Source organism: Pseudoalteromonas luteoviolacea H33-S (genome assembly GCF_001625695.1).
GTDB classification, from domain to species: domain Bacteria; phylum Pseudomonadota; class Gammaproteobacteria; order Enterobacterales; family Alteromonadaceae; genus Pseudoalteromonas; species Pseudoalteromonas luteoviolacea_B.
Map to the genome: position 1 here is coordinate 1 of NZ_AUXY01000013.1, position 57,671 is coordinate 57,671.

At 45.2% G+C, this 57,671-nt stretch carries 30 protein-coding genes and 1 tRNA gene; 27 read left to right on the plus strand and 4 right to left on the minus strand.

The annotated features are described in order from the left end of the window. The first annotated feature begins 131 nt into the window (after positions 1 to 131). The 15 genes from N477_RS00660 to alr all read left to right on the plus strand — a co-directional run bounded on the left by N477_RS00660 (position 132) and on the right by alr (position 10,749). Positions 132 to 207: transfer RNA gene (locus N477_RS00660), tRNA-Gly, on the plus strand. A 196-nt stretch (positions 208 to 403) separates the two neighbouring features. Further along, positions 404 to 745, plus strand: coding sequence for a 30S ribosomal protein S6 (gene rpsF, locus N477_RS00665; RefSeq protein ID WP_023400735.1), 342 nt, complete (start codon positions 404 to 406; stop codon positions 743 to 745). A 38-nt stretch (positions 746 to 783) separates the two neighbouring features. Then, positions 784 to 1,113, plus strand: a complete 330-nt coding sequence (gene priB / locus N477_RS00670; protein ID WP_039607617.1) for a primosomal replication protein N — start codon at positions 784 to 786, stop codon at positions 1,111 to 1,113. A gap of 11 nt (positions 1,114 to 1,124) precedes the next feature. Next, positions 1,125 to 1,352 carry a 30S ribosomal protein S18 gene (gene rpsR, locus N477_RS00675; RefSeq protein WP_005493466.1) on the plus strand — a complete coding sequence of 76 codons (228 nt, stop codon included), beginning with the start codon at positions 1,125 to 1,127 and terminating at the stop codon, positions 1,350 to 1,352. 36 nt (positions 1,353 to 1,388) lie between these two features. Continuing rightward, the gene (rplI, locus tag N477_RS00680) at positions 1,389 to 1,841 is read left to right on the plus strand and encodes a 50S ribosomal protein L9 (RefSeq protein ID WP_039607618.1); all 453 of its coding nucleotides are present in this window, start codon (positions 1,389 to 1,391) and stop codon (positions 1,839 to 1,841) included. A 355-nt stretch (positions 1,842 to 2,196) separates the two neighbouring features. After that, entirely contained in the window at positions 2,197 to 2,622 is a 426-nt protein-coding gene (locus N477_RS00685; protein WP_063361303.1) for a type IV pilin protein, read from the plus strand. Then, complete coding sequence (locus N477_RS00690; RefSeq protein ID WP_231098082.1) at positions 2,597 to 3,070, plus strand: GspH/FimT family pseudopilin; 474 nt, start codon at positions 2,597 to 2,599, stop codon at positions 3,068 to 3,070. The genes N477_RS00685 and N477_RS00690 overlap by 26 nt, the downstream gene beginning before the upstream one ends. Further along, positions 3,061 to 3,528, plus strand: a complete 468-nt coding sequence (locus tag N477_RS25855) for a type IV pilus modification PilV family protein (protein WP_063361302.1) — start codon at positions 3,061 to 3,063, stop codon at positions 3,526 to 3,528. Before N477_RS00690 ends, N477_RS25855 begins: the two co-directional genes overlap by 10 nt. Beyond that, positions 3,485 to 4,042 carry a prepilin-type N-terminal cleavage/methylation domain-containing protein gene (locus N477_RS25860; RefSeq protein ID WP_231098081.1) on the plus strand — a complete coding sequence of 186 codons (558 nt, stop codon included), beginning with the start codon at positions 3,485 to 3,487 and terminating at the stop codon, positions 4,040 to 4,042. The genes N477_RS25855 and N477_RS25860 overlap by 44 nt, the downstream gene beginning before the upstream one ends. 11 nt (positions 4,043 to 4,053) lie before the next feature. Further along, complete coding sequence (locus N477_RS00705) at positions 4,054 to 5,880, plus strand: DUF7305 domain-containing protein (RefSeq protein ID WP_063361300.1); 1,827 nt, start codon at positions 4,054 to 4,056, stop codon at positions 5,878 to 5,880. Positions 5,881 to 6,134: 254 nt separating this feature from the next. Next, positions 6,135 to 6,680, plus strand: a complete 546-nt coding sequence (locus N477_RS00710; protein WP_063361299.1) for an RNA polymerase sigma factor — start codon at positions 6,135 to 6,137, stop codon at positions 6,678 to 6,680. Beyond that, positions 6,673 to 7,176 (plus strand): hypothetical protein, encoded by a 504-nt coding sequence (locus N477_RS00715; RefSeq protein ID WP_063361311.1) that lies wholly within the window; start codon positions 6,673 to 6,675, stop codon positions 7,174 to 7,176. Before N477_RS00710 ends, N477_RS00715 begins: the two co-directional genes overlap by 8 nt. Positions 7,177 to 7,186: 10 nt before the next feature. Further along, a complete protein-coding gene (locus N477_RS00720; RefSeq protein ID WP_063361298.1) occupies positions 7,187 to 8,131 on the plus strand; it encodes a DUF4097 family beta strand repeat-containing protein in 945 nt (314 codons plus the stop codon). 128 nt (positions 8,132 to 8,259) lie between these two features. Continuing rightward, a complete protein-coding gene (gene dnaB, locus N477_RS00725; RefSeq protein ID WP_063361297.1) occupies positions 8,260 to 9,639 on the plus strand; it encodes a replicative DNA helicase in 1,380 nt (459 codons plus the stop codon). A gap of 27 nt (positions 9,640 to 9,666) precedes the next feature. Beyond that, positions 9,667 to 10,749: an alanine racemase gene (gene alr / locus N477_RS00730; protein ID WP_063361296.1), complete on the plus strand. Its 1,083-nt coding sequence runs from the start codon at positions 9,667 to 9,669 to the stop codon at positions 10,747 to 10,749. A 7-nt stretch (positions 10,750 to 10,756) separates the two neighbouring features. Here the strand turns inward: alr and N477_RS00735 are convergent, their stop codons facing one another. From N477_RS00735 to N477_RS00750, 4 genes are all read right to left on the minus strand, one after another. Next, the gene (locus tag N477_RS00735; RefSeq protein WP_063361295.1) at positions 10,757 to 11,188 is read right to left on the minus strand and encodes a secondary thiamine-phosphate synthase enzyme YjbQ; all 432 of its coding nucleotides are present in this window, start codon (positions 11,186 to 11,188) and stop codon (positions 10,757 to 10,759) included. Beyond that, positions 11,185 to 11,652, minus strand: coding sequence for a chemotaxis protein CheX (locus tag N477_RS00740; protein WP_023400721.1), 468 nt, complete (start codon positions 11,650 to 11,652; stop codon positions 11,185 to 11,187). The genes N477_RS00735 and N477_RS00740 overlap by 4 nt, the downstream gene beginning before the upstream one ends. Positions 11,653 to 11,727: 75 nt before the next feature. Beyond that, positions 11,728 to 12,162, minus strand: coding sequence for a zinc uptake transcriptional repressor Zur (gene zur / locus N477_RS00745; RefSeq protein WP_046355917.1), 435 nt, complete (start codon positions 12,160 to 12,162; stop codon positions 11,728 to 11,730). A 43-nt stretch (positions 12,163 to 12,205) separates the two neighbouring features. Beyond that, positions 12,206 to 14,686 carry an EAL domain-containing protein gene (locus N477_RS00750; RefSeq protein WP_063361294.1) on the minus strand — a complete coding sequence of 827 codons (2,481 nt, stop codon included), beginning with the start codon at positions 14,684 to 14,686 and terminating at the stop codon, positions 12,206 to 12,208. A gap of 915 nt (positions 14,687 to 15,601) precedes the next feature. Between N477_RS00750 and N477_RS00755 the strand changes: the two genes are divergently transcribed. The 12 genes from N477_RS00755 (at position 15,602) to N477_RS00805 (ending at position 57,607) form a co-directional block, all read left to right on the plus strand. Beyond that, positions 15,602 to 25,621: a hybrid non-ribosomal peptide synthetase/type I polyketide synthase gene (locus N477_RS00755; RefSeq protein ID WP_063361293.1), complete on the plus strand. Its 10,020-nt coding sequence runs from the start codon at positions 15,602 to 15,604 to the stop codon at positions 25,619 to 25,621. A 2-nt stretch (positions 25,622 to 25,623) separates the two neighbouring features. Next, entirely contained in the window at positions 25,624 to 35,496 is a 9,873-nt protein-coding gene (locus N477_RS00760) for a non-ribosomal peptide synthetase (protein ID WP_063361292.1), read from the plus strand. Then, a complete protein-coding gene (locus N477_RS00765; protein WP_081216410.1) occupies positions 35,493 to 47,540 on the plus strand; it encodes a non-ribosomal peptide synthetase in 12,048 nt (4,015 codons plus the stop codon). The genes N477_RS00760 and N477_RS00765 overlap by 4 nt, the downstream gene beginning before the upstream one ends. A 52-nt stretch (positions 47,541 to 47,592) precedes the next feature. Next, positions 47,593 to 48,558, plus strand: a complete 966-nt coding sequence (locus tag N477_RS00770; protein ID WP_063361291.1) for a TauD/TfdA family dioxygenase — start codon at positions 47,593 to 47,595, stop codon at positions 48,556 to 48,558. A gap of 87 nt (positions 48,559 to 48,645) precedes the next feature. Beyond that, a complete protein-coding gene (locus N477_RS00775; protein WP_063361290.1) occupies positions 48,646 to 50,016 on the plus strand; it encodes a serine hydrolase domain-containing protein in 1,371 nt (456 codons plus the stop codon). Between the two features lie 215 nt (positions 50,017 to 50,231). Then, positions 50,232 to 50,795 carry a YcjF family protein gene (locus N477_RS00780; RefSeq protein ID WP_063361289.1) on the plus strand — a complete coding sequence of 188 codons (564 nt, stop codon included), beginning with the start codon at positions 50,232 to 50,234 and terminating at the stop codon, positions 50,793 to 50,795. A 79-nt stretch (positions 50,796 to 50,874) separates the two neighbouring features. Then, entirely contained in the window at positions 50,875 to 51,051 is a 177-nt protein-coding gene (locus tag N477_RS26225) for a hypothetical protein (protein ID WP_196760557.1), read from the plus strand. A 140-nt stretch (positions 51,052 to 51,191) separates the two neighbouring features. After that, positions 51,192 to 52,796 (plus strand): cyclic peptide export ABC transporter, encoded by a 1,605-nt coding sequence (locus N477_RS00785; protein ID WP_231098080.1) that lies wholly within the window; start codon positions 51,192 to 51,194, stop codon positions 52,794 to 52,796. Further along, positions 52,793 to 53,995 carry a prohibitin family protein gene (locus tag N477_RS00790; protein WP_081216409.1) on the plus strand — a complete coding sequence of 401 codons (1,203 nt, stop codon included), beginning with the start codon at positions 52,793 to 52,795 and terminating at the stop codon, positions 53,993 to 53,995. Before N477_RS00785 ends, N477_RS00790 begins: the two co-directional genes overlap by 4 nt. A 489-nt stretch (positions 53,996 to 54,484) precedes the next feature. Beyond that, a complete protein-coding gene (locus N477_RS00795) occupies positions 54,485 to 55,747 on the plus strand; it encodes an AAA family ATPase (RefSeq protein ID WP_081216408.1) in 1,263 nt (420 codons plus the stop codon). Positions 55,748 to 55,858: 111 nt separating this feature from the next. Further along, a complete protein-coding gene (locus N477_RS00800; RefSeq protein ID WP_063361287.1) occupies positions 55,859 to 57,076 on the plus strand; it encodes an AraC family transcriptional regulator in 1,218 nt (405 codons plus the stop codon). A 231-nt stretch (positions 57,077 to 57,307) separates the two neighbouring features. Continuing rightward, positions 57,308 to 57,607: a RebB family R body protein gene (locus N477_RS00805; RefSeq protein WP_063361286.1), complete on the plus strand. Its 300-nt coding sequence runs from the start codon at positions 57,308 to 57,310 to the stop codon at positions 57,605 to 57,607. The last annotated feature ends 64 nt before the right edge of the window (positions 57,608 to 57,671 follow it).

Sequence of the window (57,671 nt, forward strand, 5' to 3'; positions counted from 1 at the left end):
AACCTCGTGTGCCGCTCCAACAAAAAAGTCTTATTAAATAATAAGCAAATGTGATGCGGCACTAGCTCAGCTGCTAAAACGTTAGACGCGACCCGTCGCGCTCCAGCGGACAATTTAGAGCAAACTATGAAGCGGCACTAGCTCAGCTGGTAGAGCGCGACCTTGCCAAGGTCGAGGTCACGAGTTCGAACCTCGTGTGCCGCTCCAACTCTCTCCCTACTATTTTCTATTTTTCAAATTCTTATAACTTTTTTCTCTATTAATCCTGATTTCTTGCATAAAAAGATTGCTTATTTTTAGCACTATGCGTAAAATACGCGCTCTTTCGGCCATATTAGTCGTTCCTTGCCTTAACCCGGCCGGCCGAAACGGGACGAGGCTATACTAACCGTAAGGAATATCCATGCGTCATTACGAAATCGTATTCATGGTTCACCCAGACCAAAGTGAGCAAGTTCCAGGTATGATCGAGCGTTATACTGGTTCTATCACTGAAGCTGGCGGTACTATCCACCGTTTAGAAGACTGGGGTCGTCGTCAACTGGCTTACCCAATCGAAAAGCTTCACAAAGCACACTATGTTCTTTTGAACGTTGAAGCGCCAACTGAAGTAATCAACGAACTTGAAACTTCTTTCCGCTACAACGATGCAGTGCTACGTAACCTAGTTATGCGTACTAAGAACGCTGTAACAGAAGCTTCTCCTCTTGCTAAAGAAGAGAAAAAAGAAGCAGCATCTGCTTAATCGTTATTGATTCGGATTTGACTCACCTCTAGAGGTAATTGGTGCAAACTCAAGCAGACCCTTATACAAACCAGTTCGTTTTATCTGGGATTGTTTGCAAAACACCAAAATATAGTCAAAGTCCTGCTGGCATTGCGCATTGCATTTTTGTTTTAGAGCATAAGTCGATGCAAATTGAAGCCGACCTTAACCGTAATAGTTATGTGCGAATTCAAGTTGTTGCTAGCGGTGATAAGTTCCGAAATCAACTAGAGCATTTATACGTTGGGCAAGGGTTGCAAGTGAGGGGATTTTTAAATCGCCACGAGAGCCGAAACGGCTTGAGCCAGCTTGTACTTCATGCACAACATATTGAAAGAATTAATTGAGGAAATTACTCATGGCACGTTATTTCAGACGTCGTAAGTTCTGCCGTTTCAAAGCAGAAGGCGTACAACAAATCGATTACAAAGATCTAGCTACTCTTAAAAACTATGTAACTGAAAGTGGCAAAATCGTACCTAGCCGTATCACAGGTACAAGCGCTAAGTACCAGCGTCAGCTAGCAGCAGCTATCAAGCGTGCTCGCTACCTAGCCCTTCTTCCGTACACTGACTTACATAAGTAAGCCGGCTGATTAATAGTTTTTAAAAGGTGTAGAGACATGCAAGTTATTCTACTAGACAAGATCGCTAACCTAGGTAACCTAGGTGACCAGGTTTCTGTTAAATCTGGCTTCGCACGTAACTTCTTATTCCCTAAGGGTAAAGCAGTTCCTGCAAACAAAGCTAACATCGAAACTTTCGAAGCTCGCCGCGCTGAGCTAGAAGCAAAAATCGCAGAAGAACTAACAGCTTCTCAAGCTCGTGCTGAAAAACTTGAAGCACTAGCTGAAGTTACTCTAGTTTCTAAAGCGGGTGACGAAGGTAAGCTATTTGGCTCTATCGGTACTCGTGACATCGCAGACGCGATTTCTGCAGTTGGTGTTGAAGTAGCTAAAGCTGAAGTTCGCCTACCTCTAGGCACTATCCGTGAGACTGGTGAATTCGACGTAGCTATCCAAGTTCACTCTGACGTAACGGCAACTATCAAAGTTATCGTTATCGCAGAAGCTTAATTTATTAAGCGTAAACCGCACACCCAGTGTGCGGTTTTATCCCTCCTCTGAAAAAATTACAACGACATAAATTTTCAGTATAAAAAAGCGATGAATATCGCGATTGATTACGGAAGATTCATACATACAAGTTGAAAAATTAATCTAAATCACAAATACGGCAAAATTGCGCCTATATATTAAAATGATAGGTACACATTAGTAATGTCATGTAATATCGTACCCATTTTATATAAAGTTGATTTGTGATAATTTAGTTAACTCTTTTTTATTAGATACTTTTTTTTGCTGTCCAAATATCATACAGTGGTATTTTGAAAAATATGACAGCGTTATCATTTGAATTTGGAGAATAATGTTTAATCGTCGTGGTGTGCGTGGCTTTACGTTAATTGAATTACTGATGGTGGTTGCGCTGGTTGCTGTTCTTGCGAGTATTGCGTTACCTAGCTATTTAGATTACTTACGAAAGGGCAACCGAGCGGATGTACAACAATTAATGTACCAAGAAGCTGTAAAATTGGAGCGTATTTATTCGAGAAATGGTGGCTACCCTGATAGAAGTAAATTCACCATCAATAAAGTGCATTCACATTACGACTTGCGTTATACGCCACTTGGTAAACCCGCTGGTGCAGTAGGCACACATAGAAACTTACGATTTAGTATCAGTGCTACGCCTAAGACGAACACTACTCAGGTATCTGATATATGCGGAACGTTAAGATTAGATGAGCAGGGTAAAGGCTTCTCAGATGGGCCAGTTGATGTGTGTTGGTAAGTCAAAACATTGCGGCGTTACTTTAATCGAGTTACTTGTCTGCGTTGCTTTGGTTGCTGTGCTTGCAAGTTTGGCAATGCCCTCGGTTGTTACCTACATTAAACAAGACCGTGTTGATTCAAATATTCATCAATTAAACAGCGTATATCAATATGCGCGCAGTGAAGCGGTAAAAAGAGAGCAGTCTGTTAGGTTGGTTAAACAAAATTCGCAGTGGTTGGTGAATACTTTGGTGGATGGGGAAGAAAAAACATTACGCACGTTTACAATTGGACACGAATCTATTCAGGTAGGGTTAGTCGATCGTGAGATAAGATCGACGGGTGAGATAAACCAAGTGAGTAATATTTTAGTGAGTGATAATGACAATAGCACGCTTGATTACCGTTTATGTATATTAAGAAGCGGTCAAAGTTGGATTGGTGAGGCTGCTGAAAATTGCGTTTAGAAAAGGGGTTTTCATTAATTGAGGTGATGGTATCCATTGTGATCGCCGGTGTGGCTTTATTGGGCTTGGCAGGTGCACAGTTGAAGTCATTGCAATTTGCTAATAATAGTTTTAACTATACCTTGGCATTGGTGCATGGCCAAAATGCAATTGAGCGTATGTGGACAGATCTCTGTCATTTTCAGCATGTTGATCAAGATTTAGTGACGATTAGTAAAGACAAAGTTGCGAGGCTACACCCAGCGGATACTCGTTTTACACTTGGTATTACCCCAGATAGATACAATGATCCGGTTTTAATTAGCAACTCACCAGATCAACGAGACGTGACATTTACGGTTAGTTGGGATGACAGTCGAGTACAAAATGACAACCAAAATAATCTCTTGAATCAAATTACATTAGTAGCCAGTTATGTATATGTACCAGCCCCAACGCCAGCAAGCCCTTGTAACTAAATTTAAAGGGTGTGGTTATACGTTAATTGAGCTCCTTGTTGCGATGGCAGCAGGGCTGTTTTTACTCTCAGGAGTTGCCATGTCATACACGGCGATTAAGAGTACCGTGGTTGCAAGTAAAGAGTTATCACATGCGCAAGAGGTTATCCGTTATACCAGTCAAGTGATGACGCGAAGCATTAAGCAGACGCACCAAAAACCAGAGCTAGAGAATAATAAAGCCGCTTTACGAGTTCATCAAAAAGCATTGCAACTTGCGTGTGACGGGAGCGTGCCAGTAGCAGATTATTCTGAGTTATACACATTGTCTAACGGCTATTTAACCTGTGATATAGGTGACGGTCCGGTACAGCTTTTACGAGGCGTAGAAGTGCTGAGTTTTGATGAAGATGGAATATTAATCAGTATTATCGTCAAGCCAACAGATATGCCAAAGCAATTTGAGAATGGCATTCAAATTGATATTGCGGCAAATCGACTCGTGCTTGATAAAGCCGTATTTACAAATCCATAAGGCTAGGGCTAATGAAACGTTTTTCGCGACAATCGGGATTTACACTCATTAAGGTCATGTTATTGAGCACCATGGCCAGTGTGGTGGTATTTACGTCAATGAAGGACACCATAGTACAAGAACGATTGAGCGGTAACTTCCAAAAAGATTTGAATGCGCGTTTGCAAGCTGAAAAAGGCGTATTTGCCACTGCTGATGATTTAAACGATTATGCAACCACGATCAACCCCTCAGCGACATTGGCTGATGTATTAGAGAATGTTTCAGGTATTAATAATCAAGCTACTGGAGATGGTCAATTTTCAACAACAATCACCTCACCGGAAGCTGGCATCATTGAAGTAGGCAGTCTTGGTAATAAATATGGGGACGACGCTGCTAATAATATGGTGGCGGTTTTTGAATTCACAGATGCCGTTGTTGAACCGGTTTTTAATAATCCAGTAACAGGATGTAAAGGGGTTAACTTATCGGGTAGTGGCTTGGTGGATAGTTACAATTCTAAAATTGGCGACTACGAAAACTCTCGCGGTGACAATGGCGATGTGAATACCGTGATTGGCGACTCGGATGTGGTACTCTCTGGGCACTCGCCTATTCGAGGCGATGTTAAAGCTTCAGGTGTCTTGTACCTCAAGGGCTCATCGCCTGTCATTGGTAATGTGCAATCCAATACGGGCATTGATATCTCACATGGTAGCGGTGTTCGAGTCCAAGGGGATGCATTGACGCAAGGGTTCATCATTCATCGAGGCGGTGACATTACCGGTGTTGTGCGTGCTAATGGGAATGTAGAAATGCTCTGGGGGGCTGATATTCTCAACGAGTTCAATGATCCTTTAGATATTCAATATGGTGGCACAGGTAAGTTTGAGTTGGCCACAGAGCACTCTCAAGATGGCGTATATTACACTGCAGAAAAATTTAATGTTAATCCCAATGTAGAAGCCGTGCGTGTTTATGATCCGGACTCACCGAATCATGACCAGACAACGGTTGATGAATGCGACCCGCTTGCGCTACCTAGCAATATGCCAGATATCATGACACACAATAACAGTGAAGAAAATTTGGTTGTAAAATCGAATCAAATTTTCACATTTCGTCCGCAGCGCGCAGGGCTAGAAGAAAAAGTCCAAGGGCAGTGGCAAGAGACGAGATCTTGGATATCCAACGAGACTGATATTTATTTATTTGGAGTGAATAAGCAAGTTCACGGTAGACTAAACGAGGACAGTGAATACGTATATAACATGAAAAGTCTTACCTTAAGTGGTGATGGCTTGGTCAATGTTAAAACGGTTTCTTCTAATGGCACTGGCGGTGGCGACGTAATTTGGTTGATAGACGGTGATTTTATTATGACTGGTAATAGCCAGCTAAAGATTGCCAAAGGCACCAGCTTAACAGTGTTTGTGACAGGTAAAGTGAGATTAGGAGGTAGTGCCCAAGTTATCACAGAAGATCCTGGTATAACAGAGAGCGGCCTTGGCACATTCAATATTTTTTCATCCTATAATCCTGACCCTAATGATAATAGTGCAGACAATAAAAATGGTGTAATTGTCAGTGGCACATCATCTTTATATGCGGTGATCTATGCACCACTGACCTCAATTTCTATGAACGGCAGTGGCCAGTTTTTTGGTACTGTGCGCGGCGCGACGATTGAGGCGAATGGTGGCAGCGGTATTCATTTTGATGAAGCGTTGAAAGATCTTAAGCTTGGTAATGGCGGCACGGTGAAAGAGCCTGCAATATTAAAATTTGTAGGTTGGCGCTATAAGCATCCTGAAGAGTTTACTGACGATACAGAAGAGACCAGTAAGAGTGAATAAATCATAAGTTAGAGGTTTATTCACGTCCAAATAGTATGCGCAGTGCCAGCTGTGCTTATCTTATTAAAAACATTTCAATTTAATTTAAACCTTTTCTCATTGCGCTGCGTCTTACAAATTATGAAAGGCACTGCAAAGGCCTGATGTGACTTTAGATGGCAGGTCAGATAAGCGTATGTTAAAACTGGGTTTAAGTACTTTTTTTTTTGCTTTGTTATGTCATTATCATTGCCTTGCAGTAAAGGAATTAAAATATGTTAGTTGACGCCATACATCCTTGTGATGAGCTTGAACAGTTGGTTAAGCGCACTCAGCAGGGCGACCAAGCGGCATTTGCGGCTTTATATGAGCAATGTCACCGACGCGTTTATGCGTTGTGTTTACGATTACTTGCTGATCAGGCTCACGCTGAAGATGCCAGTCAGGAAGTATTCGTTCAGCTATGGCATAAAATTTCGCAATTTGATGGCAAGTCTAAGTTTACGACGTGGTTGCACAGTGTCACATCAAACATCGCGATTAGTTATTTGCGTAAGCATAAAAACTGGTTACAAAAAGTCGTTAGCTTTGAAAACAGCGGTATGGATGAAGCGGGGATTGCTTTGTGCGGTGATTTAAACGGGTTGGATAAGCTAGTGCTTAGGCTTCCAGAAAGAGCCAGACTGGTATTCGTACTTCATGGTGTGGAAGGTTATCGCCATGAAGAAATCGCCGAGATGTTAGGTATGGCTGTGGGGTCGAGTAAATCTCAGTACCACAGAGCAAAAAAGTTGTTACAGGAGTGGTATGAAAATGACTAAGCCAACATTTGATGAGTTTTTGTCTCAAGAAGTGAGCAAAGCACAGCAGCAACAAGATTTGCCTGAACCTCAGCGACCACTTTGGCAAGGTATTGATAAAGCTATCAATGCACAATCAGATACGGTGCATATTAACGAAGCGGCTAAGGGTAATGGGGTTTGGCGTCAAATGTCAGCGCTTGCTGCTGCAACCTGTGTTGGTATGTGTGTGATGTACTTTAGTTTGAGTATACCCGAACAGAATAATATGGTGCAAATGAGCCAGTATTTTGAGCAACAAAAGCAAATTTTACTGGTTCAATATGGCAACCAACCTGCACTGACCAATGATTGGCAAGTGCAGCTACAAGAATTAGAAGAAGCTGAGCAAGCGATTAAGCTTGCGCTTGAGAATGATACGCAAAATGCCGCTTTGCTGCAGATGTTAGCTCAGGTTTATCAGCAACAATTAGATTTAATAGAGCGAGTTCATCAACCTCGTTGGCAAAAAATTTAGGAGAAGTAGGATGAAAGCATTGATGTTGAGTTTAGCCATGTTCCCTTTGGCGACGTTGGCGGGTGACAAGATTGATAAAGAGATTGAAATCCCATTAGATGGCAAGGTTTACATTGAAAATCAACGTGGCCATGTAGAAATAATGACATGGGATAAGCCCGCATTTAAAGTGGTGGGGGAGCTAGATGAAGATGCCAAAGGATATAAACTTGAGAGTAAAGGCAGCAAGACAAAGTTTATTGTGAAGATGCCCTCGAGCTCAAGAAATTGGGGACGTCAACATGATGGCTCTAACCTTAAAGTTTTCATGCCAAAGCAAAGTGAATTGGTGTTTGAAGGTGTACAAGTGGATGTTGAAGCCGCTCAGTTATCGGCGGGTGCTTACATAAAAACGGTTAATGGTGACATTAAAGCTGCCCAGATCAGTGGTAAAGTGCGTCTTGAAACAGTTAATGGTGATATCGAGAGCAAAGATTTAGACGGCCGTATTCGTTATGAAACGGTCAATGGCGACATCGAAGACATCGGCTCAAAGGGTAAGGTGCGCTTCAATGCGGTAAATGGCTCCGTTGAAAGCAAAACGCAGGCAACAGAAATTAGACTGGAAAATGTCAATGGAGAGGTTGATTTTGAGATTGCGCAATTACAAGAGCTAAGACTGAATACTGTTAACGGCGAAATTGAAGTTAAAGTTGCTAAATTACTACCTAATGCCAGAGTGAACCTCGAGTCAGTCAGTGGAGATGCTGAGTTATATTTCCCATCAGATATTTCTGCCAAGTTTGATATTGATGCGCATGCGGGTGGTAAAATCTCAAATGAGCTGAGTAATGATACAGTACACAAAGCAAAGTATGGCCCATCCAGAGAGCTCGAATTCACAATCGGCTCGGGTGATGCTGATATTGAAATAGACACAGTCAGTGGTCGCATTGAACTGAAAAAACACCGCTAATGACTTCGGCCCAACTCTGTTGGGCCAGTACTTTTTGACGATTAGCCTCATCACTGAGCTCATCAGCATTCAGTTTTATCTGTTTTAAGGTTACAATAACAAATCCACTCATTTGTTTTTGTCGTACTATGGCCAAACCTGATCAACAAGTCGATACACTAAAAGTTCCACCGCACTCCATCGAAGCAGAGCAGTCTGTTTTAGGGGGCTTAATGCTTGATAACCAAGCATTTGACCGCGTTGCGGAACTGGTTGTTGCACAAGACTTTTACACACGCACGCATAAACTGATCTTCGAAGCCATGACTAAACTCGTTGAGCTTGGTCAGCCGATAGATCTGATTACCATTTCTGAGAACTTGGAAAAGAACAACCAATTAGACTCGATTGGTGGATTCGCTTATTTGGCTGAAATTGCCAAAAACACGCCAAGTGCCGCCAATATTGATGCTTATGCCAGTATTGTGCGTGAACGTGCCGTTGTTCGAGAGATGATATCAGTTGCCAATGAAATTGCAGAAGCGGGCTTTAATCCTGAAGGGCGAACAAGTCATGATTTACTGGATTTGGCTGAAAGTAAAGTTTTCAAAATTGCAGAGCAGCGCAGTAAGAGTACTGAAGGTCCGCAAAATATTCACAGTATTTTGGAAAAGACCATAGACAAAATCGAAGAGCTTTATCAGTCTCCACAAGATGGTGTAACTGGGGTGAGCTCTGGCTACTCAGACTTAGATCAGATGACCGCGGGTTTACAGCCGTCAGATCTGATTATTGTTGCAGCGCGTCCATCGATGGGTAAAACCACATTTGCGATGAACTTAGCTGAGCACGCCGCAATGACGCAGGATAAACCTGTACTAATCTATTCACTAGAGATGCCCTCGGAACAGATCATGATGAGGATGTTGGCATCACTTGGCCGTATTAACCAAACTAAGGTGAGAACAGGTCAATTAGATGATGATGATTGGGCGCGTTTATCGTCTACCATGGGCCTTTTAATGGAAAAAGGGCAGATGTATATTGATGACGCATCGGGTTTGACGCCTACTGATGTGCGTTCTAGAGCACGTCGTATCGCCCGAGATCATGGCGGGATCAGTATGATCATGGTGGACTATTTGCAGCTTATGCGTGTACCTAGCTTATCTGATAACCGTACTTTGGAAATCGCAGAGATCTCTCGTTCATTAAAAGCATTAGCAAAAGAACTTGAGTGTCCTGTTATTGCCCTTTCTCAGCTTAACCGTACCCTAGAGCAACGAGCAGATAAACGCCCAGTTAACTCAGATTTGAGGGAGTCAGGGTCAATCGAGCAGGATGCCGACTTAATCATGTTTATTTATCGTGATGAAGTTTATAACGATGACACTCCAGACAAAGGCACTGCTGAAATTATCATAGGTAAACAGCGTAACGGTCCAATTGGTAAGGTTAGGTTAACCTTCCAAGGTCAATACTCTCGTTTTGATAATTATGCTGGGCCTGCCATGGATGATGAGTATTAAGCCCAGAAGTAATGAGGGTTACTGGCAATGCGTTTAGCCACAGCTGAAATAAATATACCTGCACTGCGTTACAATTTGGCGCGCGTAAAAGAAATTGCGCCTCATTCAAAAGTGATGGCGGTGCTAAAGGCCAATGCTTATGGACATGGTTTAGTTAAAATTGCTCAGTGCTTGTCTGATGCAGATGCTTTCGCCGTGGCACGGATCGACGAAGCATTGGCACTGCGTGCTGGCGGCTTAACTAAGCCCATTATTTTACTTGAAGGCTTCTTCGATCCGAGCGACTTACCCATTCTCCTTGCCAATAACTTTGAGACCGTTGTGCATGATGAGAGCCAGCTAGCTGCAATTGAGCAAAGCGATCTGGATATGCCATTGTCAGTTTGGTTGAAAGTTGATACTGGCATGCACCGCTTGGGTGTGGAGCCTGAGCAATTTGACAACTTTTATCGGCGTTTAAAACAATGCGACAATGTTAAACCTGCGGTGAATTTAATGACGCATTTTCCGTGTGCAGATGATGTGGGCAATGACTTTACGCAAACGCAGATAAATTTGTTTGCCTCAATTGTATCTGGGACGAACGAAGCGCTCTGTTTGGCAAATTCTGCTGGGGTAATTGGTTGGCCTGATGCGCATTTTGATTGGGTGAGATCTGGACTGATGTTGTACGGTGTATCACCTATGCTAGATAAAGTCGGTACAGATCATGAATTAAAACCCGTCATGCGTCTGAAAACCCGTGTCATTGCGATAAAGCATGTTGTTCAGGGCGATCGTGTTGGTTATGGTGGACGATGGCAATGTGCGAAATTGACAACGCTTGCGGTCGTTGCTATGGGTTATGGTGATGGCTATCCTCGTCACGCAAGGCAAGGAACACCTGTGGTAATAAAAGGTCAACGCTATGGCATCGTTGGCAGCGTATCTATGGACATGATAAGTGTCGATATCGGCAGTAATGAAGCGCAGATAGCAGTGGGTGACGAAGTAGAAATGTGGGGGCCAACACTCCCCGTTGAAGAGGTTGCCGTATGTGCGGATACGATCCCATACGAGCTGCTTTGTAACGTTACACCTCGTGTGAGCTATGAATACTGTGATGAGTGAGCAGCGCTCACTCTAGCAATTGACCTTGCAGCGTTGCAACAACGCGCCTCGGTCCGCCATGATCTCTGTGTTCACCTAAATATATCCCTTGCCAAGTGCCTAAATTAAGCTGCCCTTGATAAATAGGGATAGTCACTTCACATCCGAGTGTGCTGGACTTTATATGGGCTGGCATATCATCATCACCTTCATAGTCATGACGGTAATAGTGTTGGTTTTGCGGGACAAAATGATTGAAATGACTTTCCATATCCATGCGCACAGTTGGGTCCGCATTTTCATTCACCGTAAGGCTAGCTGATGTATGCTGAATAAATAAATGAAGTAAACCAACTTTGTAGTAACCCAGTTGGGGAATTTGGGGAAGTAATTCGTCATCAATAAGGTGAAAGCCTCGTGCTCGAGGCTTCAGTGTGATCACAGATTGGTGCCAACTCATAGCTTGTCGAAGCTGACCTCTATATTTGCGTTACCATCTTCTGAGGTGAATGGCATGATAATTTTTGCCCCTTCACATTTATGCGTAATCGTATGCCCAGGTCCAGATACAACAAGCGGTGTTGCCATATCAAAGTCATAACCTTTTTCGCCGAGTAAATTTTTAGCGCCACCAGTAACCATGTTGGTTATTTCACCAACCATATCTGTGACTTCTTCATTGATTTTTTCCGGTCGTTCACCAAGCATTCTTTCCATGATGGCAAGCGCAAGGCTCTCATCAAATGTAATTGAAAAAGAGCCTTTGGTTTGTGGGCCAACCATACCAATTAATCCAGATACGTCCCCACGAGCGACTTCATCTTTTTTTATCTTTGGCTTACCAGGCGTCAACTCTGTTTGCGCCATGGTCGCTAATACATTTATTAGTGAAGATAAAAAAGGGTTGATGAACTCAACATTCATATTTTAGGTCCCTTGTTTTATTCGTTATAACAGACATTAGTTTAAGTGTAGTGGCTTTTTTGTTAGCTGCACTACTTACTCTTGGCACTTTTCACATAGCCCATGGGCTTCGATTGTCTGTGCTTTTACTTTAAAGCCTTTTTCAGCTGATAAATTATTTAACTCATGAGAGATGGCACCAGAATGTAGCTCTTGAACATGCCCACAACTATCACATATCAGGAGTTGGACAGGGTGGATATGGTCAAAATGGTGGCACAACATAAATGAGTTTGTGCTCTCGATTTTATGGATGAAACCTAGCTCAGACAAAAAGTCTAATGCGCGATACACTGTAGCAGGTTTGGCGCTGCTTTCTGTTATTTTTAACTCTTCGAGCAAATCATATGCACCAACACCACCTTGTTTTGTCGCGAGCAAGCGAAACACTTTCTCTCTGATAGGTGTGAAGCGTGCACCGCGATTGTCGCAGACTTGCTTAGCTTTTGTAACGAGTAGTTCTATATTCATATTCTAAATCCTTACACTACTTCTCAATACTAACATATTCAAATTAATAGTCTTGTATCGACAAGGATTTATTCTCAATATTCAAAGGTTGTTGTGCATATTGCGCTAACCACGCTTCAAAATCAATTTTTGACATGGGTTTACCTAAAAAGTAACCTTGGCCTAAGTCACAACCAAGTGCAGCTAAAGTATCTAATTGTAGTTGGGTTTCTATGCCTTCGGCGATTACTTTTATACCTAAATTATGGGCCATGGTGATGATGGTTTTGACAAGTTGCTCTACCTGCTCACTTGTGTGCATATCAAAGATAAAGCTCTGGTCTATTTTCACTACGTCAAATGGGTATAAACGCAAATAGTTTAAAGACGAGTACCCTGTGCCAAAGTCATCCATAGAAACAATAACGCCTAACTGATGAAATTCAAATAGGGCATCTTTAACCAGTGCATCACCGGTAAGCAGTACGCCTTCAGTGATCTCTAACTCAAGATACTGAGTGTCGATTTTATGCCTGTGGATCAGGGTACTAATGGTATTGACTAGGTTAGGATCTTTGAATTGTCGTGGAGATAAATTGACGGCAATACGATATGGATGAGGGTATACTGTTTGTAAATGCACAATTTGCATAATCGCTTGCTCTAGCACAAATTCACCAAGCTCGATGATGTAACCGGTTTGCTCTGCAAGCGGGATAAACTCTGCTGGAGAGATCCAGCCTAATTCTTCATTATGCCAGCGTAGTAGCGCTTCGGCGCCAACCACAAAGCCATTAGATAAATCATATTGTGGTTGAAAATAGACTGAAAACTCTTCCTTTTCTAGCACGCCACGCATTTTATCTTCTAGTTTTAATCGACGATTGAGGTCTTGGCTCATACTCTCCGTAAAAAATGAAAAGGTATTTCTGCCCATTTGTTTTGCGCTATACATGGCTGAATCAGCTTTTCTTAATAGCTCATTCGGTGAATCTGCATCGTCAGGAAATACTGCAATACCAAGACTTAAAGAGATAGTGAACGCACGTTCATCTATTTCGAAAGGGGAACGAAATAGTTGTACCAGCTTAGTTGCGATTGCGGTGATATCATGGTGAGTGTGAATATCCCCAAGCAATAATATAAATTCGTCGCCGCCAAGGCGCGCAACGGTATCGTGTTTTCGCAATGCGCTTTTTAACACGCTTGCCGAGTGAATAAGTACTTTATCTCCTACCTCATGACCCATCGAGTCGTTTACTTTTTTAAAGTCATCTAAATCAATAAATCCGACCGCTATGAGTTGGTGGTTGCGTTTAGCTTCGTGGATCATTTGCTGAAGGCGGTCGAGTGCTAAAAAGCGATTGGGTAGGTTGGTGAGCGTATCGTAAAAAGCATGCTTGAGAATGACTTCTTCTTGGCGCTTCTGATCGGTGATATCTCTGACTGCAATAACTAATTTATGTGAATTGGGGATCGCATTTAAGCGCGCTTCAAAATGTTTACTGTTTTTTGTGCTTTCTAGTTTGTAATCAATTTGCGTTAGCTGACCGCTTTGCTCAATGGTTGATATGGCTTTGATAAAGTGTTTGGCCGCATGCGAAGGGAATATATCTACCAGTTTTTGACCGACAAATTGCACTTCGGGCATGGGGAGATTTTCATTATTACTGTAATGGCACTCCAAAATTTTGCCCTGTTTATCAATGATAAAAAAGATATCTGGCAGTGCAGAAAAAATGCCCTCTAGCATGCTATGTTGTTCAATGGCTGCTTGCTCTGCGTATTTTTGCTGCTTAAAGCCGAGTTCAAGCGCATATGAAGCGCGTGCAATATTGTTTGCTAATAGTTTTAGTTCTCCTTGTCCATCAATACTGTGCTCTCGGATAAATTTAAAATCCCCCAATTGATTACTGTATTTTACTAAGGCTGAAATAGGGCGGTGAATAAAGCAATAGGTCACCAGTAATGCTAACAGAGAGACAAATACAATCGCCGAAATGATAAACCAAGCATTGTGATTGTAGTGTTGTAATAGCTGTGCAAACGTATCTGAGAGATCATATTGGCTATAGACTAATAGGGATGAATTGGCATCATGATTTTGGGTGTTCGTGAGAGAGACTATTTGCGAGGTCGCTAAAATGTTGGTGCCTTCATCAAAATGAGATGACAGCGGTGTGTTTTCTTGAGCGACTTTCACCTTGTCGATAAGTGGAAATAGGGCCTGAGCGTTTAAACCAACATGCTTTTTCTCTGAGCTATATAAAATATTAAGCGCTTTATCTGTTACCAGCGTAACAGGCGCTGGGATGATAAAAGTAGGTGCGCTTATTTTTGCACGAACAGCATCAGGGCTACCATCTTGCACAGCTGATACCATATTCATTGAAAATTGCGTCGCAGTGAAAATTGTCTGCTCAACAATAAAGTCTTTTTTAACGCCAAAACTAAAAATGATAAGCACCAATGCAAATATAGCTGCTGAGAGTGTGGAAAGGAGTGTTAACCAAACCTTGAGGTTGATTGAATATGCTTTATCCATTTTCATTCCTTTACTGCCGTTTGCCTGTCTCGGCAGCAAAAACGTCGCTATACATTGTTTAATCCGTTAATGACGATGAGTTGCAATCTGTTAAGGTCATTAAAGTGCTCACTGTTAACTTAAGCAGTTACCTTTTCAGACTGCGGCTATCCTAGCTTCAGTATAGTTTAATTAAACAGATAGCAATGGCTGATTTAAGTTTAAATATTTGACAGCGCTGGTATCTATTCATTACTAAGATGAATTTTTTGATGTGTCTATCTATGTCAAATAGTCTTCATGTAGCATTGCTAGGCTAATCACTGATGAGATTTGAAAATAAAAATGGCCGCTGTTTGATATAACGTAATGTGTTTAATAATAAAGTCTGGAACAACATGCAAAAAGTGCTAACTTGGGCAGCACTGTTCCACAAAGTTTAAACTTTACCAAAGGTTATATCCTATCCATTTGTTAATTTTTGGTAATTTTGATTTATTTTTTCATTTTGTGTGATAGCATCTTAATGGCAGTAATGAATTAATAAAGAATATTCTGATTTTTAGGTAATGGGTATTGTTGTCTAGTTGTCTTGCCTGCATGAGTAGCATTTTCTTTTATTTATAATCCTTTTTAATCAATGTTTTATTGGTTTTTAGGTAGTGGTAAAAGGTGTAGTCTATTAACTTAATTTGCAGTGTTTAGAAGTTAATTAACCTTCTTTTTTTGCGCGTCTACAAGCGTATGCATAGCAGTGATAAGCTATATGTCACGCGGTTGTTAGTTCGTTGTAAATTTTAAATTGATTAATTTTTTTCAATTTTGTGGTTAGAGCTAGGATTGCGGTAACAGCCTTCATTGCATAGAACACAAAGCCTGTCGAGCGGCCAGATCCTAGCACAGAGATCACTTAATCACTCTTTTTGTGGGCATGGCATGAAAACAGACTTAGTGACTGCGCTAGTTACATTAGCGAATACTCGTGGTGGTGACACTGCGTATCAATACTTTTTCTCCGACGACCTTCCTAGTCAATCTCTGACTTATCAGCAGCTAGATCAACGGGCTAGACAAATAGCACAGCACCTAAGTGCGCACTTTGAGCAAGGTGATCGCGCGCTTTTGTTATATAACTCAGGCTTTGCGTTTATCGAAGCGTTTTTTGCGTGCCTGTATGCTGGGATAGTCGCCGTCCCTGTGTATCCGCCAAAAAAGAATCAAAATATTACTCGGTTACGAAGCATTATTGAGGACGCAGGCGCAAAAGGTGTGTTGACCTCTGAGAAAGTGAATGAAATCGCACGCCCATTGTTTGAGTCAGAAGCCAGTCTCAATGACTTGGCATTGTTTACAACGGATACCTTAACGAGTGACGTTAAGCGTGATTGGCAAGCCATTTCAGTACAGGGCCCAGATTTAGCATTTTTACAATATACATCTGGCTCTACTGGGGCACCAAAGGGTGTTATGGTCACCCACGATAATATTATCGATAACGAAGAAATGATGAAGGTGGCCTTTGGTCACAGTAGCCAAACGCCCATCGTCAGCTGGTTGCCTCACTTTCATGATATGGGGTTAATTTTTGGCATATTGCAGCCAATTTACGTTGGTGCGCCAGCGTGCTTAATGAATCCTACCTACTTTTTACAAAAACCACTACGTTGGCTCAAACTACTGACTGAGTTTAAAGGGGTGACATCCAGTGCGCCTAATTTTGCCTACGACTTGTGTGTTGATACCATCAAAGAAGAAGAATTAGCAGAGCTTGATTTATCCCACTGGCAATCAGCTCTAAATGGTGCTGAGCCTGTTCGCGCCAGCACTCTTAAGCGTTTTTACGAAAAATTTAAGCAGTGTGGATTACGTAAAGAGAGTTTGTCTCCATGCTACGGCATGGCTGAAACAACACTGTTTGCAACGGGTGGCTCCTTGCTTAGCGAGCCGATAATTTTGACTCTCGATAATGACAAAATGCTGGATGGTGTGGCTAAAATACAGGAACACATCATCGAAAATGGGAACAATGCTGAGTCGTCAGCTTATCAAGCTGTGTCTAGTGGCCATACATGGTGTGAGCATGAAGTTGCTATCGTATCGCCAAGCACACTAAAGCGCTGCCAAGAAGGGGAAGTTGGCGAGATCTGGGTGAAAGGGGCGAGTGTTGCTAAAGGTTACTGGAATAAGCCTGAGCAAACAAAAGCCATTTTCCAAGCGACTATCGCAGGTGAAGAAAGCGGGCCTTACTTACGTACGGGTGATTTGGGCTTTTTACAGCAGCATGAACTCTTTGTTACAGGGCGTTCTAAAGATGTATTGATTTTCCGCGGTAAAAATTATTATCCGCAAGATATTGAACTCACGGTCAGTGAAAGTGATAGTGCACTTGAGAGCAATGGCGGCGCAGCTTTTTATGTGCATGCTGGTAAAGAAGACAAATTGGTTGTTGTACAGCAAGTTAAACGCACCGCTATTCGCAAGTTAGATCATAAACAAGTGATAGACAAAATAATCAGTGCCATTGTCGAGCAGCATGGCATAGCGCCTTATGATGTGGTTTTGATCAAGCCTGGCCGTTTGTGCAAAACCTCCAGCGGCAAGGTGCAACGCCAAGAAAATAAAGCGCATTATGAACAAGGGCGTTTTGAGGTTTTAGCAGCGTATAAATCAGGACAACCAGACAAGCAAACCGCGCCCTTAGCTGCTAAAAATACACAGCTTAAATCAGATCAAGTTTTATATCGCAGTGCGTGCCAGCTACTACAAACTATCATCGCCATAGAAGTTGGTGTTGAACACACAGAGTTAGATGTGGATGCCTCCTTTTTATCCTTGGGGGTGGACTCAATGAAGGCTGTGCGCATTTCTGGGGAGTTGATTGAACTACATGGCATCGAGCTTGAGTCGACCATTTTGTATGAGTATCCAAGCATCAGTGAGCTTGCTCAATATCTTTGTCAATTTGATGAAGTGAAGGCCGCACTGACTCAATCTAGTAAAGACAACCCAAATATAGAATCAAAAAGTAAGCAAGCGCAATCGCGTGACGAGTCACAAAATAAAGCAGTCTCCAGTGCTGAGAGTCAAGAGACAGATATTGCTGTCATTGGCATGGCCTGCCGATACCCAGGAGCCAATAACCTAGATGAATTATGGCAGTTGTTAAGCACTGAACAGGAGGCCATTAGCACCCCAAGTGAGCACCGCCAGCAATTGTGTGAAGAGGTGAATGCACAGCGTTTAGGCGGGTATCTAGATGACATTGCTGAATTTGACCACACGGTTTTTGGTATTTCACCAAGTGAGGCAAAACACATTGATCCTCAGCAGCGCATACTGTTGGAAAATACGTTTCATGCAATTCAATCAGCAGGGTATATGCCAGCGCAATTGGCTGGCTTAAAGGTAGGGGTGTATGTTGGTATTTCACAAAGTGACTACTTTTCCCTGTCACAGCAAGTGCAAAAAAGTACCGCCTATCTCGGTACGGGTAATGCGCTGAGTATCGCAGCAAATCGACTATCGTATTTTTACAACTTTACCGGCCCTAGCCTTGCGATTGATACGGCATGTTCCTCGTCGCTGGTGGCACTGCATCATGCTGCACAGGCAATGAGAAGCGGCGATATACCTCAGGCGTTGGTGGCGGGTGTTAACCTGATTTTGAGCGATGATGTATCGCAAGCATGCGATAACGCGCAGATGCTGGCAGCCGATGGGCGATGCAAGACGTTTTCTGACAGTGCCAATGGGTATGTACGCAGCGAAGGCGTTGGTTCTATTTTACTAAAGCCTTTATCGCAAGCCATCGAAGACAATGACCCGATTTATGGCGTGATCAAAGGGAGTGCAGTTAATCAAGACGGGCGCAGTAATGGGATCACCGCGCCCAATGGCCGTGCACAGCAGCAAGTGATCCAATCTGCACTTGCGCATGCTGGTGTTACTGCACAAGATATTGATTATGTAGAAGCGCATGGTACTGGGACAAAACTAGGCGACCCAATTGAGGTGTCAGCTCTGCAACAGGTATACGGTCAGCAGCGCAGCAACACACTGTTGGTGGGGTCAATCAAGGCCAATATTGGTCATTTAGAGTCGGCAGCAGGTTTGGCAGGGCTTATCAAAACCTTGCTGTGCTTTAAACATCAGCAGATCCCTGCGCAGCGCTATAGCGAGACGCTTAATAGCCATATCCCGTGGGAAAAATATGCCATAGCGATCCCAACCGGAGATACGCCTTGGCCAAGCAATGAGAGCACACAGGGCTTAGCGGCGGTGAGCTCATTTGGTTTTGGCGGGACCAATGCGCATGTCATTATGGCGCCGCCTCCCAAGGGAAAAGCAGTGCACAATCAAGCAATGAAACAACCTAGCAGCTATGTGTTGCCGCTTGCTGCAAAATCGTCACAGGCACTATCAAGTTGGGCAAAACAGTTTGCATGCCAGTTGGAAAACCTTGGTGATAAAGCAAGTGCTGATTTGATTGCGCAAGTATCGGTTTCACCTGCCTTAAAAGGGGTTAAAAAAGCATTTTATGGCATAGACAAGCAAGCGCTCGTGCAGCAGTTGAATGATGCTGATATGTCTATGATGCCAGCGGATCAAAGCGTCAGCCCACCAAAAGTGGTGTTTTTATTCACAGGACAGGGCGCGCAATATCCAGATATGGGCAAAGCACTGTATCAATCTGATGCAGTGTTTAAAGCGGCAATAGATGAATGTGAGTCTCTGTTGCTTGCGCATTATGATGAGCGTTTAACTGACGTGCTCTATGCAGAGGCACATCATGAAAAATTAAATCACATTCGCTGGACCCAAGTCGCCATTTTTGCTGTTGAGTATGCGATGGCAAAACGACTTAATTCATTAGGTATTTTCCCCGATTTATTGATCAGCCACAGTGTCGGTGAATATGCCGCGGCCTGCATTGCCGGTGTGATGTCTCTGGCTGATACTATTAAGTTGGTGAGCGCGCGGGCGACCCTAATGCATGAATTAGACGCCGGTGGCCAAATGATTGCTGCTAGGTGCACCCTTGAGCAAGCGCAGTCTGTTATTGTTGAGCATACACATACAGCTTCTATTTCTGCCTATCATGGGGAAGCGGGCGTGGTCTTTTCTGGCAGCATGGATGCGATCACACACATTAGTCAACAGTTAACGGCTATGGAAGTCCGCTACAAAGCCCTGAATACCGGGGCTGCATTCCACTCGCCACTTATGGCGCCCATGTTAGAGGCATTTGCCAAGGTGGTCGGCTCGGTCACTTTGCATAAGCCGACACAGGAGTTTGTTTCTTCGGTGACAGGCAAAGTGGAGCAAGACAGAATCACTGATGCCAATTATTGGTGCGAGCAAATTACGCAACCAGTGCGATTTGATGACAGCTTGCAGTCGTTGCATGAGCTGACATCGATGTGTTTGATTGAGCTTGGCCCCAAACCGATTTTAAGTGGCTTGATCCAAGAGAACTTGCCACGCATCGAAGCGACTTACCTATCCGTGTTACGTGATAAGGGTGATGATCGCGAGCGCTTGGGCGAGTGTATTGCCAGTCTGTATGAGCTCGGTTTTGCCATCAAGTGGCCGAATTTTTACACATCTTTATCTGAGTCTAATCCCCAGCGCTTGCCGTTACCTCAGTATCCATTTGATAAGCATACGCACTGGATGAGTGCAATAGAGCCATCATCAACAACTGCCTCTAGCACCATACAACCTCAACCAGTGACAGATGAGCTTCACAGGGCGCAAGCCATTGAAGAATTTATTTTATCTACTTTGGCAAAAGAGCTGGGGATGGATGCTGTGCAAATCGATCCGCACTTGGCGCTGCTAGAAATGGGCGTGGATTCTTTGATGATAATGCGGGCTGTACGCATTTTCGAAAAACAGTTCGATTTAGAGTTCAGTGTGCGGCAGTTTTATGAAGAATTGAGCACAGTAGCCAACTTAGTCGCCTATGTAGCGCAACATAGTGATTATTTGACGCCAGAAATAGATGTTGTTGAGGACAATACGCCGCCACAGGCTACAAGTCTACGATTAGAAAGCTTCCCTATTAATGAACCTGATAATAACCACCTGATTGAGCGTATTTGTACTGCACAGCTGCAAGCGGCCGCCAGCGTCAACAGTGAAGCTGCACAGCTCAGTGTATCCGATGTCACCGCACAGCAGTTGGCTTGGCTTGGGCAGCAACCAAGGGGGGAAGTTGGAGATAAATCAACGCTTTCAACGGCCGCTCAAGCACGTTTTTCAGACTCAAAAGTCACGCCTTCAGCAAGTGAGTCGACTCATCAATCGGTGGCATCTGTACTACCTGGTTTTCAAGCCAAGCAACTGCAGCGGCAAGCAGGTACTGAGGAAATGCGTCAGCACAGTGAGTCGCTCAGCACGCAGTACTGCCAAAAGACGGCAGCTTCTAAGCAGCTGGTCTCTCAGCACAGATCGCATCTTGCCGATTGCCGCGCATCAGCTGGGTTTAGGTTATCGAGCAAAGAAATGCTTTACCCCATTTTTGCCAAACGTTGCGAGGGTGCTCGAATTTGGGATATTGATGACAATGAATACATCGATATTACCATGGACTTTGGGGTGAATTTGTTTGGTCATAAGCCCTCATTTATCAACGCGGCAATTGCTCAGCAATTAGAATGCGGCATTCAGCTAGGGCTTGCAAGCCCGCAAGCTTGTGAGGCGGCTTCACTTATCAGTGAGTTGACAGGCTTGGCGCGAGTCTCATTTTGCAACTCGGGCACTGAAGCGGTGATGACGGCATTAAGGCTCGCCAGAAATAAAACTAAACGACCGCGCATTGTTCAATTTGAAGGCGCTTATCACGGCCATTTTGATGGCACATTGGCGGCTGTCGCGCCGGATGGTGAGCGTGTGGAGCCAATGTGTTCGGGGGTACGCCACGAAACCGTTGCCGATAACTTAGTGCTTAAATACGGTGACTTTTCTGCGCTTGAACAGATAAAACAACATGGCCATGAGATAGCGGCCGTGTTAGTTGAACCCGTGCAAAGTCGTCACCCTGAGCTTCAACCATTCGAGTTTTTAAAGCAGCTTAGAGCGTTAACGAAGCGCTTGGGCATCGCTTTAATTTTTGATGAAATGATCACAGGGTTTCGCGCTCACCCAGGAGGCGTACAGGGGTTACTCGACATCCAAGCAGATATGGCCACTTACGGGAAAATTGTCGGTGGAGGCTTGCCCATTGGTGTGGTTGCAGGTAATAAAGAATATCTTGATGGGATTGATGGTGGTGTGTGGCAATACGGCGATCAGTCGTTTCCGCAAGCTGACACCACCTTTTTTGCAGGCACCTTTTGTAAGCACCCTTTGAGCATGGCAAGTGCGGTTGCGGTACTCAAGGAGATCAAACGTCAAGGCCCTGAGTTACAAATTGAACTTGCGCGCAAAACCACTTACTTAAAAGAGCAGCTAAATGCATTTTTTCAAGCGCATGCTATTCCGATTGCTATCAATGCATTCTCATCACTGTTTCGCTTTCAATTTAGCCAGAATCTAGACGTGTTCTTTTATGAGTTATTGAATCGTGGGGTATTCATTTGGGAAGGGCGCAATTGCTTTATCAGTGCCGCACACAGTGATGAGGATATTGAGTTTGTCATTCGCGCTGTCAAAGACAGTGCTCTCACATTGCAGCAAGCGGGTTATTTTGGTGATGTTGCAAAGCAAGTTCATTCTGTACACACCGACAGTAGTGTGGATCAGCTTACCCAAGGACAAAGTCAACTGCTGGCACTGGCGCTACGCAGTTCAAGTGGAGCACTTGCATATCATTTACAGGCCAGTATTGGCTTGGTTGGTGCACTGGATGTGGGTAAGCTCAAGCGCGCTGTAGCGCATGTGGTGAGCAGCTTTCCTTTACTAAGTTGTGGCGTCGATGTGGCTGAACTTAAACATATCACTCGTGCAGCCCCCGAACTCATGTGTCTCTCTATTGCGCCTGAGGAGCCCCTTTGTGAAGTTGAGCAGCGTTTGTCTGAGCTGCGTTATCAGTCATTTGATTTTGAGCAAGGGGGTCTGTGCCGCCTCTATTTACTGAGTGACAATATGCACAACCATTACTTGAGTATGGTCGCCCATCACATTGTATGTGATGGTATTTCTCTACAGTTGGTATTGGAAAAAATAGCTCAAAACTACAGTTCAGATGAGCAAGTTGCTTGCCCAAGTGCGCCAAGCTTTGGTGAATATGCCCAAGCGTTGTCAAATTACACCCAGACAAATATTTATGGGGAAGATACGCAATATTGGCAAGCTCAGCTAGCAGGTAGTGAGCAGTTAGCTTTGCCACTAAAGCGAGATGCGAAAGCTCAGCCTAACTATCAAGTGCAACAACTGAGGTATCCAGTGAGCACGCAAGCGGTGCAAAACCTACAATCTGTTGCAAAAGCGCAAGGTTGCGGATTGTTTGCAACACTATTGGCCTGTTATGTGGCTTGGTTACATAAATTGTCTGAGCAAACGCGCATTGCTGTCAATGTACCAGTCTCAGATCGCCAACTGCTCTCACCTGATATAGACGCCGACGTATTAGACGCGCATTTACTTGGCTATTGCACCAATATGTTACCGTTGCAACTGGATGTCTCAGCGACGATGACATTTGGTGAATTGGTCGCACAGGTGCAAGACAGATTACTCACTGGATTTGAACATCAGCATCTTCCCTATGCCCATTTATGTGAGCAAGATTGGATCATGCCAAGTACGGTATTTAATTTTGACCGTGTACAAAGGTTGCCTGAATTCAGTGGTTTGCAATCGACCTCGCTAGCAAGTAACAACTGTTTTGGTCAGTTTGAAGTGTCTTGCAATATCTTGAATATTGGTGAGCAGTGGTGGTTTGAACTAGATTATCAACGTGATAGATATGATGATGACATGTTCGCGCGTTTTGCGCAGTCTTGGCTAGTCATGGCGGCCAGCATCTGTGCTGAGCAGACTATGCACAGTGACTTGTTTGAGTTGCAAAAAGATGATGACTATAACCAGATGTTATCTTCACAACTGGCCAATGCTTCTCTGAGTTTAGAGTGTGGTTCATTAATTGATATGGTGTCGCAACAGGCATTCAACACACCGCAAAAAATAGCGGTGAAAGATGATATTACTGAGCTCAGTTACCAAGCGTTGGAAGCACAATCGAATCAGTTAGCACACCATCTCATGGCGCAAGGTGTAGGGGCTGGCAGTTTAGTGGCGGTTGCTTTATCACGCACCAGTAAACTGTTGGTCGCTTTGCTCGCCGTGTTAAAAGCGGGAGCGGCTTATTTGCCCATTGATGTTACTTACCCGCAAGCGCGAATACGGGAAGTGCTGTCAGATGCGCAAGCTAATTTGCTGCTGTGCGATGCGCCATGCGCTGAAATTAAAACCATGGTTGATACGGGCATGGTGTGTGTCGATATTGACCTAGAAGCCAGTGAAATTGCTGCTTACCAAAGCACATTACCAAAAAGCGCGGTTGCCAGTGAGCAGCGCGCTTATGTGATTTATACCTCGGGCTCAAGCGGTCGTCCAAAAGGGGTTGAAATTAGCCATGGTGCTTTGGCCAACTTTTTACTTTCCATGCAAGATAAGCCAGGTCTTTCCCAGCAAGACCATGTGTTAGCCATTACAACGATGGCATTTGATATTGCGGCATTGGAGTTATTCTTACCCATTATTTCTGGGGCGACCTTAGTGATTGCCAGTGAAGCCGCGTGTAGCGATCCGTTGGCGATTTCAGAATTGATTGAGCGACAGCAGATCTCCTTTATGCAAGCCACTCCGACGCTTTGGCAACTTATTATTCAGGCTGCTCCTAATTGTATTGCAGGACTCACAGTACTGTGTGGCGGTGAGCCATTGACTGCTAATCTGGCAGAAAAGCTATTGAACCAAAATGTCCAGCTTTGGAATATGTATGGGCCCACAGAAACCACCATTTGGTCAAGCGTCGCGCACATTACCGATGCACATGACATTACCATAGGTCATGGCATTGCAAATACGGGATTGTTTGTCATGCCTGAGCAGGCCAACGAGCAAAGCGACCCGTTGCCCATTGGTGTTTGGGGTGAACTTTGGATAAGTGGTGCGGGCTTGGCAAACGGCTATCTTAATCGCGCAGAGTTGACTGCTCAGTGTTTCGTAAAGCACACGGTTAATCATCAGCCTTTACGACTATACAAAACAGGTGATAAAGCAAGATGTTTACCCGATGGCCGATTTGAGTTGCAAGGGCGGTTAGACAATCAAGTGAAGTTGCATGGGCATCGCATTGAATTGGCTGAAGTTGAGTATCAATTGCGCAAGTTACTCGGTCATGATGATGTGCGTGTCTTAGTCAAAACAGCCCAGTCAGGCACAGCCCATTTATGCGCGTTTTGCCTCTCTTGTCCACAGCAAGGTGTGCAGTGGGAGTACAGTGCCATTCGTCAGCATTTAATGATGAAGTTACCCAGCTATATGGTACCAGAATTTGTCAGTTGGCTTGAACAATGGCCTCGCACACCGAATGGCAAAATTGATACCAAGTCGCTTGCATTGCCAGTGCTTGAAACTGGCCATGTAGCGCGCCATCGCGCTCCAGATAACCAAATAGAGCAAACGTTACTTGGGTATTTTATTGACTTATTACCCATTGAGCAGATGAGCACAGACAGTAGCTTTTTTGACTGTGGCGGTAACTCGGTAATGGCAATGCAGCTGATATCTCGCATTAACCGACATTTTGCAGTGCGTTGCACCGTGGCTGACGTGTTTGATTTTAGCAGTGTTGTTTTACTTGCGCAGCGCATTGGTGTGTTGAAAGCAGATCCTGAGCAGGCAATACATGGCGTGACTCAAGTAGAAGTTATCAGTGACATAGTTAGCGGGCGCGATATCAGCGCAGCTTTTGATGATAAATCCATGACAGAGATGGACTTGTAAGAATGGAAAATTCAGCGATTGAAACTTTATTGGCCGAGTTAGATGGCCAAGGGATCTTTGTATATGTGCAAGATGGACGTTTAAAGCTCAGAAGTCGGCAAAGCGAGATACCGCCGCAAAAGTTAGCGCTGATAAGGGAGCATAAGCAAGCACTTATTGCATATATGCAGCGACATCATCAAAAGGTGGGTAAGCTGTCGCGCGCGCAGCAGCGTATTTGGTTTATCGAGCAGTACGAAACACAGCTCAATGCGTACAACATGGCAGGATTGTTACGCCTATCTAAAGCATATAGCGCGGCACAAATAGAAAGCGCATTAAATGCCGTGTTACAGCGTTATGATGTACTGCGTAGTCAATTCAAGCAGCAAGATGGTGAGGTTGTCCAGAGTGTTAATCGTGATGCAAAACTGACCTTACAAGTGCAATCTGTGGCATGCAGCATAGACTGTGAAGTAGCCGCGAAGAAGGTACAGGATGAGTTATCTTATCAATTTGATTTAGAGTCAGAGCTATTAGTAAGAGCGCGCTTGTTAGTGGCGCAGGAGCAAGGTCAATGGCTATATGTGTGTATGCACCATATTGTCGCCGATGGTTGGTCAATTCGACTGTTTACGCAGTCACTGATTGATGAATTAGCGGGACAAGCTGAAGCGCAAAAAACGCTTCAATATTTGGACTTTGTGCACTGGGAAAACAAATACCAGCAAAGCAGCGCGTATCAACAGCAGTTGAGTTACTGGCAGCAACAACTGGTAGATCTATCAGTTTTTGAGTTGCCGACCAGTGTGCCACGTGAAGCACACAAGCAATATCAAGGGGCCAACTTAGAGGCGTCTATTTCACAGCCTCAGGCACAGCGCTTTTCTGCATTGTGCCAACAGTTAGGTGTTACCCCATTTGCAGGCTTTTTAGGGGTATTTTATGTCCTTTTACATCGCTATGGGCAAGCTGAAGATATTACTGTAGGTGTGCCGGTTTTAAATCGCACTCAAGCTGAATTCGAGCAGGTGGTCGGCTGCTTTATTAATACGCTGCCGATGCGAGCACGATTGCATGCTCAGCAGTCGTTACAGCAAATTTTGACCCAAACTCACCAATTAGTAAAAGCCGGTCTTGAACACCAAAGTGTTGCGGTGGAAGAGATCATAGATGCATTGGATTTGGCCAAATCCACCGCGCATTCGGCGCTGTTCCAAATATTGTTTAACTACAATGGCATTGCACAGAGAGTCGTGCGTAATGATGAGCTCAGTGCTGAACTTTTTGATTTGGACAATCACACTGCCAAGTACGATCTGACCTTGAGTATCACAGATGATCATGATGGCGTACAGCTGAACCTAGATTATGCAAAGCAGCTGTTTGATGCCCGATTTGTAAAGCAATTGGCTGACGATTATGTAGCTTTGATTGATATGGCCTGTCGCTCTACAGAGCAAGTTATCGGTCAAATTTCACTGCCTTCGTCGCTACCAATATTGGGAGCTGCACAGCCGAGTGCTGCACCAGTGAGTGTCATTGAGGGACTTTATCACAGCGCTCAGCGCCATCCAGAGCGTACAGCGTTGATCCAGGAAAACGCAGAGAGTGGGCAAGCCCCTTCGGTGATGAGCTATGATGCGTTAATCACGCAATTAGAAGGCGTGGCTCTGCGCCTATATGCACTGCATCAGCCTCCATCATCACCGATCACGTTATTAGTTCAGCGTGATATTCAAAGCTTAATTTGGATGCTTGGGGCGATGCGTGCGGGTATCGCGTATTTGCCTATCGATGCAGCGACGCCAGCAGAGCGTATCTTGGAAATCATGTCACAAGCGGGCAGTCAGCGTGTGTTATGTGCGAGTGAGCACTTGGCGCAGATAGAAAAGCTGCAAGAGGATGGTATAGATGTGCTCGATATAAGCCGTCTATATGCGCAAAGTGTACAGCAAAGCTTGCCCAATATGCCATTAGGTGAAGACATTGCTTATGTGATGTTTACCTCTGGCAGTACAGGTAAACCAAAAGGTGCGGTGATATCGCACCATGCGCTGGCAAGGTATGTCGCGGGCGTATCTGAGCGTGTGACATTCACTCAAGAGACACGTTCGGCGATCGTCACTGGGCTTGCGACTGATTTAGGGCTTACAGGGATATTTCCAGTGCTAATGGGGGCTGGCTCTGTACTGCTATGCGATAGCACGGAACCTGAATTGCTGGTGAAAACATGTCATCAGCACGACGTAAATCTGATAAAGCTCACTCCTTCTTTTGCACAGGTGTTATTGCCTTGGTTGCAGCAATCCACTTTACATGTCGAGCAGTGGATACTCGGTGGTGAGGCGCTTAGTTTGACCTTAGTGCAGCAGCTTCGAAACTTAAACGCTGATGCACGACTGTTTAATCACTATGGGCCAACTGAGGCGTGTATCGGAGTGTGCACCTTTGAGATCCCAACTGAGCATGATTTGGAGTCCATCCCCATCGGTGCGCCATTTAATCATATTAGATTCGCGATATTAGATGCGCAGCAACAACCCGTGTGTGCGGGGGTACCCGGAGAGCTTTACATTGGCGGTGAGAGTCTTGCAAATGGCTATATTAATGCCGCAAAAGTGACTGACGAAGCCTTTGTATCACTTAAAGTCGGTGATGGCGATTCAGCCCGTTATTATCGTACAGGCGACCAAGTTAAGTGTAATTTTGACGGTCAAGTCGAGTTTTTAGGCAGACTGGATAAGCAACTTAAAATCAATGGCTTTAGAGTTGATATTGCTGAAGTTGAAAGCAAGCTACAAGCGCTGGAGCAAGTGCAAGAAGTCGCGGTGATCTGCCGCCAAGTTGCACAGCAAAACATGCTGGTGGGCTACTTTGTACCAGATGGAAAACGCACTGAACGGACGCAGTGTGAATCTGTAATTCGACAGCAGTTAAAGCAGCAATTACCTGCGCACATGATCCCCGCATATTTGATCAAACAAGCCTCACTGCCCAAGCTGAATAATGGAAAAATAGACCGCAGGGCACTTGAATCGCTGAGCATAGAAATATCAGATGCAACGCGTGCACCGCAAACGGCACTTCATCATCAGCTCTTGGATATGTTTGCGACTTTAACAGGCTGTTCAGGGATTGGCATTGATCATAGCTTTTTTGCTATTGGCGGACACTCATTATTGGCCATGCGTCTACTCAATGAGGTTAAGGTGCAATGTGGCGTATCTCTGAATTTAAAGCATATTTTTGCGAACCCCTGCATAGCGGAATTGGCATTGTGTATAGAGTCTCAGGATGCGCAGATTGAACAGCTTCCTGTGAGGTCAATTGCAAAGCAGGATAGCTACCCGCTGTCTTTTGCTCAGCAGCGAATTTGGTTTATAGACCAGATGCAAGGGCACAGTGAGCAATATCATTTGCAAGGTGCGTATTACATAACGGGTAAGTTGGATTGTGAGCGCTTAGATCGAGCATTTTGTTCTGTGGTCCAAGCTCACCCCATGCTGCGTTTTACCTTCCATCAAGATACGCAGGGTACGGCTTATCAAAAAGACAATGCGGACAAGGTTTTTGCCCTGAATTACGATGATTTATCAGCGTATGAAGGCAGTCATCAACAGCGTCTTATTGATGATATTGTGACGGCGGATACCAAGCGTGGTTTTGATTTAAGCACAGATCTGATGCTCCGAGCCACACTTGTAAAATGCACTCAAACCAGTCATATGCTGCTTATCACCATGCATCACATTATTTCAGATGGGTGGTCAATTGCAGTCTTAGCCGATGCATTAAGTCGTGCGTATCAAGCGAGTGAGCAGCAAAATTATGCCATTGAAGCACCGCAGTTTACCTATTTAGACTTCATCGATTGGCAGCGCAGAGTATCTGACACTGAAAATTGGCAAGTAAGCCTAGACTACTGGCGTGAAGCGCTGGCAGAGATACCGCAAGTACATATGTTGCCCACAGACAGAGCTAGATCCAATGAAGCGGTTAAAGGCGGGGAGCTTGCTTGCTTTGAGCTGCCGAACTCGCTTAGAGGTGCGATGCATGTATTTTGCCAGCATCATGGATGCACGCGCTTTCAAGTGCTAAAAACGGCGTTTAGTATGTGGATGAGCCGTGCACAGCAGCAACGAGATATCGTGATTGCCACGCCGGTATCAGGGCGCGAAATGCAGGCTTTTGAGCCCGTCATTGGTAACTTTATTAATACCTTGGTCTTGAGAGATAAATTTACCACAGGTACACAGTTTAACGAGGCTTTACAGGACAGTCAGGCGCAGTTTTTGGCAGCACAAGCCCATCAAGTGGTGCCATTTGATGTGTTGGTAGAGGCACTTGACGTGCCACGTAACTTGGCGATACACCCGTTGGCACAGATCGTATTTAGGGTGAATACCGAAGTCAACGAAACTCTACAGCTTCAAGATTTAGAGGTGCAACTGATACCGCAAACTGCACGCAGTGCCAAGCTTGATCTGGAAGTATGTGTCATCGATGATGCCAAGACATGTTGCATTGAATGGCTCTTTGATACTGCACTTTGGGATCCGCAGAGTATGGCAGACTTTCATGCGCAATATCTGTGGGTATTGGAGCAATGCCTCGATAACCCAGATATAGCCTTGTCTCAGTTAACCCTGTGGCGTCCCGCTGTTTCGCAGGCTTTTATTCGTGCAAGTCAGTCAATCGAAGTGGTTAATTCGGAGGTGACTTCATGGGCGATGCAATTTAGCCAAGTTGCACACAAGCACCCCCAGCGAACGGCGTTGAGTTTTGCAGCGCAAAGCTGGTGCTATGAAGAGGTTGATCGCATTACGAATCAGCTGGCGCATTGCTTGCTGGAGATGGCTTTCGAACCACAAACGCGTATTGCGCTATTGTTGCCAGAAGGGCCGCTGACCGTGATTGCCATGTTAGGGGTGCTAAAAGCAGAGCATGTTTATGTGCCTTTGCACCATGACACACCAGTAAAAACACTCGAGCATGTCATCTCAGATGCGGACGTGATGTTGACACTGGCATTCAGTGAGAGCGCGGACAAACTGATAGAAGCTGGCAGTGACTTTTTACTGCTAGATGATGCATTGAGCGAAGAGTCAATGCTGTCTTCATACCCTGATACAGCAGCAGACATTAATGACTTGCCTGCTTGTGAGTTACCACTGGCAGCAAGAGATTGTTATATCATTTATACCTCAGGTTCAACGGGGCAACCTAAAGGGGTGCCCATTAATCACAGTAATTTGCAAGGCTATCTTCACCATGCCATGAGCAGTTATATGATGCTAGAGCTACAGCACAGTGTGATGAGCACGCCTGCGGCATTTGATGCCACAGTAACGGCGATTGTGCCGACATTAATGAGCGGGGGCTCACTGACTATTTTGCCGCAGGGTGTGGCGCTCATCCCTGAATTAATTGATAAGCTGTGGGCAAAACAAGCCGCATTATTTAAATTAACCCCCGCCCATTTACGTGCGGTTTTATCTCTGACGGACGACAAGCCAATTTGTGAAACCATGCACCGATTAATTGTTGGTGGAGAAGCGCTTCAGTCTGATCTGGTGGTTAAATTCAGAGAGAAGTTGCCTAACTGTCACATCGTGAATGAGTATGGCCCGACTGAAAGTACTGTGGGTGTCAGTGTGTTTGATATTCCGACAACCATGTCACAGGCGGAACTGGCAGCTGCGCCAGATATACCCATTGGCTCTGCGATTGAGGGAGCCACCTTGCTCGTTGTCGATGAATTTGACCAACCAGTAGCACGAAATATGGCCGGTGAGCTTTTGATTGCGGGTAGTATGGTGAGCCAAGGGTATGTTAATCAAGCAGAGTTAACAGCGAAAAAGTTCACATTGCGAACCATCACAGCAAACCATATGCAGTCTGTTTATCGCTCTGGTGATGTGGTGAAATGGCAACTCGACGCGCACGGTGCACCTAAATACCTTCGTTACTTGGGGCGTACAGATGAGCAAGTTAAACTGCGTGGTTACCGTATTGATTTAGACGCTATATCGCAATTTATTTTGGCGATACAGGGCATTGTTGATTGCGCGCTGACAGTAGATGACAATGCGCAAACTCTGATAGCACATGTGCTATGGCAAACTGAGTCTAAATTGTCTGCGCGTCAATTGCGCCAGCAACTATCTGAGGTGTTGCCAAGCTATATGATCCCCGCGGCATTTCATACTGTGGCTGTAATGCCTTTAACTGCCAACGGCAAAGTGGATAAAGCGGCCTTAATCGCAGATTATGAAACAACAAAGCAAGATACTGCGCAAAGCAATGTGGTCGCTCAGCATACTCAATTGACCGAACAGCAAAAAACGCTGATGGGGTTGTATCAGGCGATATTGCCAACAGCGAGTATTGGCCTAGAGGACAGCTTTTTTGAGCTAGGTGGCCACTCTTTATTGGCGATCAAGCTTATCAGCCAAATTCGTCAACAAATGCAAGTTGATATTACTCTACCACAATTATTTAAAACCCCGAGTGTGCAGGCCTTGGCTGATGCACTACCGAGCTTTGAGCGGTTAGCGACAGGCGATGAAATCCCAGTGGTTGCGCGCACTCACTCGTTACCGCTGTCGTTCTCCCAGCAGCGTTTGTGGCTCATAGACCAGTTACAAAATGGCAGCAGCCAATATCATATGCCTGCCAGTTTTGTCTTTACGGGAGAGCTTGACCTTTTTGCATTTAATGCTGCACTCGAAAGCATTATTACACGACACGAAGTGCTGCGAAGCATCATATTGCCTGGGGCAAGTAATGAGTCACCTGAACAGCTGATCAAAGATCAGGTAGAAGTGCCGCTGATCTATGAAGATATTTCGATGTTAGATGAAAGCGACAAGTGTCATAGAGAAGCTCAGCTGAAGGCGCAGTTTTGTCAAAAAGCCTTCGATTTGAGTCAAGATGTGATGCTGCGCGTTACTGTGATAAAACGTGAAACGCAGTGCTATTGGGTGCATTTCAATATGCATCACATTGCCAGTGATGGTTGGTCAATGGCCATTTTAGTCAAAGAATTTATCGCATTTTATCGCCATCATAAAGGTGAAGCAGATTACCAACTCCCGGATGTGCTGAGTCAGCCATTGGCGGTGCAATATGCGGACTTTGCACATTGGCAAAGGGCACATTTCACACCAGACAAGCAGCAAGTTGCAATTGATTACTGGCGCCAGCAACTTGCTGGCAGCCCGCCAATTCATCAATTACCATTGGATTTTGCACGGCCCAAAGTGCAAGCGTTGGCAGCGAAGCAATTCAAAGTGAAACTCAATGAGGCGACCACCGCTGCCATCAAAAACCAGTGTCAGACTGAGTCTGTGACCTTATTTATGTGGTTACACAGTGCGTTTTCGCTGTTGATGATGCGCATGAGTGGTGTTGATGATGTCGCGATTGGCTCGCCAGTTGCGGGGCGAACTCAAAAACAACTTAATGAGTTAATTGGCTTTTTTGTAAATACTGTGGTGATCCGAGCTCAGGCTGAGAAGCACCTCACGTTTAATCAGTATCTTGCTCAGCAAAAAGCCGTGATTTTAGATGCGTTTAAACATCAATCGCTGCCATTTGAGCAGGTGGTTGAAGCCTTGAGTCCTGAACGCAGCTTAAGCCACCAGCCACTATTTCAGATTTTATTTGCGCTCCAAAACAATGAAGTTGTTGATATTGCCTTACCTGATTTGCACATTGAAGAGACGCCCTTAGAGTCACTTAACCTTAAGTTTGATTTAGAGGTCAATGCCATAGAGCAGGGGGCGGAAATTGAATTAGAGTGGCGCTTTAGCAGCGCGTTGTTTAAACAAAGCACCATAGCGGCCATGGCAGAAGCGTTCAATGTTTTGATTGATGCCGCTTTAAACGGTCCGGATTGGCCGATTAGTCGCTTGGCAATGCTATCCCCTGAGCAGCAACGAATACTAACTAAAGCTGCAGGCCATATCTGTGAGCATGATACGCCTGTGTGTTTACATGAGCGTTTTGAAAACGTGGTGTACATGCACAAGGATAAAGTGGCAGTCACTGATGCCGAGGGGCGCTCGTTGAGTTATGAAGCGCTGTGGCAACGAGCAGGATCTCTGGCAAGTCACTTATTGGCAAATGGGGTAAATGCTGATGATAAGTTGGCGGTGTGCTTATCGCCGAGTGCGGATATGGTGGTTGCATTACTTGCGGTATTACGTGCTGGGTGTGCCTATGTACCAATTGACCCTAAATTGCCCGCCGCACGCATTCAATATATTTTGCAAGACAGTGGGGCTGCGGGTGTGATCAGCAGTGATGATTTGATACGCGGACTGGCAAATTTATCAGACTCGATTGCGCAGTCGCCGCTGACTTTGTTTTCAATCAACGACTCAGCCAATTGGCCAGCATCGTGCGATCAAGGTGCACTGCCTAAACCCCATGTTGATGCCTTGGCCTATGTTATCTACACCTCGGGGACGACGGGTCAGCCCAAGGGCGTGCAAATCAGCCACCAGAACTTACACCATTATGTGTCATTTGCCATTAGAGAGTATACCAACAGCACCCTTTCATGCGCGATAGTAAGCACCCCCGTTGCGTTCGATGCCACAGTCACCACCTTGTGGGGCGGCTTGCTGGCAGGGTTAGGTATCGAACTCATCGATGACAATGACACCTTGTTAGCTGAACTAGCTAAGCGCTTGTTTAGTCATGAATCCTACATGTTAAAAGTAACCCCAGCACACCTTAAAGGCGCATTGGAAGTGGCTAACCAGTTGTCTTTGACCCGCCAATTTAGCGGGCGGCATTGTGTGGTTATCGGCGGAGAAGCGTTGTCATGTCAGTTGCTAAAAGCACTGGATGTGTTTTTACCGAATACTCAGTGGGTCAATGAATATGGACCAACTGAGGCGACAGTCGGCACCAGTATTTACCGCTGTGACAGTCAAACGATTGAGCAGCTTATTGCAAGTGGTCAGTATGATGTGCCAATTGGTCAAGCGATGCCATACAGTCATTGTGTGGTGCTAGATGAGCTCCAGCAATTTGTGCCAAATGGCGTATTGGGAGAGCTGTATGTGTCTGGCGACGCCATCAGCGGTGGCTATTTAGGCAAGTCGGAACTGACCGGTGAGAAATTTATCACCCTGTCATTACAGTCAACAGCGCAAGCGGTACGTTTTTATCGCACCGGTGATAAAGCAAAGTGGCAATTCGATGAAGCGTCAAATGCCATGCAATTAAGGTTTGCCGGGCGTATTGACCAGCAAGTGAAATTGCGTGGTTATCGTATCGAATTGGATGAAATTGCACACTATTTAGTGCAGCAAGCAGAGATTAAAGAAGCTCAGGTGATGTTGAACGATAAGGGAGACAATATTGAGGCATTTGTTGTGCTCGAAAATGACGGCCAAACAGTGCCATTGCCCCAGTTAGTCGATGAGATACGTGGCATCCAATATTGTGAGCAGCTTGCATTACAGTTACCAACTTATATGTTGCCGCATCGCTTTATTCAAGTGACGCATTTGCCTTTGACCAATAATGGCAAGCTAGATACTCATTCCTTGAAAAGCTGGGCACATCAGTGTCAAAGCAAGACTGAGGTGGTTGTGCCAAGCTCTGAGCTCGAAAAAGCGCTGCATCAAATTTTTGCTACTGTGCTGGCTGTAGATGAGTTTGGGATCACAGATAACTTCTTTACTCTGGGCGGGCACTCTTTACTGGCAATTCAATGTGCTGGATTAATTCAAGAGCAGTTGAATATAGCTGTGCCGATGCGGGTATTGTTTGAGCGACCCACTATAACTGCATTGGTGAAGTGGATCCGGATCCACACTGCTTATGAACAAGCGCAGCTTAGTGATAGTGATTCATCAGAGGAGATGTTCCTGTGATAACGAGTCAGACACTAGAACTTGAATCGCTGATTGCTGAGGCGCTAGATGCAGGCGTCACGTTATACGAAAAAGACGGCCGCTTGGCATTTCGTCAAAAAGATGCTTTTCCTGAAGCACTTAAAAGCAAGGTCATCGCCAATAAAGCAGACTTAGTAAGCTATTTTCAACAACAGCGAACCCACACAGTGGCAGCGCACGATGGGGCTATTCGTCCGATAGCGCGTAACGAACAGCTCCCGCTGAGTTTTGCACAAGAGAGTTTATGGTTTATTGAGCAGCTGCATGGTGGCCAGCAGTATTACATGCCAGCCTCGTTTCGTTTAACTGGAGAGCTTGATGTTGATGCCTTGAAATATGCCATTGGACAAGTGATTGAGCGTCATGAAAGTTTGCGCTGCCAGTTTCTTGCTGGGGATGAGTCAAACGGTAAGCCCTATGCGCGTATCATGCGAAACTTTGAAACACCGTTTCAGTGGCTTGATGTCAGTCAGTTATCAAATGATGAGAAAGCCGAGCAAATCGACAGCCATATTAAGCATTTTTGCACACAAGAATTTAACCTTGAAAGCGGCTGTTTAATCCGTGTTTTAGTGCTGTCTGATACGCATCAGCACCGGTTACTTTTTAATATGCACCATATCGTCTCAGATGGTGCATCTATGACGAATTTAGTGGACGAAGTGGCGATCATTTATAACGCCGCAACGGGTTGCAAATCACAGGTACAATTACCGACTTTAGCGCTACAGTACGTTGACTATGCTGCGTGGCAGCGAGCACAACTGTGTGACGAGCACTTTGCGGCCCATCTGGCGTATTTTAAATCGCAATTAGCGGGCCTGGATCCGCTGCAATCATTGCCGAGTGATAGGCCAAGAATGGCCGTGCAAACAGAACAGGGCGCGCGCTATGTGCAATCCCTGTCTCGTGATCTCACTAAGCGCATAGTTTCTTTATCTTCTGCGCAGCAGAGCTCACTTTTTATGTGGCTAAGTAGCAGTGTCATGCTGTTTATTGCACGTTTGAACCAGCAATCTCGGGCAGTAATTGGCACACCAGTACTTGGGCGTGATAACCCGCAGCTAGAACACTTGATTGGTTTGTTCGTAAACACTTTAGTGATGCATGCCGAAGTCGATGAACTGCTTTCTTGTGAGCAATGGTTTGCAGCGCAAAAAGCGCGTAATTTAGCTGCGCTGGAATATCGAGCATTGCCTTTTGATAAATTGGTTGAACACTTAGGCCAGACGCGAGATTTAAGCCATCATCCTGTAGTACAAATCTTATTTTCATTAACCCAACCGGATGAGCAAACTCTGACGTTAAATGGGCTTGAGGTGGAAGAGTGTAAAGTATTAGATGCACAGAGCGTTGCGGTTAAGTGTGATCTAGAACTACATGCTCAGTTTGATGGTGAGGCTTTGGTGGTTCACTGGAAGTATGACAGTGATCTTTACCACAGGGAAACGATTCAAAATTGGGCAAGCAGCTTTGCCGTGATGATCGAGGGCATAGTCAATCACCCGACTATGGCAGTGGGGGATGTGCCCTTATTGGATGAGTCACATGCCAATCAACTGCTATCTCAGCCGCAGTGCCAAGCGAGTTGGCCAGAGCAACACAGCATCGTTTCGTTATTAGAACAGCAGGTCATCAATGTTGGCTCGCGCACTGCGGTGACCGATGGCACATCTTCGCTTACATACACCGAGCTTGGAGTGCGCATTGATGCCCTTGCTTGCGCGTTAATTGCTGAAGGCGTCAAACCTCAGCAGTTGGTACCTGTGAGCATGACGCGCAGCACCGACATGGTGGTTGCATTGCTGGCGATTCTAAAAGTGGGTGGTGCTTATGTCCCTATTGACCCAAGTTACCCACAAGAGCGAATTGAATACATTTTAGCGGATATCAACAGTGATTTGTTGGTGTGTGATGAGCAAAGTGCAGCCTTGTTTTCTCAGCTTGCAGTGCGGTGCATTGTCGCAGATAGAGCGATTGACGCGCACAGTGGTCGTCAATTTGTTGCGCCAAAGATACAGCCGGATCACCTTGCCTATGTGATCTATACCTCAGGTACCACAGGCAAGCCCAAAGGGGTGCAAATAGAGCATCGCCATGTCGTGCGTTTGCTGTTCACTGAGCCGAGCCTATTTGATTTTAATGAGCAAGATGTATGGAGTCTATTTCACTCATTTTGCTTTGATTTTTCGGTCTGGGAAATGTACGGCGCACTCTTGTTTGGCGGTAAGCTCGTGGTGGTTGATAGTCACACGGCAAAAGATACCGAGTCGTTTGCTAAGCTATTACTTCGCGAAGGCGTGACAGTATTAAACCAAACGCCCAGTGCGTTTTATGTGCTGCAAAGCTGTATGCAGCGGCTGGTGGAAGAAACCCATCAGCACCCAGCCATTCGATATGTTATTTTTGGTGGCGAAGCGCTGCAACCGAGCAAAATAAAACCTTGGCGCAAGCTGGTACCGGCATGTCAGTTAATCAACATGTATGGGATCACAGAAACCACGGTGCATGTCACCTTTAAGCGCCTCAGCGATGACGACCTCGCCCTTGGTCAAAGCAACATAGGTAAACCCATCCACACCACATCTAGTTATGTGTTAGACAGCCATCAGCGCCTACTGCCGCAAGGTACCATTGGCGAGTTATATGTTGGCGGTGAAGGTGTCGCACGGGGCTATTGGCAACGCCCTGAGCTAAATCAGCAGCGTTTTGTTGAACTACATCTAGCAAAAACGCACAGTGAACGACTATATCGTTCAGGAGATTTAGTGCGACTGCTGCCGGGTGGAGAAATGACTTACATCGGTCGTATTGACGACCAAGTTAAAGTGCGTGGATACCGTATTGAGTTGGGTGAAATAGAAAATCAGCTCAGGATGCACCCTTGGGTTGATGAAGCGGTAGTGATACTCAACCAGCATCCAGTTAAAGGCGCTTACATCGCGGCATTTATTACCGAAGGTGATGATGCGGCATTTACTGATTTAAGTGCCCAGCTAAACACCTTTTTAAAAGCCACTTTACCTGACTTTATGCTGCCAAGTTTTGCACGCTCTGTGTCTAAGATGCCACTGACAGTGAATGGCAAGGTAGATAAAAAAGCGTTGTTATCTTTAATTGAAATAGATAACGATAAAGCACCTTTTGAAGCGCCCACCACCTCTGTTGAAATACAAGTCGCGGATGCGTTCAAGTCTGTATTGCAATGCCCCCATGAAGTTGGCTTGCAGGATGACTTTTTTACTCTGGGCGGGCATTCATTGCTTGCAGTAGAGCTGTGTTATTACTTAAAAGCACACTTTGGCTTAGATGCTGTGCTTTTTGAGCTATTCCAATATTCCAGTGTTAAAGCGCTGGCGCAGCGGCTGGCTGATAAAGCCTCAGTAAGTGAGGCGTCGGTAGTTCCAGCATTACAGTGTACACAGCAAACACAGGGCCCTGTTTCGTTTGCTCAGCAGCGGTTGTGGGCGTTAGATAACATTCAAAGCGCTGAGCAAGCTGTCGCTGTTTATCACGTTCCCATGTCATTTTTACTTAAAGGGGAATTGAATGTAAGTGCTTTTGAAGCCGCATGGCAGCAGGTAATTGAGCGCCACGCTATTTTAAGAACTGTGATATATACAGAACAATCTGGCGCACCGCAGCAGCGCGTTCTCCCCCATTTCACTGTGCCTTTACGGGTGGTGGATGTCTCTGATAAGTCTGCTCAGCAGAATGACCTTGCTTGGCGCAAACTACAGCGCGATGATGACCAGCAGGCATTCGACCTTGAGCGAGACTTAATGCTCAGAGTGCACTTGCTGAAGTTATCACAAAGAGCGTTTAAGCTACGTATCACTGTGCATCATATTGCCTGTGATGCGCACTCTTTACGGCTTATCGTTGATGACCTGGTTGCGGCATATCAGCATGCGTGCGATGGCACTAAAGCTGACGTGGGCTGTGAGGCTGCGGAACAATTGACCTATCTTGATTATGCAATATGGCAGCAAGCACAGTTGCAAGGCGCGACACATCAGGCATTTTGGCAAGGCTATTTGGCAGGGGCACCTCAGGTCCATGAGCTGGCTTTGGATGGGATGCGGAGCAACAAATCTCAGCAACTCGGTGCAACATACATAAGCCATTTTGACAGCGCTTTGTCTGAACACATTACTTTGCAATGTCAGCGTTTAGGGATGAGCCATTTTATGTGGCTACACACGTTATTTTCTGTGTGTATTGCCCGTTGCAGTCAAGTATCTGATGTGGTGGTAGGTTCACCATTTTCTGGGCGTCACCATGCTCAGCTCAAAGACATTGTTGGCTTTTTTGTTAATGTACTCCCCATCCGCGTGCAGTTTACACCAGAGATGACGCTCGAATCGTTATTGGCTGCGCAAAAAGCGCAGATCTTAGCTGTACATGAGCATCAAGCGATGCCTTTTGAGCAAATATCAGCGCTCTGTGAGCCGCGAACAGACCTGAGCCATCACAGCTTATTTCAAATCAGCTTTGCGTTTGACCCAAAAGAGCACACTGAGTTGACATTAGGCGACATACAAGTCACTGCATTGGATGAGCCTAATAGTCAGGCAAAGTTTGAGCTCGACCTAACTTGTAGTGAGCAGTCTGATGGCATACGGCTCAATTGGGTTTATGACAAAACCCTATTTTCTCATCATGCAATCGCGGGATTGGCTGACGCGTTTGAGGCCATGGTGAAAGCTGCGGTGACAAACCTAGATCAGCGGGTAACTGAACTGCCATTAGTAAAAACTGCAACATGGCAAAAACAGATATTATGTGGTGAGCAACACGCGCTGTACTCGCCGAGCGTACTGCAGCCTATTTGGGCTCATCAGAATACCGAGTCTGCCAATCGAACGGCACTTGTAGACATAGATGGCACATGCATGACTTATGGCGAGCTGCTATCAGCTGCCGAACAGCTTGCTGTGTATTTAACTGAACAAGGGCTACAAAATGACGACCGAGTTATGGTCTGCCTACCAGCTGGGAGTCGGTGGATCACTGCACTGCTTGCGGTGATGCGAGTTGGCGCATGTTATGTGCCAGTTGACCCCAGCTATCCACAGTCTCGGATCCACTTTATTGCCAAAGATAGTGGTTGTAAGTTTGTACTGACAAACTCTTTGGGTTTTGATTTGTTTGATTATGAGGAAGCGAGCTCGACTCAACTGATTGATGTTGAAGCCCTTGATGTGACGTCTGCTCAAAGGAGGGCGTTGCCGTCGCTGCCTGCAAATTCCGCGCAGCTCGCTTATGTGATCTACACCTCCGGCACCACAGGTCAACCAAAAGGGGTGATGAATACCCATCAAGGGTTAATGAACTTGTGCCAGTGGCATCAGCGCGCCTTTGCTGTAGATAGCCACTCTGTAGCGACACAGACTGCCAGTGTGGCATTTGATGCCGCGGCATGGGAAGTGTGGCCTTATTTGGTGGCGGGTGCGCAATTGGTATTTTTACCAAAAACCATCTTTAGTGATGCACGGCTTTTGACGCAAGCAATGCACACGCACCAAGTGACCCATAGCTTTTTAGCCACACCGGTTGCGCAGGCGGTTTTAGCTGACAGCGAGTTTAACCCGCAGTCATTGCGTTACTTGTTGGTCGGTGGTGATAAGCTTGCGCCAGTGGATACTTCAGAACATACATTTGCACTCATTAATAATTATGGGCCGACGGAAAGCGCCGTGGTTGCCAGCTCAGGTCTCGTTGACTCGAGTGTAACAACGCCAGATATTGGCCTGCCTATTGATAATACTCAGCTACTCATTTTAAACGCGCAGCAACAATTGCAACCCATCGGTGCGATCGGCGAGCTTTGCATTGCAGGCGCCAGTTTGGCAAATGGATACTTGGGGCGCACAGCGCTTACCACTGAGCGCTTTATCAATTGGCGTGCGCCCACAGGCGAAGCAATGCGGGTATATCGCACAGGGGATTTGGTCAGACAGCTTGCAAATGGGCGTTTAGCTTACATTGGTCGTAATGATGACCAAATCAAACTGCGCGGTTATCGCATTGAGCTGGATGAAATTGAGAGTCAACTGCGTGTCCTACCTGAAGTAGAGCAAGCAATTGTATTGCTGTGTGATTCAGGTGAGGCGGGCGCCTGTTTAGTGGCCTTTATTTGCCAAACTGCTGCTTTGGATGAGCAAACACTTTCTAAGCAGTTAGAAGTACAACTTTGTGATGCTCTGCCAGCGCATATGCTACCCAGTAAGTATGTATTGCTGACTGAGATGCCGCTGACGCCCCATGGCAAGGTGGATAAGCCAGCGCTGCACATGCAAGTAAAGCACAAGGTTAGCGTGCCGAGGGTCAGTTCTGCAGATACCGAAGAAGGGCTGACAGAGTCGAGTCGTGCGTTATTACAGGTTTATCGTACGTTATTGAAACGGCCTGATTTACAGCCTGATGATGACTTTTTTGCCATGGGCGGGGATTCAATTTTAAGTATACAAATTGCTACTCGGGCGCGGGCATTGGGCTTTGATTTAGCCGTCTCTGATGTGTTGACTTATTCAAGCGTCGCGCAGTTAAGTACACATATCGCGCAGGCCTCTCTCAACACAGATAGCGCTTCGAGCAATCAAGTGACTTATATGCCAAGTCGTGGAAAAGCCAGTCTATTACCCACACAGCACTGGTTTTTTGAGCAGCAATTTGCATTGCCCACGCACTGGAACCAAGCGGTGATGTTGGGGCTAGATAAGAATGTCTCAGCAGGGCAATTAGAAGCAGCCGTTACAGCACTTATCGCACGACATGATAGTTTAAGGTTGACGGTAGCTGAAAACAACACACTGCATTTTGTTGATGGGCTTTATGCATCTGCCATTGTCCATACGTGTGACCTGAGCGCGTCAGATGGCTGGCAGGATGCGTGGCAAAATACCTGTCAGCAAGGGCAGCGGAGTTTGCAATTTAATGGCTCGCCTTTAGTGCGTTTTATCATGGCTAATACGGGCAAGCAAAATGATAAAAACCGCTTGTGTATCATTGCTCACCACCTGATCATCGATGGGGTATCTTGGCGCCTTGTATTGGAAGACTTATTTCATGCCCTGCAAATGAGTGTTACGGATGACGCGATCTCTTTAATACCACCTAAAGTCAGTATTCAACAAGTGTCGCAGGCGCTGCGAGATCATGCCGAACATCATGCCAATATGGATGATTGGTTACCTGCAGTACAAGCCGCCAGTAAGCAAACATATTTTGACATACATGAACAAAAAACCACGCAGGCGAAAGTTCACAGCCTGCAATTAAAACTCACCACATCGCAGACGCAAGCCTTACTGACAGTTGCCAATAATGCTTATGGCACGCAAATTCAAACCTTATTGTTGGCCGCAGTGCATCTGACATTGTTTAAGTTAACTGATGCGCAATCTCATGTGTTGATGATGGAAGGGCATGGTCGAGAGGCATTACAGGGGCAAGTAGATGGCAGCGAGATTCTGGGGTGGATGACCGCCATGTATCCACTGCATCTTTTTGTAAATGCGACGACAGTGGGAGACATGATCTGCGCGGCCAAAGAGGCACTGGCTGCGGTGCAAGACAAAGCCAGTGATTACGGTACGCTGCGTTATTTGCATTCAGATTCAAAGGTGAGAGAGGCATTGGCGATAGACACCAGCAAATTGGTGTTTTTTAACTACCTTGGTCAACTTGATAGCGTGATCCACAGTGAGGGTCCACTTAGTGATGTGAATGAGTCCTGTGGGGACTTGATAGCACCAGACAATCATTGTTTTTACGCGATGCAGCTTACATCTTCGATTCAAGCTGAGTGCTTGCGCATGCACTGTGACTTTGATGCAAAGCAGGCCTCTTACGCCACGGCTGAGGTATTTGTCGCTCAATTACAAAGCGCGATAGATGAAGTACTTACTCACTGCTCACAGCAAACAAGGCGTCATTACACGCAAAGTGATTTTAAGTTACTCCCCACCTGTTCTAATCGAGGGCTCGCTCAGCTAATCGCCCAATACCCTGAGCAGGCTGTCGCAGACATCTACCCGCTCAGTCCATTGCAGCAAGGGATGTGGTTTCAAACTCAGTTAGCAGATGCAAAAAGCCAACCAGCGCGCCCTTACCTTGAGCAATGTTGCTTTACGTTTGCTGGCGACTTTGATTGCGAGGCGTTTATCTATGCGTGGCAGCAAGTCATCAAGCAGCACAGTATTTTGCGCAGCGCGTTTACAACGCTTGACGGCCAGCCAGTGCAGGTGGTGCTAGAGCATGCAGAAGTTCCTGTTGAGTTGGTGGATGGTCAAGGGCAGGAGGAGCAAGGGGGCTGTTTTGAACAGTTAGCTCAACAAGCGTATCAGCAAGGTATAGTGCTGAACCAAGCGCCCTGTATGCGATTGCAACTGGTGTTAATGTCTGAGCAGCGCGTTGGCTTTATCTGGACCTATCATCATATGATCATGGATGGCTGGTCATTACCTGTTTTATTCAGTGAGCTGCTGCGCTTTTATGCTGCGCGCACCGATGGTCAAGTTGCGGGGGGACACTCAGATAACTTTGCAGAGTATATTGCGTATACACAACAGCGTGATCGCGCTGAAGAAGCTGCGTTTTGGCAAGCATATCTTAGCGATATCGACTCACCGACTTTGATCAGTGACTGTCTCAAAACCACTATCAATGAGCCTTTACATTATCAGGAGTATCATCAGGTACTGAGCGAAGCACAGTGCCAAGGGGTAGCTCAAACAGCCTCGGAACTTGGGCTAACTGCTAATCAACTTATCCAAGCTGTCTTCGCTTACTGGTTGAGTGTTTGTTTGGGTCGCAGTGAGGTGATGTTTGGTCAAACGGTTGCGGGGCGCCCGACTGCACTGAGTAATATGGCCAGCCGTGTTGGTCCTTACATTAACACCCAAGCTGTGTATACCCAGATTGATATGCAGATGTGTGTCACCGACTATTTGCAGGGATTTAAAGCTAATGTGACTGCACTGAGTCAATTTCCGCATAGCAGCTTAAGCGATGTGCAAACGTGGAGCCAGATAGACAATCAGCAGGATTTGTTTGATGTGTTGTATGTGTTTGAGAACTATCCAACAGATCCTTTGTCCCAAGGGCCGAGCCTGCCGTTTGAAATCATCAGCAGTGACTATCAAGATCAGACCCACTATCCGCTCTCCATTGTCGTGGGGGGAGATAAGCAATTGTCTTTGACTCTGTGTTATCAAACCAGTGTACTAAGCGAAGCACACAGCCAGCATTTTGTCGCAATGTTAGCCCAGTTGCTCAAACAAGTCTGTGAGCAACCGACACAACAGCTATGCGCACTGTCACACACCTTAAATGGGCAAATTGAGACTGAATTTACCCGCTTTGAATTAGTCGATAAGGCACATATTTTAGACGAGCCTGCGTCACAGGCTGAGACACTCGCAGATGCATTTATGCAAACAGCGTTTGAACACAGCAGTGAAACCGCATTGGTCTATTTTGATAACGGGGATATCAGCCCCAGTGCATGTTTAAGTTATGCAGAGCTGGACGGGCAGAGTAATCGACTCGCCCACTGGCTGGTGGAGCAGGCGGGACACAGTGACTCGCAGCCGATTGTTGGAATTGCTATTGAGCCAGGACCTGATCTTATCATTGCCGTTTTGGCGGTATTAAAAGCGGGGGCGGCGTATGTGCCGATGACATCGGCACTGCCGCTGCAAAGAAAACAGCTGATAGTGGCATCGTGCCAAGCCGCATTAGTATTAACGGATAGCGCGATTTGGCAAGATCAGGATGCACCATGCCCCACTTATCAAATTGATGACGTGAATGCGCAACTAGATTGCTATTCAGGCGACGCTTTAAAATCAGCAGGTTTAGGGTCTGAACTGGGCTATGTGATTTATACCTCAGGCACCACAGGCGTGCCAAAAGGGGTGATGGTGGAGCAGCGCAGTATCCTTAATTATGTGCGCAGCTTGTCAGCGCAATATGAGATAAATAGCACTGATAACTGCCTGCAATTTGCTAGTTTTAGCTTTGATGTATTTGCCGAAGAGGTGTTTTGCGCCTTGCTTAGTGGCGCGACTTTAGTGATGGCTGAGCCGTCTCAGCTGCTCGATACTGCAAGGCTCAGTGAGTTAACGCACAATGCGGATATTAGCTTAATGAGTTTGCCCACAGCATATTGGCACCAACTGTGTGTTGCGCCTCAAACTTTTGGCTCATCGTTGCGATTGATCACCATAGGGGGTGAGCAAATGCAGCTTGCGGCACTCAAATCATGGCAAAAAAATCAAGCTACTCAGATACGATTGATCAACGCTTACGGGCCAACTGAGACCACTATTTCAGCTACCTTGCAAGAGGTGACGAATTGGCAAGACGAAGACATTGCCATAGGTCGCCCTGTAAACGGATTGCAATTACATGTTTTAGATGCACAGCTTAGGCCGCTTCCTCAGTATGTTGCTGGTGAGCTGTACATTAGCGGTATCGGCCTTGCGAGGGGCTATTTAGGAGATACGAAAAAAACCGCTGAGGCATTTGTCATTGACCCTCATACCGGTTTGAGACTTTATAAAACCGGTGACTTGGTGAAGGTGAATGCACGCAACGAAGTTGTCTTTTTAGGTCGCCGGGATGGTCAAGTGAAGGTACGGGGCTATCGTATTGAACTTGCAGATATTGAAAGTCAGTTGATGGCTATTGAAGGCATTGGCAATTGCGCGGTCGTGGTGCGCCAAGATAGCAGTGGCAATGAGCAGTTGGTGGCGTTTTTTGAATCGGCACGTCTACAGGTGGATACATCAGCGCTGCGCGAGAGACTCAGCACTAAGTTACCAAGTTATATGGTCCCGCAACTTATTACCTCAATCGATGCATTGCCGCATACCAGTAGCGGTAAGCTAGACCGCAAAACATTAGTTGCCCGTGCAAAAGGGTTGAGTTTGCAAACTCATGCTAAAGCAAAACCGCAAAGTCGCCTTGAGATTGGCATTGCAGCGCGATTTTCTAAGCTGCTTAAAGTTGGCCATGTCGGGCTAGACGATGACTTTTTTGTGCTCGGTGGTCACTCCTTGTTGGTCATGCAGTTGGTGGCCGAGATCCAATCTCAATTAACAATCACAGTGCCTTTAGCTGCCGTGATGCAACATAGCACAGTACGGTCGTTGGCGACTTTTATTGATACTCAGTGTGCCAAGCAGTCTCAGCAGCATACATCACCGACAAGCGTGATGTGTTTACAGCAAGGGGAAGTGGGCTATACGCCTATAGTGCTGATAGCGGGTGCGGGTGGCTTGCTCATCTCATTTGTGCAGCTGGTGGATAAACTTGACGCACGCATTCCTGTTTATGGTCTGCAACCAGATTTAATAGCCGATAAACCTGATGTGATAGGCGATATTCATCAGACAGCGAAACATTATCTGCAAGCACTGGAGGGCGATTTTGGACACGTCCATATCGTGACACATTCATTTGGTGCATTCATTGGCTATGAGCTGTGTCTTCTTTCGCAGCACAGTGAATTGACGTGTACCTCGTTGACCATTTTAGACACTCCGCTGCCCAGTCAGTCCAACGCATCTGTTGATGCGCTGCAAATTGACAAGTTTGTGTTACATGACTTATGTGAATTTTTCGGGCTTTCGCCGCGACAAAATGAAATTGAGCACTATAGTCAAATGGCTGGAATGGCAAAGTTTGCGCTTTTGTCAGATTGGCTCTCACACATTGACGTACATATGTCAGCACAGCAATTGGCAACATTTTATCAAGTATATAAGGCTCAGTTGCTGTCAAATGTGGTGATTGATACGCCGCTGTTGGATGTGAAAGTCAACATCATCAAAGCGGCAGACACCAAAGAATTTGAGGGGCGAGCAGTGAAATTAGACATGGGCTGGCAGCGTGTGGTGGCGAACCTTACTGCACTGGAAGTAGTAGGAGACCATCTATCAATTTTACAAAATAATGCGGACATGCAAGCGCTTGTTACGCAGATAGAAAAGCACTACATACTGCATAGTTAAATGTAAATATTATGTTGTAATTTTATCTTACCTAGTTAAGGATGGGAATAGAATGGATCAGTTACTAGCGCTCGACAAAGAGGACACGAGGACCGAGCTGGATAGTTTTGTGCATGACCTTTCAGCGCAAAAGCAAAGTGGTTTGGCTTGGGTTAAAAGCCATATTAAAGAAATTAATGAGTGGGTAGATAGAGATGGTGTGGCCTTGCTGCGCGGCCTGAATATTGTGAGCACCAATCAATTCAGCACGATTTTGGAAGCGATTTTTGGCGAGCAACTCAGTCAGTATATTTATCGCTCCTCACCACGTACAGCACTGAGAAACAACATTTATACGACCACGGAGTATCACGCTGATCAGGTTATTTTGCAGCACAACGAAAATGCCTACTCCAACTGTTGGCCAATGCGCATGGGATTTTTCTGTGTGGTTCCCGCAAAAACAGGCGGTAATACACCGCTCGCTGACAGTCGCTTAGTGTATCAGCAATTACCTGTGGCGCTTCGGGAAAAGTTTGAAAAGTTGGGGGTGATGTATGTGCGCAACTATGGCGATATTGACTTGCCATGGCAGGAAGTATTTCAAACTCAAAATAAAGAGGAAGTTGAAGCGTATTGCTGGAAAAATGACATTATTTTTGAGTGGAAGTCTGATAATCATTTGCAGACCAAGCAAATCCGTCCTGCGGTCGCAACCCATCCGCAAACGGGTGAAAAGGTGTGGTTTAATCAGGCGCATTTGTTTCACTGCTCAAGCATCGACAACCAGTTACCTGAGTCAATGCGAGAGAGTATTGGGCTAGAGAATTTACCACGCAATGCCTACTACGGAGATGGCAGCGAAATAGCAGCCAGTGATATTGCCATCATCAATGAGGTATATCGCTCGCTGACATTTGCTTATCAGTGGCAGCGCAATGACATTATGCTGCTCGACAACATGTTATACACCCATGGTCGAGAAGCGTATACGGGCACCAGAAAGGTGCTGGTGGGTATGGCAAAAGCGGCGTACTAATATAGACGCAATTGTCGTGCTAAATATGAGTTTTGTTAGTAGTAAAGAAGTTAGCAAAGTAACTGAGCAACGCTAGGGAAACACACAATGAACGGGCTTTATCAGCAACAACTCAGGGTTTTAAGCCTATGCTGTATGAGTTTACTTCTGACCTCTTGTTTTAAAAATGGAGTGGCAAAAGATCACACCATTACTGCCGAACAGATAGAAATGTTCGAAGTCACTGTCAAAGACTACTGCGATAAGATGGTCTTTTTTGGCAGTATTTACGTCACTTCCGGTGAGGATGTGGTGTACAAGGCCAATTGTGGCCCACAAAACATTCAATATGATGTTGCTAATACATCAGATTCAAAATATCGCATTGGCTCGAATACCAAAGAGTTTGCCGCGGCCATTTTATTACGCATGTTGGCAGGCGAGGACTTAAAAACCAAAACCGTAGGCGATTACCTGCCTTGGTATCCGAAAAATCAATGCGCGGATGTCTCATTGCATAACCTGTTGAGCATGTCCTCAGGCATAGATAACTACAGTGATAATCCAGATGTATATCTGGATTGGGGCTGGCGACCGTATTTATACGATGACTCGTTAGATTTAAATGGTCCTGAAGGTTTTGGTAATCGCTTTTGTACCTGTACAGAGCAAGATAACAAACCGAGTTTTGAGCCGGGTTCCAAGTTTACCTACAGCAATTGTAATTACTACCTCATTGGTAACATCATTGAACAGTTAGCCGCAGGTAAGCAAGGTCAAATAGACCCAAGCTTCTATTTCAGAAATATCGTTAAAGAGCAAATATTAGACCCGCTCAATATGCAAGACAGCGGTGCGTTTAATGCCATTGGCATTTATGAAAATATGACCACAGGTTATGTCTTTGACGAAAACCAATATTTGCCACTGACAACGGGTCGCCCACCAGAAACAGGCGGGCCAGCACCTTATGAGAACATCTTTAAAAACCCGTATAGCAACCCGTTAGTGCTGTATTCCGCTGGTGATATGTATTCAACAGTGAAAGACATGCATAAGTGGGATCAGGGCTTATATGGTGACTTAATCTTAAATGCCGAGCAAAAAGAAATGGCGTTTGCGCCATACCAAAATACTCAAAGTGATGATGAATGTGAGTACTTTGGCTACGGTTGGTTTGTAACCTATATCGACCCAAATCAGTATGGCAAAGTCGCCGATTGCCCCGATGATCCTAACAGCACGAACTTAAACAAATACGAGAAGTTTTTACAGTACTCTGGCAGCTACCCGTATTCATGGGTGACCAGTTTTTCAAGGTTGCTAGAACGTGACCAAACCGTGATGGCGTTTAGTAATTACCATAAAACCGGTTATGAGTCTGATTGTATCGCAGAAGAGTTGCGTAACATTATTTTCTATAACGATAGACACCGTACTGAGCAGTGCCAAGGTGTGCTCGATGGCACGGTGAATTAATACCAGTAACAAGATGAGTAAAAGGCTGCCTGCATTAGAGTGTTGGGTGAAGTGTGTCTCTGTACTTTTGTCGGCCTTAATAAGGAATTTGCTGCAATTTCGCGTGGAATTGCAGTGATAAGGGCAAGTAAATGCAAAGTTTAATGATGTTTAAACACTTCGCATGAACTTGGTGGGTTCACAACTGTTTAAATCTACATCATAGAGGATGAATTATGACAGCGACAAAAACAGCAAAGGACGACAAGGCAAATGAAGCGAAGGCTTCTGCTACGGAGCCGCAAAGCACTGTAGTTCAGGCAGAAGACCGAGCAGCCGTGGCGCAGATCATTGTCGATAAGTACTCTAAATGGTCGTTTGGTTCTGGGTTAATCCCAATTCCAGCGGTTGATTTAGTGGCTTTGACGGGTATCCAAATGAAGATGATTGGTGAAATTGCCAACGTGTATGGCCAATCATACAGCGACAATAAACTGCGTGGCACGGTCAGTGCTGTGATCGGTGGTTCATTTCCGCAAACGCTTGGGGGGGCTGGTTTAAGCAGCTTCTTAAAAGCAGTGCCGGTAATTGGAACATTGAGTGCAATCGCATTTATGCCTGTAGTGTCTGCCGCATCTACGCATGCAGTAGGCAGCACGTTTATTCGTCATTTTGAAAATGGTGGCACTTTGATTGACCTTAATCTTTCTAGCATTAAGGGCGATATTGCTGATATTGCAGCGAAATATCGTAAAAATAAAGGTAATGCCAGCACACAACCGAGCGATGCCACTGTGTAATCACAGTGGCTGAACCTTGATAAACCAACAGGCTAACTGTTGGTTTATTTCTCAGCATTGGGCTTTTGAGGAGGTCATTATGATAGTGGCATTGTATTTGGTGTTATGTATTTTATCAGGCTATTGGGGACGCAATACGTTTGCAGGGCCGGTGGGCTTTTTTCTGATTTCATTATTTTTGACGCCGATAGTGAGCTTGCTGATGTTGCTGCTCACCCAAGATCGTAACCCACAGCAAGAAAGTGAGGACGACTAGCTTTAATTTAGATTAAGTGCGCTTGGCGATAATTATCGCTGTAAGGCTATTTAGCCGATAACAAAAATGATAAGAAAATCAAAATGGTATTATACGATTTAATCAGTCGGAATATAAAAATAAAGAAAAGGACTTTCGTGATGTTGGGCTGTATCTCTGGCCTTGCTAATGCGTTAGTCCTTGCCTTGATAAATAACGTGTCGGAAAACATTTCAGATATCCACAAAGAGAACCATATTCTTTACTATCTGGTGTTGTTTATTCTGACCATTTCAATTTATGGCCTGACGCAGCAAAGGCTGATGACCAAAGCCGCTAAAATGGTCGAAAAAGCCATTGATAGGCTGCGTGTCGAGTTATTTGAATGTGTGCGTCATACCGAGTTATCCACCCTTGAAACCATAGGTAAAGAGCGCATTTTTAATACGCTCAGTAAAGAGCTGCAAACCATCTCACAGTCGGCACAGCTGTTTGTGATCATTGGCCAGTCGATCAGCCTAGTGTTTTTTACTTCTTTATATATTGCGTGGCACTCGTTTGTGGCGTTTTTGGTTATCTCCATTTTAATTTTAATGGGCGCCAGCATTCACCGGCTGCGCGCTAATGAAATCCAACGCAATATGCAGCTGTCATTCGAGAGTGAAAACAAGTTGATCCAACGCTTATCTGACTTGTTGGATGGCTTTAAAGAGGTGAAGCTGAGCGTACCGCGAGCCGATGATTTAGAACACGAGTTTGTTATGGACTCTGCGCGGGCTAAAAAAGCCAAAACCACCACACAAACCTTATTCGCCACTGATTTTGTGCTCTCACAAATCACCTTTTTTGCCGCAACTGGGGCCATGGTATTTATTGTGCCGAGCTTGTCTCATGTATACACAGATGTGGTGATCAAAGTCACTACGGCGTCATTGTTTTTAATTGGTCCCATTACCAGTATTGTTGGCGGGATCCCAATTTACACCACAGCAACGGAAGCGGCGCAAAACGTAATGACTCTGGAAGAAGACCTCAAACGTGCAAAAGTGGATAATTCTAATTTAGATACAGAGCACTTTTCCTATGTACATAATTTTGATGAGTTGAAACTGGAAGGGGCCTACTACCAGCATGGCCAAAAAGGCGGAGATAGGCCGTTTTTTGTTGGTCCCGTGGATTTAAGCTTGAAGCGCGGGCAGGTCACCTTTATCACAGGTGGTAATGGCAGCGGTAAGACCACATTTATTCGTATGTTAACTGGGTTGTACGAGCTGCAAGGCGGGCAAATATTAGTAGATAGCCAACCTATTACAGATAACCTCAAAGAAGCCTATCGCAGCTTATTTACAGCGGTGTTCGCAGACTTTCATTTATTCAAGCAGCTTTATGGCATTCACAATACCAGCCAAGAAGAAATCGATGATTGGTTGGCGTTTTTAGAGATGAACACCAAGGTCAAAGTAGTGGATGGGGAGTTCAGCAGCATTGACCTATCTTCAGGTCAGCGCAAGCGGTTGGCACTGTTGAGCACCATATTAGAAAACCGACCCATTTATATTTTTGATGAGTGGGCGGCGGATCAGGACCCTATTTTTAGGCGTAAGTTTTATGAGCAAGTACTGCCAAAACTTAAAGCTCGCGGTAACACCGTCATTGCCATCACCCATGATGATGCGTATTTCCATTTGGCTGATGTGCACTTAAAAATGGTCGAAGGACAGTTAATGGAACACCATGAAGTTGAGGGTAAAGGAGTAACATCATGAACATCATTCTCCCTTCTGATATAACGCTGACGATTATTATTAGCGCCATCTTGGCGATAATAATATCGAATATTTTGATGCGCTTGCTCAAGCGTTATCAACCTAAATTGAGACGACGCATTTTATCTTGGCGCTTTCGCGCAGGGTTAACCTTATTGATTGCAATCTTTTTGGTGATAGCGCTTATTCCCGTCATTTTTATCAAGGTTGATTCGGGTGAAGTTGGGGTACTTTGGAAGCGCTTTGGTGGCGGTACCTATTTGGATGCGCCACTACATGAAGGCACAGTATTGGTGTTTCCATGGGATACGCTCACCATTTATTCTAGCCGCTACCAAACTGCACATACCAATGTGTATGCCATCACCAACGAGGGCTTGCGGATCACCCTAGATATCACGGTACGTTATCGTCCTGAAGTAGACTTTATCCCCTATTTGCACAAGTTAGTCGGGCCAGATTATGTTGATGAAATCATTCTCCCAGAGGTGAGCTCCGGGGTGCGTATGATTGTATCGCAATATGATGCTGAGCAGGTGTACGGCAACCAGCGCAAAGAAGTGCAAGAAGAGCTGCTTGGTCAAGTGCTCAATGAACTGGAATTAAAAGAGAAGTCGATGTTGCGCCAAGAAGCGCAAAAAATGGCGGGCCACCACTTAGTGAACTTGGACGATGTGCTGATCAAGCGAGTTGATTTACCGGACAAAGTACACAGTGCGATCATTTCCAAAGTGAATCAAAACTATATTTTGGAAGAGTATAAAATGCGTGTTGAAGTTGCGAAAAAAGAAGCGCTGCGTAAAGAAGAGGAAGCCAAAGGGATTGCGCTTTTCCAAGAAATGGTCAGCGATGGTATTTCGGAGGCCTATTTAAAATGGCGCGGTATTGAAGCCACCATTGAGCTGGCAAAATCGAACAATGCAAAAGTGGTGGTGATTGGCAGTGGTAAAGATGGCCTACCACTGATTTTAAATACAGAGAGTAGCCTGACGCCTCAAAACAGCAGCTTTAAAGAGACGCATAAGCCTGGCGAGCTAAAAGCTGAGCTGGAGGCCTCAGGAGAAATACGCGATAAAGACGACTATTTAAATAGCGTCGATAAGTATGGCCACAAGCTAAAACCGGATCTTCGCCAACCAGATAAAACCCTAACGGATAGATCGCTGCAAACCGGCGAACCCATGGAATATTTAAAGTAGAGACTAAAGCGCCTCTGGTAAAACAGGGGCGTTTTTTTGATAAACGTGAATTGATCTCCACATGTTATTTTAAGCAATAAATATCACTTTGCTTAGTACCTATTACTATTTCGTCATATAACGTGTTTTTCACGGGAAATAGTCCGCATTTTATTCATATTTATGTCATATAGGCGTGAATACTCGTAGGTTCGCTCGTCCATTCATAGCCTTGTAATAACGCGTAATACAAATATTGTTAACATATCTGCAAAATGGATTTTGTCGATATAACGAACAAAGCAAACAGTACTTTCAACCATTTATAATCATTATTTAAAGGAGTAACTATGAGTGTTTCTAGCAACGGCAGAGTTGCATTAAATAAGACAGTATTACGTTTACTGAGAAAAAAAAGCCCTTAGTCGAGAGCAGCTTGCTGAAGAGTGTGCAAGCCGGCGGTTACCTGTTTCAGTTTCTACAATCAAACGGGCTGAAGCTGGAAAGCAGGTGTTATGTCGCACCATCAAAAGCTTGGCCAGTTATTTTGAGGTCAGTATTGATACTTTACTTCAAGATACTGATACACCACCTTGGATTTATAGCCACTTGATCAGAGATATGCCGCTCCCTTGCTTTGGCAGAGAGTGGGAGTTACAACAGTTCCACACGATTTTAAATCAAGCAGTTAAACATTCAGCGTTACAGACCATTTATCTGCAAGGAATGACAGGGGCTGGTAAAACCGCATTGTTGAACACCTTTGTAGCCCAGTTAAAGGCAGCAAATCAATCGAGTCTTTATTTTTTATGTCCAGCTCCCTCATTGAAAAACCAAGGTCGTTCAGCCATTGCCGGTTTAGTGCGCGCCTTGTTATCGATTAATGAAGAAACATCTCATGCTGCGATAGAGAGTAAGGTCTATACAGTTGCTACCGGGCCTTTGAGTATTTTGCGCTTATATCAGTGGTTGGGTCTTGCGTTAAATGAACATGAATCACAGGCACTGGACGTACTTTGTGCGGTGCGTAAGCAACAGTTAGACGCGCAGTTGATACAGCAATTGTTACGCTATATTGCCCATAAAGGCATCGTAAACATGGTCATTGATGATGCGCACAATTTAACTGCTAAGGAACTGTACTTTGTCAGTCAATTTGCTCAAAGTGACTGCCCACAACCTATGCTACTCATTATTTCGGCTCAGCAAAAAAGGTTTTTTGTACAACCACCAAGCTGGCTTACCCGCGCCCATTCCATTGCAGTGAAACCACTGGATAAGCAGTCCATGCACCAGCTTGCGAATTACATCCTTAGAAGCCAAGGTGTGTTAGTTGCAAGTCAACAAAGACGGGTCATCGCTGCGATTGAGCGCGCTGAAGGCAACCCTTCTTTTTTAAAACAATTACTCTGTGATGACTATACAGCAACAGAAGTCCCTGACACATTGCAATTACTGGCTCTAAGTAGCCTCAATAATATGCCTTGTGACGTTGCCAATACGTTGAAGTTTGCCGCCAGTCTTGGTCAGTATTTTGATACCCAGCAGTTACAGTCATTTAATGAATACCATGAAATTCGGGCCCCATTGTGTGTGTTGCATAAAATGCTTTGCAGTGGACTGATCAGGCAAAATGAGGATCGCTTTAGCTTTGTGCACCCTTTGATCCAAGAAGCGCTCAAAAGCCTGGTGCATGAAACAGAGTTTAGTTGGTATATCTCTGGCTCGTTTGATCATATTCAGGGCAAGACTGAGCAAGTGACCCGCATCTGACCCAATATTAGGGAGCGTAAAAAAATATCTTTTCCTTGACCACACGGCATGCCATTCAGTACGCGGTTGAATGCGCATGTTTTCTGTACTTTGAGAAAACAAGGAAAAACCATGTCTACAGTTTTAAAATTAACACCCGCCGTACAACCTTGGATTGGTACGAGTGATGCATTGTTTAAATTAAATCAGCAGATAAACCAACTTGCCCATTGTAACTTGCCTGTTCACATCATTGGCGAGCCAGGCAGTGGAAAGCATCTCGCTGCGTGTCATCTGCACAATTTAGGGAAAGCCAGCTCTGAGTCATTGATTGTCTCGAATGTCGCCAATTGGGGTGAGCAGTGTGCAGCGGCTCAGCTAGAACAGCTCATTGCACAAACACAAAATGGCTCACTTTATCTGAAAAACATAGATATGCTCAGTTCAGCGCAAGCGGAATCAGTTAAAGACTACTGGCTCAATTTATCAACAGAGTATCCCGCTTTACGACTGATCACGTCTACCACATGTGAAAAGCAAGCTGAGGCATTAGGACAAAGTCAGCAGCATTCATTTTTGAGTTGGTTACATTATCATTGTCTTGAACTCCGTGTGCCTTCTCTACATGAACGCAAAGAAGACATCGACGCACTGGTTAAGCATTATCGGGGGACTTGTCAGCACATTGCGAATTTACAGCTTCAACCTCAGGCATTAGAGATATTGAAAGCGTACAACTGGCCGCATAATGTGAAACAGCTGAAGCGTTGTTTAGATAAACTGTCTTTTTTGAGTAACCAGCAAGCGGTGTCTAGTCAGGCCTTGCTCAGCATTTTTCCTGCAATGCAAACTGAGGCCACGCCAAAGCCGATGGCAATGCATGTTTTAAAGCCCGTCGAGCCAAGCTTGACCGAAGAAGTGCAGTCGCTAATTCAATGTAATGATGAACATGACTTGCTTGTTGCAGAGCAAAGGGGAGAGGGCATAGCTGCCACACCGGCTGCGCCGCATCCTCATAAATCCCACCCGGCCCTTATTCGCGCCTTACAATTTGTCGATAAAAACTTTGAAAAGCCACTGAGTTTAAGTGAAGTGGCCAGCTATGCCTGTGTGAGTCCTTCACATTTGTCTTTTTTGTTTAAACGTTTTGTTGGTCAGTCATTTAAGCAAACCTTACTGCGTATTAGGATCAAAAGAGCGATGGTGTTGTTACGCGAAGACCCTTATAGCCAAGTTACTGAGGTTTGCGATGATGTCGGTTTTTCTGATTTGAGCTTTTTTGTAAGGAAATTTAAGTCGGTGGTTGGGGTGAGCCCCGGTGTATATCGCGATCAACGCACAAAACACTAACTTAGCATCAAGGTGCATGCTGATTTCACCGATAGATATCAGCATGCAGCGGTTTAGATATATTTACCTATTAGTCGCTTTATTATACCAACCATTTTAATCAGTACTGCCAATTCTCACCTTGCTAGATTTCTTATACTGACCTCAGTGTTTAGGCGATGACGCAAAGATATATGCGCTGAACACCACATATGTTTTTTATTCCAAAACTCAAAGCAAATAGGTGAAATTATGGCATTTCCAACAGCAGTTAACGATCAAATTACTGATTCCGTCACACAAGCCAATGTAAAAGTGCTGGGCGATGCGCCCGCGATGTCCATGGGCAACCTGTTTCAGGCGACCTCTCAAGCGCTAGCAAACGCAGCACACAATGCAACATCTGCGCAGCAACAGTCAGCAATGACAGCGCAAGCGGCTACAACGATGGGCGTCACAACGCTGTACTCGATTGATACTGCAACAACAGGCATGGCAACCAAACGTATTCTTCAGCCACAAAAGCAGCCAGTTGCTGGGTTAGGTAACTAAGGTGTTTTATGCGTGTTTGCTCTGGAAAGACCTTGAATCGATTAATGAGCAAATATGGCGCAAG

What these genes read in the sequence shown, in the direction of transcription:
- rpsF (WP_023400735.1), top strand. Translation starts at nt 404, where the DNA reads ATGCGTCATTACGAAATCGTATTCATGGTTCACCCAGACCAAAGTGAG.
- rpsR (WP_005493466.1), top strand. Translation starts at nt 1,125, where the DNA reads ATGGCACGTTATTTCAGACGTCGTAAGTTCTGCCGTTTCAAAGCAGAA.
- rplI (WP_039607618.1), top strand. Translation starts at nt 1,389, where the DNA reads ATGCAAGTTATTCTACTAGACAAGATCGCTAACCTAGGTAACCTAGGT.
- N477_RS00685 (WP_063361303.1), top strand. Translation starts at nt 2,197, where the DNA reads ATGTTTAATCGTCGTGGTGTGCGTGGCTTTACGTTAATTGAATTACTG.
- N477_RS00690 (WP_231098082.1), top strand. Translation starts at nt 2,597, where the DNA reads ATGGGCCAGTTGATGTGTGTTGGTAAGTCAAAACATTGCGGCGTTACT.
- N477_RS25860 (WP_231098081.1), top strand. Translation starts at nt 3,485, where the DNA reads ATGTATATGTACCAGCCCCAACGCCAGCAAGCCCTTGTAACTAAATTT.
- N477_RS00705 (WP_063361300.1), top strand. Translation starts at nt 4,054, where the DNA reads ATGAAACGTTTTTCGCGACAATCGGGATTTACACTCATTAAGGTCATG.
- N477_RS00710 (WP_063361299.1), top strand. Translation starts at nt 6,135, where the DNA reads ATGTTAGTTGACGCCATACATCCTTGTGATGAGCTTGAACAGTTGGTT.
- N477_RS00715 (WP_063361311.1), top strand. Translation starts at nt 6,673, where the DNA reads ATGACTAAGCCAACATTTGATGAGTTTTTGTCTCAAGAAGTGAGCAAA.
- N477_RS00720 (WP_063361298.1), top strand. Translation starts at nt 7,187, where the DNA reads ATGAAAGCATTGATGTTGAGTTTAGCCATGTTCCCTTTGGCGACGTTG.
- dnaB (WP_063361297.1), top strand. Translation starts at nt 8,260, where the DNA reads ATGGCCAAACCTGATCAACAAGTCGATACACTAAAAGTTCCACCGCAC.
- alr (WP_063361296.1), top strand. Translation starts at nt 9,667, where the DNA reads ATGCGTTTAGCCACAGCTGAAATAAATATACCTGCACTGCGTTACAAT.
- N477_RS00735 (WP_063361295.1), bottom strand. Translation starts at nt 11,188, where the DNA reads ATGAGTTGGCACCAATCTGTGATCACACTGAAGCCTCGAGCACGAGGC.
- N477_RS00740 (WP_023400721.1), bottom strand. Translation starts at nt 11,652, where the DNA reads ATGAATGTTGAGTTCATCAACCCTTTTTTATCTTCACTAATAAATGTA.
- zur (WP_046355917.1), bottom strand. Translation starts at nt 12,162, where the DNA reads ATGAATATAGAACTACTCGTTACAAAAGCTAAGCAAGTCTGCGACAAT.
- N477_RS00750 (WP_063361294.1), bottom strand. Translation starts at nt 14,686, where the DNA reads ATGGATAAAGCATATTCAATCAACCTCAAGGTTTGGTTAACACTCCTT.
- N477_RS00755 (WP_063361293.1), top strand. Translation starts at nt 15,602, where the DNA reads ATGAAAACAGACTTAGTGACTGCGCTAGTTACATTAGCGAATACTCGT.
- N477_RS00760 (WP_063361292.1), top strand. Translation starts at nt 25,624, where the DNA reads ATGGAAAATTCAGCGATTGAAACTTTATTGGCCGAGTTAGATGGCCAA.
- N477_RS00770 (WP_063361291.1), top strand. Translation starts at nt 47,593, where the DNA reads ATGGATCAGTTACTAGCGCTCGACAAAGAGGACACGAGGACCGAGCTG.
- N477_RS00775 (WP_063361290.1), top strand. Translation starts at nt 48,646, where the DNA reads ATGAACGGGCTTTATCAGCAACAACTCAGGGTTTTAAGCCTATGCTGT.
- N477_RS00780 (WP_063361289.1), top strand. Translation starts at nt 50,232, where the DNA reads ATGACAGCGACAAAAACAGCAAAGGACGACAAGGCAAATGAAGCGAAG.
- N477_RS26225 (WP_196760557.1), top strand. Translation starts at nt 50,875, where the DNA reads ATGATAGTGGCATTGTATTTGGTGTTATGTATTTTATCAGGCTATTGG.
- N477_RS00785 (WP_231098080.1), top strand. Translation starts at nt 51,192, where the DNA reads ATGTTGGGCTGTATCTCTGGCCTTGCTAATGCGTTAGTCCTTGCCTTG.
- N477_RS00790 (WP_081216409.1), top strand. Translation starts at nt 52,793, where the DNA reads ATGAACATCATTCTCCCTTCTGATATAACGCTGACGATTATTATTAGC.
- N477_RS00800 (WP_063361287.1), top strand. Translation starts at nt 55,859, where the DNA reads ATGTCTACAGTTTTAAAATTAACACCCGCCGTACAACCTTGGATTGGT.
- N477_RS00805 (WP_063361286.1), top strand. Translation starts at nt 57,308, where the DNA reads ATGGCATTTCCAACAGCAGTTAACGATCAAATTACTGATTCCGTCACA.